Annotated in this window: 49 protein-coding genes and 3 pseudogenes (2 of these 52 cut by a window edge); 26 read left to right on the plus strand and 26 right to left on the minus strand. The window is 66.8% G+C overall.

Going from position 1 to position 57,671, the window contains the following annotated elements:
* Positions 1-672, minus strand: the 5' portion of a protein-coding gene (locus LX88_RS13920; protein ID WP_258948163.1) for a hypothetical protein. The gene continues 84 nt to the left of window position 1, outside the view; only the first 672 of its 756 coding nucleotides appear in the window; it begins with the start codon at positions 670-672; its stop codon lies off the left edge, out of view.
* Here LX88_RS13920 and LX88_RS13925 point away from each other — a divergent pair.
* On the plus strand, positions 662-868 hold the full coding sequence (locus LX88_RS13925; RefSeq protein WP_258948164.1) for a helix-turn-helix domain-containing protein: 207 nt from the start codon (positions 662-664) through the stop codon (positions 866-868). The genes LX88_RS13920 and LX88_RS13925 overlap by 11 nt on opposite strands.
* A gap of 390 nt (positions 869-1,258) precedes the next feature.
* Positions 1,259-1,615 carry a hypothetical protein gene (locus LX88_RS13930; protein WP_258948165.1) on the plus strand — a complete coding sequence of 119 codons (357 nt, stop codon included), beginning with the start codon at positions 1,259-1,261 and terminating at the stop codon, positions 1,613-1,615.
* Positions 1,616-1,810: 195 nt separating this feature from the next.
* On the opposite strand, the gene LX88_RS13935 is transcribed toward LX88_RS13930, so the two are convergent.
* Complete coding sequence (locus tag LX88_RS13935) at positions 1,811-2,158, minus strand: hypothetical protein (RefSeq protein WP_258948166.1); 348 nt, start codon at positions 2,156-2,158, stop codon at positions 1,811-1,813.
* A gap of 9 nt (positions 2,159-2,167) precedes the next feature.
* The gene (locus tag LX88_RS13940; protein WP_258948167.1) at positions 2,168-3,862 is read right to left on the minus strand and encodes a hypothetical protein; all 1,695 of its coding nucleotides are present in this window, start codon (positions 3,860-3,862) and stop codon (positions 2,168-2,170) included.
* 254 nt (positions 3,863-4,116) lie between these two features.
* On the opposite strand from LX88_RS13940, the gene LX88_RS13945 reads away from it, so the two are divergent.
* The 3 genes from LX88_RS13945 (at position 4,117) to LX88_RS13955 (ending at position 7,178) form a co-directional block, all read left to right on the plus strand.
* Positions 4,117-5,004 (plus strand): DUF5677 domain-containing protein, encoded by an 888-nt coding sequence (locus tag LX88_RS13945; protein WP_258948168.1) that lies wholly within the window; start codon positions 4,117-4,119, stop codon positions 5,002-5,004.
* A gap of 333 nt (positions 5,005-5,337) precedes the next feature.
* On the plus strand, positions 5,338-5,622 hold the full coding sequence (locus LX88_RS13950) for a hypothetical protein (RefSeq protein WP_258948169.1): 285 nt from the start codon (positions 5,338-5,340) through the stop codon (positions 5,620-5,622).
* Positions 5,619-7,178, plus strand: a complete 1,560-nt coding sequence (locus LX88_RS13955; RefSeq protein ID WP_258948170.1) for a relaxase/mobilization nuclease domain-containing protein — start codon at positions 5,619-5,621, stop codon at positions 7,176-7,178. The genes LX88_RS13950 and LX88_RS13955 overlap by 4 nt, the downstream gene beginning before the upstream one ends.
* A gap of 96 nt (positions 7,179-7,274) precedes the next feature.
* Here the strand turns inward: LX88_RS13955 and LX88_RS13960 are convergent, their stop codons facing one another.
* The 9 genes and pseudogenes from LX88_RS13960 to LX88_RS14000 all read right to left on the minus strand — a co-directional run bounded on the left by LX88_RS13960 (position 7,275) and on the right by LX88_RS14000 (position 19,231).
* A complete protein-coding gene (locus LX88_RS13960) occupies positions 7,275-10,364 on the minus strand; it encodes a DEAD/DEAH box helicase (RefSeq protein WP_258948171.1) in 3,090 nt (1,029 codons plus the stop codon).
* Between the two features lie 25 nt (positions 10,365-10,389).
* Positions 10,390-10,959 (minus strand): restriction endonuclease, encoded by a 570-nt coding sequence (locus LX88_RS13965; protein WP_258948172.1) that lies wholly within the window; start codon positions 10,957-10,959, stop codon positions 10,390-10,392.
* A gap of 175 nt (positions 10,960-11,134) precedes the next feature.
* Positions 11,135-13,558, minus strand: coding sequence for a methyltransferase, FxLD system (gene fxlM, locus LX88_RS13970; protein WP_258948173.1), 2,424 nt, complete (start codon positions 13,556-13,558; stop codon positions 11,135-11,137).
* A 61-nt stretch (positions 13,559-13,619) separates the two neighbouring features.
* A pseudogene (locus LX88_RS13975) lies at positions 13,620-16,622 on the minus strand (lantibiotic dehydratase); the annotation flags it as partial.
* A gap of 85 nt (positions 16,623-16,707) precedes the next feature.
* Positions 16,708-16,875 carry a hypothetical protein gene (locus LX88_RS13980; RefSeq protein WP_258948174.1) on the minus strand — a complete coding sequence of 56 codons (168 nt, stop codon included), beginning with the start codon at positions 16,873-16,875 and terminating at the stop codon, positions 16,708-16,710.
* Positions 16,876-16,952: 77 nt separating this feature from the next.
* Positions 16,953-17,303 (minus strand): hypothetical protein, encoded by a 351-nt coding sequence (locus LX88_RS13985; RefSeq protein WP_258948175.1) that lies wholly within the window; start codon positions 17,301-17,303, stop codon positions 16,953-16,955.
* Positions 17,304-17,308: 5 nt separating this feature from the next.
* Complete coding sequence (locus tag LX88_RS13990) at positions 17,309-17,518, minus strand: hypothetical protein (protein ID WP_258948176.1); 210 nt, start codon at positions 17,516-17,518, stop codon at positions 17,309-17,311.
* The gene (locus LX88_RS13995; protein ID WP_258948177.1) at positions 17,515-17,700 is read right to left on the minus strand and encodes a hypothetical protein; all 186 of its coding nucleotides are present in this window, start codon (positions 17,698-17,700) and stop codon (positions 17,515-17,517) included. Before LX88_RS13995 ends, LX88_RS13990 begins: the two co-directional genes overlap by 4 nt.
* A 343-nt stretch (positions 17,701-18,043) precedes the next feature.
* Positions 18,044-19,231, minus strand: coding sequence for a helix-turn-helix domain-containing protein (locus LX88_RS14000; RefSeq protein ID WP_258948178.1), 1,188 nt, complete (start codon positions 19,229-19,231; stop codon positions 18,044-18,046).
* 193 nt (positions 19,232-19,424) lie between these two features.
* On the opposite strand from LX88_RS14000, the pseudogene LX88_RS14005 reads away from it, so the two are divergent.
* Positions 19,425-19,749: pseudogene (locus LX88_RS14005) on the plus strand (transposase); the annotation flags it as partial.
* A gap of 691 nt (positions 19,750-20,440) precedes the next feature.
* On the opposite strand, the gene LX88_RS14010 reads toward LX88_RS14005, so the two are convergent.
* Both LX88_RS14010 and LX88_RS14015 read right to left on the minus strand, forming a co-directional pair.
* Complete coding sequence (locus LX88_RS14010; RefSeq protein ID WP_258948179.1) at positions 20,441-20,644, minus strand: hypothetical protein; 204 nt, start codon at positions 20,642-20,644, stop codon at positions 20,441-20,443.
* Positions 20,645-20,711: 67 nt separating this feature from the next.
* Positions 20,712-21,560: a GTPase family protein gene (locus LX88_RS14015; RefSeq protein ID WP_258948180.1), complete on the minus strand. Its 849-nt coding sequence runs from the start codon at positions 21,558-21,560 to the stop codon at positions 20,712-20,714.
* Positions 21,561-22,331: 771 nt separating this feature from the next.
* Between LX88_RS14015 and LX88_RS14020 the strand changes: the two genes are divergently transcribed.
* Positions 22,332-23,390, plus strand: coding sequence for a DUF3644 domain-containing protein (locus tag LX88_RS14020; RefSeq protein ID WP_258948181.1), 1,059 nt, complete (start codon positions 22,332-22,334; stop codon positions 23,388-23,390).
* Between the two features lie 379 nt (positions 23,391-23,769).
* Here LX88_RS14020 and LX88_RS14025 read toward each other — a convergent pair whose 3' ends face one another.
* The 3 genes from LX88_RS14025 to LX88_RS14035 all read right to left on the minus strand — a co-directional run bounded on the left by LX88_RS14025 (position 23,770) and on the right by LX88_RS14035 (position 26,006).
* Complete coding sequence (locus LX88_RS14025; RefSeq protein ID WP_308203441.1) at positions 23,770-24,405, minus strand: DUF2637 domain-containing protein; 636 nt, start codon at positions 24,403-24,405, stop codon at positions 23,770-23,772.
* Positions 24,406-24,615: 210 nt separating this feature from the next.
* The gene (locus tag LX88_RS14030; protein WP_258948183.1) at positions 24,616-25,191 is read right to left on the minus strand and encodes a helix-turn-helix domain-containing protein; all 576 of its coding nucleotides are present in this window, start codon (positions 25,189-25,191) and stop codon (positions 24,616-24,618) included.
* A gap of 137 nt (positions 25,192-25,328) precedes the next feature.
* A complete protein-coding gene (locus LX88_RS14035) occupies positions 25,329-26,006 on the minus strand; it encodes an MBL fold metallo-hydrolase (RefSeq protein WP_258948184.1) in 678 nt (225 codons plus the stop codon).
* 138 nt (positions 26,007-26,144) lie between these two features.
* Here LX88_RS14035 and LX88_RS14040 point away from each other — a divergent pair.
* Positions 26,145-27,104 (plus strand): annotated as a pseudogene (locus tag LX88_RS14040) (acyltransferase family protein); the annotation flags it as partial.
* A gap of 47 nt (positions 27,105-27,151) precedes the next feature.
* On the opposite strand, the gene LX88_RS14045 reads toward LX88_RS14040, so the two are convergent.
* Positions 27,152-27,904 (minus strand): maleylpyruvate isomerase family mycothiol-dependent enzyme, encoded by a 753-nt coding sequence (locus LX88_RS14045; protein ID WP_258948185.1) that lies wholly within the window; start codon positions 27,902-27,904, stop codon positions 27,152-27,154.
* 224 nt (positions 27,905-28,128) lie between these two features.
* On the opposite strand from LX88_RS14045, the gene uvrA reads away from it, so the two are divergent.
* The 3 genes from uvrA (at position 28,129) to LX88_RS14060 (ending at position 31,785) form a co-directional block, all read left to right on the plus strand.
* Positions 28,129-31,008 carry an excinuclease ABC subunit UvrA gene (uvrA, locus tag LX88_RS14050; RefSeq protein WP_090067886.1) on the plus strand — a complete coding sequence of 960 codons (2,880 nt, stop codon included), beginning with the start codon at positions 28,129-28,131 and terminating at the stop codon, positions 31,006-31,008.
* The gene (locus LX88_RS14055) at positions 31,008-31,187 is read left to right on the plus strand and encodes a hypothetical protein (RefSeq protein WP_258948186.1); all 180 of its coding nucleotides are present in this window, start codon (positions 31,008-31,010) and stop codon (positions 31,185-31,187) included. Before uvrA ends, LX88_RS14055 begins: the two co-directional genes overlap by 1 nt.
* 133 nt (positions 31,188-31,320) lie before the next feature.
* Complete coding sequence (locus tag LX88_RS14060; protein WP_258948187.1) at positions 31,321-31,785, plus strand: SRPBCC family protein; 465 nt, start codon at positions 31,321-31,323, stop codon at positions 31,783-31,785.
* A 2-nt stretch (positions 31,786-31,787) separates the two neighbouring features.
* Here the strand turns inward: LX88_RS14060 and LX88_RS14065 are convergent, their stop codons facing one another.
* Entirely contained in the window at positions 31,788-32,384 is a 597-nt protein-coding gene (locus LX88_RS14065) for a TetR/AcrR family transcriptional regulator (RefSeq protein WP_258948188.1), read from the minus strand.
* Positions 32,385-32,459: 75 nt separating this feature from the next.
* Here LX88_RS14065 and LX88_RS14070 point away from each other — a divergent pair, with 75 nt between their 5' ends.
* Positions 32,460-33,617 (plus strand): FAD-dependent oxidoreductase, encoded by a 1,158-nt coding sequence (locus LX88_RS14070; RefSeq protein WP_258948189.1) that lies wholly within the window; start codon positions 32,460-32,462, stop codon positions 33,615-33,617.
* Between the two features lie 71 nt (positions 33,618-33,688).
* Complete coding sequence (locus LX88_RS14075) at positions 33,689-34,852, plus strand: hypothetical protein (RefSeq protein WP_258948190.1); 1,164 nt, start codon at positions 33,689-33,691, stop codon at positions 34,850-34,852.
* Between the two features lie 52 nt (positions 34,853-34,904).
* Here LX88_RS14075 and LX88_RS14080 read toward each other — a convergent pair whose 3' ends face one another.
* The 4 genes from LX88_RS14080 to LX88_RS14095 form a co-directional block, all read right to left on the minus strand.
* The gene (locus LX88_RS14080; protein ID WP_258948191.1) at positions 34,905-36,995 is read right to left on the minus strand and encodes an alpha-galactosidase; all 2,091 of its coding nucleotides are present in this window, start codon (positions 36,993-36,995) and stop codon (positions 34,905-34,907) included.
* 98 nt (positions 36,996-37,093) lie between these two features.
* Complete coding sequence (locus LX88_RS14085; RefSeq protein ID WP_258948192.1) at positions 37,094-38,491, minus strand: GntP family permease; 1,398 nt, start codon at positions 38,489-38,491, stop codon at positions 37,094-37,096.
* Positions 38,488-40,071 carry an N-acyl-D-amino-acid deacylase family protein gene (locus tag LX88_RS14090; RefSeq protein WP_258948193.1) on the minus strand — a complete coding sequence of 528 codons (1,584 nt, stop codon included), beginning with the start codon at positions 40,069-40,071 and terminating at the stop codon, positions 38,488-38,490. Before LX88_RS14090 ends, LX88_RS14085 begins: the two co-directional genes overlap by 4 nt.
* Positions 40,072-40,084: 13 nt before the next feature.
* Positions 40,085-41,377 (minus strand): amino acid deaminase, encoded by a 1,293-nt coding sequence (locus LX88_RS14095; protein ID WP_258948194.1) that lies wholly within the window; start codon positions 41,375-41,377, stop codon positions 40,085-40,087.
* 85 nt (positions 41,378-41,462) lie between these two features.
* On the opposite strand from LX88_RS14095, the gene LX88_RS14100 reads away from it, so the two are divergent.
* From LX88_RS14100 to LX88_RS14120, 5 genes are all read left to right on the plus strand, one after another.
* On the plus strand, positions 41,463-42,428 hold the full coding sequence (locus LX88_RS14100) for a sugar kinase (RefSeq protein WP_258948195.1): 966 nt from the start codon (positions 41,463-41,465) through the stop codon (positions 42,426-42,428).
* Complete coding sequence (locus LX88_RS14105) at positions 42,429-43,175, plus strand: IclR family transcriptional regulator (RefSeq protein ID WP_258948196.1); 747 nt, start codon at positions 42,429-42,431, stop codon at positions 43,173-43,175.
* An 11-nt stretch (positions 43,176-43,186) separates the two neighbouring features.
* Positions 43,187-43,567 (plus strand): RidA family protein, encoded by a 381-nt coding sequence (locus LX88_RS14110; RefSeq protein ID WP_030481733.1) that lies wholly within the window; start codon positions 43,187-43,189, stop codon positions 43,565-43,567.
* Positions 43,568-43,693: 126 nt separating this feature from the next.
* A complete protein-coding gene (locus LX88_RS14115; protein WP_258948197.1) occupies positions 43,694-44,350 on the plus strand; it encodes a hypothetical protein in 657 nt (218 codons plus the stop codon).
* Entirely contained in the window at positions 44,347-45,003 is a 657-nt protein-coding gene (locus LX88_RS14120) for a hypothetical protein (RefSeq protein WP_258948198.1), read from the plus strand. Before LX88_RS14115 ends, LX88_RS14120 begins: the two co-directional genes overlap by 4 nt.
* Here LX88_RS14120 and LX88_RS14125 read toward each other — a convergent pair.
* Positions 44,997-45,338, minus strand: coding sequence for a DUF1844 domain-containing protein (locus LX88_RS14125; RefSeq protein ID WP_090067916.1), 342 nt, complete (start codon positions 45,336-45,338; stop codon positions 44,997-44,999). The two genes, LX88_RS14120 and LX88_RS14125, sit on opposite strands and share 7 nt — an antisense overlap.
* Positions 45,339-45,636: 298 nt before the next feature.
* On the opposite strand from LX88_RS14125, the gene infC reads away from it, so the two are divergent.
* The 5 genes from infC (at position 45,637) to LX88_RS14150 (ending at position 48,729) form a co-directional block, all read left to right on the plus strand.
* On the plus strand, positions 45,637-46,248 hold the full coding sequence (gene infC / locus LX88_RS14130; protein ID WP_258948199.1) for a translation initiation factor IF-3: 612 nt from the start codon (positions 45,637-45,639) through the stop codon (positions 46,246-46,248).
* Positions 46,249-46,298: 50 nt separating this feature from the next.
* Positions 46,299-46,493, plus strand: a complete 195-nt coding sequence (rpmI, locus tag LX88_RS14135) for a 50S ribosomal protein L35 (protein ID WP_258948200.1) — start codon at positions 46,299-46,301, stop codon at positions 46,491-46,493.
* Positions 46,494-46,584: 91 nt separating this feature from the next.
* Positions 46,585-46,974 carry a 50S ribosomal protein L20 gene (gene rplT / locus LX88_RS14140; protein ID WP_090067920.1) on the plus strand — a complete coding sequence of 130 codons (390 nt, stop codon included), beginning with the start codon at positions 46,585-46,587 and terminating at the stop codon, positions 46,972-46,974.
* The gene (locus tag LX88_RS14145) at positions 46,971-47,813 is read left to right on the plus strand and encodes a TrmH family RNA methyltransferase (RefSeq protein ID WP_090068041.1); all 843 of its coding nucleotides are present in this window, start codon (positions 46,971-46,973) and stop codon (positions 47,811-47,813) included. Before rplT ends, LX88_RS14145 begins: the two co-directional genes overlap by 4 nt.
* Before the next feature lie 37 nt (positions 47,814-47,850).
* On the plus strand, positions 47,851-48,729 hold the full coding sequence (locus tag LX88_RS14150; RefSeq protein WP_258948201.1) for a S41 family peptidase: 879 nt from the start codon (positions 47,851-47,853) through the stop codon (positions 48,727-48,729).
* A gap of 49 nt (positions 48,730-48,778) precedes the next feature.
* Here the strand turns inward: LX88_RS14150 and LX88_RS14155 are convergent, their stop codons facing one another.
* Positions 48,779-51,481 carry a tetratricopeptide repeat protein gene (locus LX88_RS14155; protein WP_258948202.1) on the minus strand — a complete coding sequence of 901 codons (2,703 nt, stop codon included), beginning with the start codon at positions 51,479-51,481 and terminating at the stop codon, positions 48,779-48,781.
* A gap of 2 nt (positions 51,482-51,483) precedes the next feature.
* Positions 51,484-53,265, minus strand: coding sequence for an HSP90 family protein (locus LX88_RS14160; protein WP_258948203.1), 1,782 nt, complete (start codon positions 53,263-53,265; stop codon positions 51,484-51,486).
* Positions 53,266-53,401: 136 nt separating this feature from the next.
* On the opposite strand from LX88_RS14160, the gene pheS reads away from it, so the two are divergent.
* The 3 genes from pheS to LX88_RS14175 all read left to right on the plus strand — a co-directional run.
* Positions 53,402-54,469 carry a phenylalanine--tRNA ligase subunit alpha gene (gene pheS, locus LX88_RS14165; RefSeq protein WP_258948204.1) on the plus strand — a complete coding sequence of 356 codons (1,068 nt, stop codon included), beginning with the start codon at positions 53,402-53,404 and terminating at the stop codon, positions 54,467-54,469.
* Positions 54,470-54,474: 5 nt separating this feature from the next.
* Positions 54,475-56,952: a phenylalanine--tRNA ligase subunit beta gene (gene pheT / locus LX88_RS14170; protein ID WP_258948205.1), complete on the plus strand. Its 2,478-nt coding sequence runs from the start codon at positions 54,475-54,477 to the stop codon at positions 56,950-56,952.
* Positions 56,953-57,437: 485 nt separating this feature from the next.
* Positions 57,438-57,671: the start of a hypothetical protein gene (locus tag LX88_RS14175; protein WP_090067929.1), read on the plus strand. The gene runs 264 nt beyond the window's last position; the window shows 234 of its 498 coding nt (coding positions 1-234); it begins with the start codon at positions 57,438-57,440; the stop codon falls past the right edge of the window.

Raw genomic sequence — 57,671 nt, forward strand, 5'->3', positions numbered from 1 at the left:
CGACGAGTGCACCTCGTTCGCGAGCTGCGTAAGTCCCTTCCACCTGAAGAGATGCAGGCCATCGAGTCGGCATTGCCTCGCGGTCTGCTCGGTGGCTTCGAGGCCTTCGCCGACCGCATCGACGCGGCGAACACGAGGGTTGCCGCGAGTCATCCGAAGCGACTCAGGTTGCTCGCGAAGGTGATGGATCTTCCGTTCACGGTCCACCAAGAGCTGATGATCCTCAGCGAACACGACCCGTTCAAGCGGCCCGTCAGTCGCGACTTCGGCCGTGCGTATGGCCTCGGCGTGAAGCCTGCGGATCGACCAATGGTCGCGCTTGAGGTCGATGCGGCGATGCGACTCGTCCGGCTCTTGGTGTTGCTGTCCAGGGCTGCCGAACAGAAGTTTCCTGTGTCGGTCCTGCTGTGGCTGCTTGGCCTCCTCGCCGGTGAGTTCGTCGCGCCGCCGGCTACCGAGCCGTTGCAGAACGCGCCACCCGCGCGTCGAGCGCGTCCACCAGGTCGACTTGTCGTCGCCGGGCCGCGCGTTGCCCGTGCTCCAGGACGCCGCGTCCCTCGCAGCTCGTTGCAGCGAGGGCCGGGATGGGCTGTGCGCGTTCGGGGGAACGCTGTAGCCGCATAGCGCGTCGCTGGCCTTCCTGTTCAGGAAGGGCCACACCGTGGCAGACAAGACTCCACCTGCTTACCTCCCTGTGTCGGAGGCGGCCGCACATCTGTCCGTCTCCGAGGTCACAATCCGCCGGGCGATCAGGGCCGGAAAGCTCCCGCACATCCGTCTTGGACGGCTCGTGCGAATCGCCGTCGACGACCTCGACGCGTTCGCGGCGGCACATCGGGTAGCGGGGGTGACCCGTGACCCGCAGTAGAAGGACACGCGGAAAACCCGTCCGCCACATCGACGACTACGTCGAAGAGATCGTGCGCAGCGCGCCGCCGTTCAGCGCGCGGCAGCGGCTGAGGATTGCCGCGATCTTGTCGACCGGTGACGACTCAAGTCCGCGCGGCGGATGTCGTTGACCGGCTTGATTTTCGGGGTGCCGGTGCGCGTTGTGACACCGGCACCTCGCCACTCCCAGCAGGAGTGGCGACAGGAGCAAGGTAGACAAAAAGCAGCCTTTGGCCTCGCTGGCCGGCGGCCGCCAAGCTTGGCTCATCCGGGGGATGGCATGGCGCGTAACGGAAGCATCGGGGGATACCGACCGCACGCTCTGCAGAAGCGTGACATCGCGAAGACAGCGCGCTTCAACGAGCCCGAGATGAGTGCAGTCGTTCAAGCAGCAGCGCGAGCACAGCTCCAAGTTGGTGCGTGGATCGCAAAGGCAGCCGTTGAAGCGGCACTCGCTGACAACAACCCGCGGCGAGTAGCCGCGAAGGAGATCGGGCAGCAGCTGATGCAGGTGCAGACGGAGCTTCAGCAGCTGCGTCGCGTGAGCGTCTTGCACGGCAACAACCTGAACCAGTTGGCGGCAGTAGCGAACACGACCGACGAGGTCGGCATCGCTTCGTCTCGCGTCATCGCGAACATCGAGCGGGTCGTGGCTCAACTGGATGAGCGCTTGGCCGCAGTCGATGCACTCCTGGCACGCATCGTCGACCGCTTCGAGTCGACGTGATCGGAAGGTAACGCGTCCTCTTTCGAAGTCGTGGTTGGGCAGGCAATTTCATTTGTCTAACCACGACTTGTACGACTGTTAGTCGATGTAGCACTGCGGAGGAACCTGAAGCCGTTGATGAGTGGATCGTGGTCACAAGCGGCAGAGCAGAACGATGCTCTCCGCAGGCATGGTTAATCCCTATGGGTCTGTCAACTACACGGTATTTGTGCTTCGGGTCGAAGCACCCAGTTTCTTGAAGTACGCTCGGCGGAGTTCGTCAAACCGATCTTCCTGTCGAAGATCAGGTTTACCGTTGATCTCGACTACAGCCTGGACAGCGAGACGGAACCTCTGTCCCAGTACATCATCGACATCAACGTTGCTGAGGTACTCGTTCCCTCCGGCGATGGCATCACCCTCGCCGGTCTCGACGTACCAACCTGACTCGGCGCGGCGCGGCTCATTGACAAGTCGTGTCGCGAACGTAGCCAGTCGTCGCAGCGCACGCGCCAGGAGGGTTCCGTCGGCCATGCCTGGATGCTGGGCCAGCGCTGTACTCATGTCAACCACCTAGTGTTCACTCGGTCCGGTATGAGGGTCGTCTGGCCGATGCGCCAGCCAGTAGAACGAAGCCGTTCTGGTGAGCCACACGTACCCTGCGTACAGGGCGTTCAACAGCGCAACGAGCACAAGCACCTGCCACCAACGGTCGCGCACGGCGAGTAGAACGAGGCTTGACGGAGCCTTGAGCTTCTCTGCCCTCTGTGCCATGAAGAGACCGCTTGCTCCCAGAGACAAAATGATCGTCAGTACCGCCGATGACTTCGACGACACAGTTCCGCCTAACAATGAGTTGGTGCGAGACTCAAATCCAACAAGCGCTCCAGCGAGCGCGGGGAAAGCCAAAACGATGGCAGGGAAGTCGGTAGAAAAATTTGAGGCGGTCGGTAATATTAAGCCTGCCAAATAGATAAGAACAAAACTCGCGCTTGCCGCCAGGGTTGCTGCCCCCATGGTTCCGGGTGGAACTTCGAAGAACCTGACATTCAATCGTAGCTTATTTGCGAGTCGCTCAGGTATTGATCTCATGTAGAGGTGTAAGTAGCGCTGGCCTCGACGCCGCTGGAATCTGCCGTATGGCTGAGTAAGCTGCTCATCCAGCGACTGAACTTCAAAGATTCCGTCGGTGTCAGGCATGTCCTGCCATCCGACATACATGCCCTCTGGTCCCATGACGAACAAATGATAACTTTGGGCCGTTGAAGCATTGCTCACGCTAAGTCCCAGGGATACTGGTCGCGCACCCATCAAGGTGCCGAGGAAATCCCGCACAAGTCGAAGTGGAGACCTCCACGTTGCTAGGCGTAAATTCGGAATGAGGAAGCGTTCGTAGGAAACCAGTTTTCGTTGCTGATCGGTTATATCAACTGATGGAACGATGACAACAATAACGTAGTTGTCCGCAAGCTTGCGGACAAGGCTGGCGGCGAGCCTCAACGAATCTCCTCCCTTTGGTGCTAGCGAGAGGATCTCCTCGGCGCAATCGTTTACTCGCCTGACGTCTTCCTCAGTTGCGTTTCGGACACGTCCCCTGCGTAAAACAATCTTTAGTGCTTGATCGGCCAGTTTGGTCAACTGGTCAACCTCTGACTCCGTTAATCCTTCAGCGGGAACCAGTAGTGCATCCAAGACGATCGAGGTTAGTAATAGACAATCTCGATGTGTAAGGGTAACGACTGATTCGCCATCCACTGTAATCGTCAGGTCGTCCTGCAGCTCGCCTTTTACGGGGGTAAGTACAGGGAAGAGGAGATCTCCCTTATGGTCCGCCGGCATCTCCAGATTGATCAAAACGCGCTGTCGTAGCGTGCGTCGTAGCGGCTGAATTTCCTCGATTAGTCTTCCGCGCAGCTCGCCAGGTTGTAGAATGGCCTTTACGTATTGTTGAATTTGTTCCGGATTGAACTGCTTTGAAAACTCGACTGACTCTGCCCTGACGGTAGAAACGTCTACCGATGCGCCGACATCAGGCCTGGTAAGGCCTCGGCGGGTCGGAATATACGAGGCAACGTAGACGTGGGCCGCTGTGAATATCGCCAGGAGCAGTCCAGCCAGGAGGGTTACGATAAATGACGATCCACCAAATAGCCCGCTTAAGCCGCATACGACGATTGCTGTCGATAGCAACATCAGGATTGAAAGCGTGAGGCGAATGGCGCTGTACAGGCCCCGCTTCTTCTTCTGCTGGCTTGGTTGCCCTGGCATTCTCGTCACCTCAATCGCGTCGCAAGTCGTGCATCGAACGTTGGTGACGGACTGTTAGCGTCAGTGCCGAACGTTACACGTTTGGAGCAGTCCATAGATGATGCGTATGCCATGTTCAAGATCGCCATTTCATGCGGGCGTTGAGCAACGAACCGAATAGGCCGCACGACGGAGGGCATGCGCGTAGTTGCCTGCGCGAGTCGAGTCCCACAGGCCACGGGTGTGGACCAGGCTGGACATGCAACGATGCCTCGGTGGCTGTGAACGAGAACGTTGGCGTTGAAGCGCGGCTGGCTGCTGTGGAGACCTGGCTCGTTGCGCAGAAGCGAGTCTTTGCTGCCAGTGACCTGGACTGGGACATTGCCTGGTCGGACCTTCGCCTGATCGCGGTCAACTACGTCCTTCGCCGACAGCTCGAAGCCCTCGATGCCACCGTGGTGCTAGCCAAAACTGGGCTCGGTCATTTGGCTGTCGGGTTCGTTCGACCAGCACTCGATGAGTTGCTTTGGCTGCTCTGGGTCAACCACCTACCGCTGCAAGAAGCCCAGGACCTCCTCATGACTATGGGCCGCTCCGACGGCCTCCGGTCCCTGCAGGCACAGCGTGCGCACCTGGGCGACGATGTTATGCGGGAGCTTTGGTATCCAGCGGCGTTCCTAGACGCCCAGGAGGAGCAACAGGCTCCTGTGACGGAGGAGCTGACGAGGCTTCGTCAGCAGTTTCGGTGGTCAGGAAGGCCGCTTCCAAACGCCAGATGGGTTGCGGAGCAGAGCGGTCACAAGGACCTGTACGAGTACCTGCATGCTGCCGCGAGCCGTGCCCTGCACTTCTCCATGGGCGAAGTCATGCGCAACGGCTGGAGTGCACCTGGGGGAAGGTTGGTCACCATCAGACCGGAGTTCCGTGAGTACCGAACCGCCTTCGTGCTCGACCAGCTACCCGTGCTCTTCCTGAAAACCACGCTTGCCTGCGGGGACTTCCTTGAGGACGCGGGTATTTCCCAGAAATCTGACGAGAGCCTGCAGAGGGACGTTTCCTTTGCGGTCGAGGCTCTCGGCAAGTTCGGGCGTGTGCCACTTGTCCATGCCCATGAGTGGAATCTAACGCCGGACGGACCACTCCCGCTGCGGCGTTCACCCTGAACATCCAGACAGGTGAGATCGAGGGCTGAACTGCCTTGTTACGCAACTGATCGAGGGCTGCTGTTTCGTCTATACCCTGGCGTGCCAGGCAGTTCGATCTCTTCGATGCTCGCTTCATGAGAGTGGTTCACGTCAGACTTGATGCGAGCCGCGGTGTAGTGACCAACGCGCCTAGTGTCCCACCGTGATCGCTTGATCGTCCATGAACTCACGTCGGCAAAGCAGTCTTTCGGCCTTCGGCTCGAAGGCACACGCAGTGTAGAGTTGTTGACATCCCCCTTTGGCGCTGGAAGCGCCACGCCCATTAGGTTGAACTGACCCTGGGGGAACAGCATGGAACGCGAGTTAAGGGTGTATCGGCATGGGTCACGAGCATCCCACGAACGGATCATCCTCAAAGTAGCTCGCTTCAATGGTCTCGAGGTGGGCGAAGAGACCATGCCACACGGTAATAACCTCGACCCGTTGGCGGCAGCGGCGATGACACCCGGCGCGGTTGGCCTGGCCGCGCCGGGTGTCATCGGGAATGTCGACCAAGTCGTGACTGAGGTGCGTGAGCTTCTGTCCGATGTGGACGCGGTTCTGGCTCGCATCGTCGATCGCTTCGAGTCGACATGATCAGAAAGGTGACGCGCGGCTGGAACGTCTACGGCCTCATCCGCTACCTGATGGGACCAGGAAGCACCGAGCAGTCGGCGCACACGGATCAGCACGTCTTCGCGACGTGGGACGGTCGTCCCGAGGTGCACCAGCCCGAGCAACTCGGACCCGACCGGTTCGACCTCGGTGCCTTGGTCGCAGCTCTTCGAGCACCTGCAGCGCTCGCCGGGGTGCCGAAACGGCGTCCGCGTGAGGACGGCTGGCCAGGCACTGTCAGCCGGGTTCCGAAAGGTCCTGTCTGGCAGTGCTCGTTGCGCAACCATCCTGCCGACCCGCTGCTGACGGATGAGCAGTGGGCAGAGGTTGTGGCGGACGTGCTGCACCGCACTGGGATCGCCGAGCGCGATGATCCCGGCAGCTGCCGATGGGTAGCGATCCGTCATGCGCCTGACCATGTGCACATCGCCGCGGTGCTGGTTCGACAAGACACCGGCGAACTTGTGCACCCGCACCGCAACTACGACTTCCGGCGAGTGAAGGAGGCGTGCAACGCGGCCGAGGAGCGGTATCGCCTCACAAGCACCGGAGCCGCAGACCGGACGGCGACACCTCGTCCCACTCGCGCTGAGAAGGAGAAGGCTTCCAGGCTTCACGACGCTGGCCAGAGGCAGACGGACGTCGCGATTCGCGTCAGGCTGCGTCGCCAGGTCTCCAGCGCCGCTGCTGCCGCGCGGAACTGGGACGAGTTCCTGGATTACCTGGCGTTGGCGAATGCGACGGTACGCGTCCGTCAAGGTCACCACGGCCGGATCCTCGGCTACTCGGTCACGGACGCCTCCGACCCGGCGTGCCGCACCGCGTCGGGTGATCCGCTGTACTTCGCCGGAGGAAAGCTCGGTCCGGATCTCACCTACTCGAAGCTCATGAGCCGGTGGAGATCGGTGGAGACGACCGTGCCCGCCTCGGTGCAGGGGATCGTCGATGAGGTGGTTCTGCCTGCACGTGAGCGGATGCGGCACCGCGGACCATTGAACAAGACCGAGTTCGGGCAGGAGGCTCTGCAGGGCATCGCTCATGCGACAGGCGACATGCTGTTGGCTCTCGTCGTTGTCGCGGATGCGGGTCGAGCGCCACTGCTGATCGACGCATGGGAGACATACGCGCGTGCCGGCCGCGTACCCGACCAGATCCTGCCGCGGCGGTGGGCAGCGGTGTCGCGCGATCTGCGTACGGCTGCCAACCAACTGATCAGAGCGGGTATGCGCAATCCAGCAAGCCAACGGGCCACGCCCGGCCAGTTCATCGCGCTCTTGATAGCGGTGGCAGCGCTCGTCGCCGAGATCGCGGCGTGGCACGAGGCGCATCAGCGCCATGTGGCAGCCCGGCATGCTCGGGCCACCCACGGCATGCTGGTTCAAATTGCGGCAGGGCAAACGAACCACATGGAATCATCAGTTCTGGCGTCGCCAATCGCCGCGACGTCAAAACTGCGTCGAGAACTGGCCAAGCGGCCGCCGATTCGAGCGCTCCCGAGCCATCGATCGGCCTATCCGAAGAGTGGTCGCGCGCACTGACGGGCTCGTCCACCACCGTCTCCCAGAACTCCGGGCTGGAGCCGAATGTGGATGGACGAATTCCGCCGGTTGCCACACTGGACGCCGATGCTCGTGTTACTCAGTGGGCGGCGGTAGCAAGGGCGCGAACGACTCGTTGCTTTGCCGCACACGTTCGTGCAGGAGGGCCTGGAGTTGGGTGGCCCTGGCTTCGGAGACGGTGAGGCAGTCCGCCAGGCTCGTTGCGTCGCTGGCCTCGACCTCATCGGGGCTCGTTATGCCGGCCTGCAGCAGTGAGAGGTACTGCGCCCGTGTCAGCTCGGCGCCGAGAACCATGCCGAGCTCAACGAGCTCAGCCGGTATGCCGAGTTCGAGACGCACCATGGTCCGCTCAGCCAAGTCGCCCGTTGCGATCTCCGGATGCAGGAACGCGAACACCCGCATGACGGCCGGTGTCAGGTCGCGCGTGCGGCTGGCCACGGCACGGATCGCGCCGGCGGCTTCGTTGCCGAGGTTGTGTCGCATGAGGTGTTGTTCCGCCGTGCCGAGGGGCATGCTGCTCGCATACAGCAGGCACGCCATGGCCTTCTTCGCCCGAACTGCGCCAGCGAGCTGATCGGCGCCGCCGATGCGCAGCATGTTCTGCACGCGCGGATCGACTTCCTGGTACATCAACTCATGCGGCCATCGTCGGTGTTCTGTGTTCTTGGCCTTTCTGGCGAACGGGAGGTAGACCTCGTCAAGCTCCTTGGTCACCTGAGCGGCGGTGATCAGCGTCGTCGAGTTCGGTGGCGCCGTCACATGGCGCAGCACCTCGACCAGTCGGATGATCGAATCGACGAAGACCCCGCCCTCGCCTGCGAACCGGCCGAGGTCTGTCAGTTGGTACCGATCACCATCAACCAGTTCGATCAGCTGGTGTCGACCAAGCTCGTGCAAGATGCCGAGGATGCGGTCTCGTCCCCAGTTCCATGTGGGGTTTGCCTGACGCTGCTGGAATGCGGCAAAAGTGCTTTCCAGGAAGGAGATCAGCAAGTCGGCCTCGACACTGCCATCCGCTCCGGGCTGCAGGGCGGCAAGCGTGCGAAGTACCTGCGTCTGGTGGTCGGTGACGTCGTTGAGGAAAACCGACTTCACGTCCTCGGGCTTGCCTGTCACGTAGCGAGACCAGATCCGCTGAAGGTCAAGACCGCGGGAGCCGATGACGTAGGACTCACCGTGTTCGGCGTATCCGAGCCGACCTGCCCGGCCGACCATGTTCTTGTACTCGGCGACGGTGTACGGCCCGCTGAATGGATGGTTGAGGCCGACGATCACGACAGCGGACGCGGGCGTGTTCACGCCCATAGCGAGCGTGGTGGTGGCGACGAGAACGCGGAGATCGGTGTCCGGGCGACGGAACTCCTCTTCGAGGACTTGCCTCTCGTCACGGGTGAGGTCGGCGTTGTGGAAGCCGACTCCGCCGGCGAGGGTCTGGTGTAGCCGCTCGGAGGACGTCGAAAGGTCACCGGAGGGCAATAAGTTGAGTGCAGCCTGCGCTGGCGGGAGACCGAGCTGGTTGGCCAGGTAGCTAGCGCAACCGAGCGTCTCGCCCTTGATCTCTCGGAAGATGATGACCTGCTTGCGCTCGCTGACGAGCTTGGCCACCAAGGGGATGACTAGATCCTGGCTGCTGTTCTGCCCGCTCCATAGTGGCGTGATCGCCTTCTCAGTCTTGGACAGCCCGTCCTCGTCGAGGTAGCGGTATTGGCCTGAACCGTCGATAACGCCCTCGACCAATGGGATGGGTCGCTCCTCGTGACGAAGCTGTCGTCCGTCGAGCCAGCGCTCCAGACCGCCAGTGTCGCCAATGACGGCCGACAGACAGATGATCTGAGGGCTGATTCCTGCGGCCCAACGACTTTTGATCAGGGTCAAGACGAACTCGAGGTTCGCCCCGCGGCCTGGATCGACCAACATCTGCACCTCGTCGACAACAATCGTGCCGACTTGGCGCAACAGGTAAGGGTTGGCCAGGATCATCGTGCCGAATTTCTCGTAGGTCATCAGGCAGATGTCGTAGCGCCCGCTCATCAGAGCCGCGTTGTCGTCGCTGATCTCTCCGGTTGACCGGATGGTCACGATGCCGAGGTCGTCGTACTTGCGCGAGAACTCCGCGTACTTGTCGTTCACGAGCGCACGCATGGGCAGCAGGAACACGGCACGCTGATGATCTACAGCGCCACGGAGTGCGGCCAGTTCACCGACCATCGTCTTCCCTGACGACGTCGGGGCGGTGACGAGCAGATTCTTGCCGTCGAGGACGCCGAAGTCGTTGATCGCGGCCAGTTGCAGCGCGTTCAGGCCGGGAATCGCCTGTCCCCAGGTATCCAGAAGTACCTGCGGGACTCCATAGGACGCCAGACTGTCCAAGTCTGCGGTTGCGGGCTGACGGACGAACTCCGGAAAAGCCGCGGCATACCGGGCGCCTGGAGTGAGGATGGGCCACGTCGGCGACCCGTTCAGACTGCCTCGGAAACAAGGGTGCTGTTCCTTGCGCAGGGCTGAGGACGCGTCGGTCACCCTACGTGTGACGTGTTCGAGAAGTCTGTACACGTCGATCTTGCCGCCGCTCACCACCTCGGGCGCCCCCTGCAACGCGGCCAGCAGTTCGTAGGTCAGCAAGCCGTGACCGAGTCCAGGGTCTTCATAGGCCCGTTCATTCGGCGCAGACGCGGCGAGAACGATCCGTCCCTTACCTGCGATCTGCTCCAACATGCCGAGCTCAGACTCAAGGCTGCGGGCTTGCACGGGCGCTGTCAGCGCCTTCGCGCCGAACCCTCCTGCGAAGCAGCAGTCGAGGATGCACACCAACGTTGCTGCCGGGATCTGGTTCAGTAGTCCTGCCAGGTCCTTGAGAGGCAGCCCAGTTTCCTCAAGCCGCGACAGATCCGCGTCATAGGGCGCCAGTTCGTGTGTTGTGCTGCCATGGCCCGAGAAGCTGACGACGACCAGATCGTCTTCACTGCTGGTAGCGGCCAGTCGCTCCAGTTCCTCAACGATCTTGGCTTGGGTCGCATCCGCATCGGTCAACAGCACAGGGTTGCCCTGGAAGCCGTCGGCGAACAGAGCGTGCAGAGCGGTCGCGTCTCGTACCGCTGAGGTGAGGAAGCCGATGTCAGCCGCTTGGTAGCGGTCGACTCCAATGAACGTGCCGTGGAACCGCATGCTCCGGGTCGTCCTCCTCCGGGATCTATACCGCCGGCATTTCGCCGGACACGGTGAAGAGCAGTTCTCGTGCCGACGATTGCTGGCCGGTCAGCAGCACGTTGCGATACCCCCGGTCGCTGAGGCTGCGTGCGTAGGCAACGAAGTTGCCTGTGGGCTGTGGGACAGCCGGTGCGGCGTGGTCACGCATCTCGTATGTCCAGGCGTCGTCGACCAGTCGGACGCACGCGATCCCGTGTTTTTTCGCGTACTCCAACGCGCCTCGCTGGAACCCACTCGCAGCGACGACGACGCCCTTGTGAGCCCCAGTCGAACGCAGCTTGTCCTGGAGCACTTGGACGTCCTTGCGCTCAACCGGGCGGGAATGCCGTTTGCATTCGAAGAGGATCAGGAAGTCTGCACCCATCAGCCTGAACCGGGCGGTCACATCGATGATGTACGTGCCGTCCATACCCTCGACAGGGTCCAGGAGTTCGACCTGCCAGTCGATGACTTCGTGGCCAGCGTCTTTGACGATGTCGGCGACGGTGCGCTCGTACTGGGCCGGGCTCAGGGTAAACGTCGGCAATCGATCGAAGCCGTCCTCCACCGCCATCAGATCGCCTCTCGTGAGCGGGCCTCAACGTCGGCGACCAGTGTTCCGCAGCGTGAGCGCGTAGCTGTTCCGACACGCCACTCGTCAAAGGTCTCACCTCTGGAGCGCCCGTCTCCTGCGGACAGTGTCCAGCAGGCGACGGGGCCATGTTGGTATGGGTGGGACCCAAGAGCGATCAGAGTGAGACGACCAGCCGGATGAACTGCTTGTTGATGACCTGGCCGCCGGTGAGTGCGTCGTCCGGCGTCCCTGCACGGTACGCAGCGATAGTCGGCTGAGCCGCGCGATCCTCACCCCAGGTACGGATTACGGCGCACAGCCGTTCCGCGAGCTGCTCTCCGATGGGGCCGTGGCCGATCGCACCGAGTTCCCAGCGCTTGTCCTGCGCTTCGGGCTCGGGGTTCTTCAACGTCATGTACGCCAGCGATTCTCCGTCGACGAGTGCAACGCTGCTGTACCGGAAGGCGGGCTTGGCCAGTCCGGCCTCGACAGCGTCGTTTCCGGCGCAGAAGCGCACCGCCCCCGGCTCAACGGCGGTGACCAGCGGCCAAATGAGGTCGGTGGACTCCATGGCCACGATCGACGTGCCGGACCACGTGGTGCTCGCAGGGGTGTCCAGAACCTCTTGCAGGGCATTGAGATCTACTGACTGGTCAGGATCCCAGTACAGCAGGACGTCCTCGGCGATCTTGCCCTTCTGCTCACCGTTCTGGCCGTCGCCGATCATCGGGATGAAGCCGCACAGCTGGCTGTCGGTGGCCCGCAGCACGCCGTTGTCGTTGACGAACGCGACGCTGCGGGTCTGGCCACGCCATGTCAGCGGGACGACGAGGCGGCCACCGGGAGCGAGCTGGTCGAACCAGGCCGGGGGCAGGTCCCAGGGGCCGACGGTGACGATGATGCGGTCAAACGGGCCGTTCTCGGGGGCGCCGAGCGCGCCGTCTCCGGTGATGACGTGTACGCGGTCGTAGCCGGTGGCGGCGAGTGCTCGCTGGGCGTGCTCGGTGACGTCGGGGTGGATGTCGATGGTGCTCACGTGGCCGGTCTCGTCGACGAGTTCGGCGAGCAGGGCTGCGTTCCAGCCGGTGCCAGCGCCGATCTCCAGGACGCGTTGGCCTGGTTGGGCGTCGAGCTGGTTCAGCATCATCGCGACGACGGTGGGGACGGAGATGCAGCTGGCGGGCCTGCCTCCGGGCGGGCCGGGCTTGATGGTGATGGCCCGGTTGGCGTAGGCGTCCTCGATGCTCGCGTCCGGTACGAACGGGTGGCGGGGAACCGTGCGCAGGACCCGCTCGACGTCAGCCGACAACGCTTGATTGTTCTCCACGATGTGGTCAACCATCCGGCTGCGCAGGTCTTCGGGCTGGGTTTCCGTGGTGGTCATCCCGTTCCTTTCGTATTCGGTGGTGCGGTCAGGTGCGGCGAGGAGCAGGCACGCATCCCAGTGGAACGCGGGCTCGGTCGCCGAGTACAGGGCCAGCGCGACCCCGGTCGCGCCCTCCATCAGGCCGCCCCCGGCCGGTGGCCGGTGATCGCGCAGGTGCTGTTGGAAGTCTTTGTGTAGTTGCGGCAGGAGTGTCGCGAGTTCGCTGCCGGGTCCAGCGTCGTCCGCGGCGCGGCGGACAGTCTGGACCAGTCCGGCCCAGCCGTGACACAGCGACGCGCCGTCGAGCTGATCGAGCTGCTGTTGGTCGGTGACGCATGAGGCGAGCGCGTTCTCGGCGGTGCGCTGCCGATGGTGGTCGCCGAGGGCGATTCCCGCGAGCTGCTGTGCGCGGGTGATGCCGGGCGTGCCATAGCACCACGACGGTCTCTGCGGACCAACCTGACTGGTGGTGCCCGTGCGCCACTCGTGCAGGTTGATGGTGCCCGGCCACCACGGTGTGGTGCGGTTGCCGAGTTGCCAGCGGTCGAGCACCCCGCAGATGTTCTCGATCGCCTCGGCGTGTGCTGGCACGGCGAGTCCGTTGATCTTGGCGGTCGCCAGCAAGGCCAGCGGCCCGGTGACACCGTGGGCGATCGAAAGGTTCGCGTGTCCGCCAGGCCACTGTGTGTAAGGACGGTCGGCAGGTTCGTTGCCGGTCCACCAGGCGGGCAACCGCTCACCGCCGAACGTGATCGGCTCGCACACCAGCCGCACGAGGTAGGACAGCACGTCATGCAGCAGCGCATCGTGGCCGGTGTGCATCAGGTAGGTCCCGATACCGGTCAATCCATTGATCAGATCGAACTCGCGCAGACGCGCGGGGAGTCCGTCGTCGATGCGCTGGTGTGCTGCGTCGAGGCGACGCCGCGTCAGGCGTGAGATGTGCGCGTCGAGGGTGTGCAGCGGGCGGGCATAGGCAGGTTTTCCTGTGGTGCGCAGCACGAACGCGACGGCGGGCGCGCCGTTGAACAGGCACGCGTCGGGGTGGGCGGCGAGCGGGCTGCGGGTCATCGCCGTGATCCACTGACGTGCGACTGGCCAGCCGACGAGGTCGGCGCGGGCCTGGCCGACGTGCAGCAGCGCGGTCCCGGCCGCGCCGTAGGACAGTGACTGCCCCCAGGCGGGAGTGGGGTCGTGCTGTGGGGGCGCGACGGGTGGAATTGTTGGCGTCATTGGGAATCGCCGCCTTGGTGCAGTGCCCGCCAGGCCAACGCGGCGTGTCTGTGAGGCGCTTGCATAGGCGCTCGTGGTCAGGGTCGATACCGATGGCCCGGTTGTGGTGCATGTGCAGCAACGACTCCAGCACGGAGTTGACGTCGATGCTGGTGCCTGGGTGCAGGTGTCCGCGGTAGGCGTCCAGGACCTCGGCGCGAGCCTGCCAGGCCTGCTCGACCGGTTCCGTCCAGCCGGGCAGCTGCCGTAGCGCGGTCAGGTCGACCGAGAGCCGCATTGCCTCGTCGAGGATGTCCCGCGCGATGGTGATGGCGGGCGCGGTGCGGTTGATCAACCAGTCGGCTGCGGCGCCAGGCGTGCCGAGAAGTCCGCGGACGATGCCGACCATGTTCGCAGTGGCCAGCGCTGTGGGGCTGACCAACTTGGTGGGCAGGGTACGGAGCATGGCGGCGACCAATCGCGAGTCGGCGGCGAAGACTTCCTCGGCCGCTTCCAGCGCTGCGCCGGGCCCATAGCGGCCGATCTCGGGCTGATAAGAAGCGAACCGCACGTCCGTGATCAAGCCTGCCTGCCGCATCCGCTGCGCCCATTCCCCGACCGCGATCGTGCACGCAGAGTAGTACTCGGGTGCGGGGCGTAGACGCAGCCGGAGGTGATCGGTCTCGTGCTGGCTGTGGTATCGCACGAACCACCATGCGGTGCCCTCGGGAAGGGCGTTGACCAGCTGCGGCAGGCGGGTGTAGAGGATGCCGTCCAGGCGCTCTGGGTGAGTGTGGATCTTCGCGGTGAGCCAGGTGGCACCGGGGTCGCAGGGGAGTTGACCGTGCTGGTTGGTGACCACGGGTAGCGGACCGCACAACGGGGCGGGAGCAGCCTGACGGGTGGTGACCAGTGGCAGCGCGATCTCGTGGGCGTGGCCATCAATCCAGCCGTGGTCGGCCACGTCGGCGGCTTCGTAGAGGATGGCCTGGCCGTGCTTGACGAGATGGTTGTGCAGGAGCGTGGCATGGATGGGCTCGTCGAGACTCAGCCGCAGTGTGCGGTCGGCGTCGCGCAGTTCCACCACGTCCGGGCAGTTCCAGCGTGTCCGCCAGGCGGCGAGCAGCTCGCGCCAGCCCTGCGGGCCGGTGCCCTCTGGCGGCAAGTCGGTAGTGGACAGACGCCACTGTGCCGGGGACAGCACTGTGCGGCCGTAGCGCACCCGAGACAGCGCCGGCAGGGTCACATGTGGACCCCAGTCGAACTGGTACCAGGAGGCGCTGAACGCGCGCGGCAGCTCGGCCAGGAACCGCGCCAGCGGATGCGGCTGCTTGTCCAGGGCGAGGGCGTGGAACACCTGCGGCTCGACCACCCGACGCCGTGAGCGGCTGACCAGGAAGAGCCGGTCACGGGTTGCGCAGACAGCCAGGTCCTCCAGCGGGATCAGGGTCGCGGGGTCGTCGTGGCCGCGGTGCTCGCCCAGCGGAATGACGTGATCGAGGTAGGCGGGCACCCGGCAGACATTCTCGGCGGGCACGAACTTCGGGCCGAAGCTCAGCTGCGCACGCAGCGCGCCCTCAGTCGCGGTTGGAAGCGCCCGGTAGGCCTCGGCGAGACCGGACCCGGTGGCCATCGGGGTGAACCGGCTGGTGAGGGTTCCGGCTGAGCGGGCGGGAGCGACGGTGAGCGTGAACTCGCCCCGGTTCAGCGCATCCACACTGGCGCAGTGCACGCGCGCGGCCAGTTCGACGTGCGGCGGGATGTAGCGCTCGTCGAAGCCCGGGGAGGTGAGCACAGCGAGGTCGTTGTCGGACAAGGCAATCTCGCGGCTGCCGTTGGCCATCGCCTGCCATGCCAGTGCCAGAAGTCGTTCGTCGCGAGTCCCGAGCGCGACGGCGGGAGCGAAGCGCAGGCTGCCATGGAAGCGTGCCGGATACCCGAGGCCGGCGTCGGGCGAAACGACCTCGAGTAGCGGCACCAGCGTGCCAACGCCATAGCGATCGGTGAACTCGGCCTGATACTCGCGCCAGGCTGGGTCACCGGCGGGGTGGCGGGTGGTGCGCAGTAGCGCGCTCGCGGCGGCGGCCATCTCCTGTGCGACCTTGAGCGGCAGTTCGATTGTGTTGTCCAGCAACAGATCCGCGGCGATGGGGGTTCGTCCTGCCGAGGACAGCGTGCGCATCTGGCTGATCAGTGCTGCGCGGGCCTCATGCTGTTCGGTACCCGAGGTCGCGGGGGCGTTGTGGTGGCGGAGTTTGGCGTGCAGTGCGTCAAGTTCGCGCAGCAAGTCTGCGATCTCGGGCAGTTCGGCGGCGTCCGCGTCGTGCAAGACGGTCAGCACGTGGGTGAACGGGTCGGTGACGGTGAACGGCGCGCGGAGGCTGGTCAGCAGGAACCCCGGCCGCACAAGTAGCGCGGTAATGCTGTCGCGGACCTTGAGGCGGTCGGTGGTGAAGTCGTTGGCCAGCTTGTCGATGAGGTCGCCGAAGCGTATCGGTGTTGCTGCGGCCTGCCACGTGGCGAGGATCGCGGAGGTGCACAGCACCCTTGCCCGGTCCGTTCCCTGCGGGAGCTCCAGCCGGTCACCCCGACGCACTGTGAGGTCGTTGACCGTGACGTGCAGACGCTCCAGCAACTGCGGGCAGGATTCGGCCCGCGTGATGATGTTGGCCAGCCACTGTGCGTCGGTCCGCGCCGCGGCTCGGTGCCCCGCTCGCAACTCGACATGCCCGGCCTCTGCCAGCGTCACGGGAGCAACGCCGGCGAACAGCCCGAAGGGCGTAGGCCGTCCGATGCTGCGCAGCACGTAGCGCACAGCGGACACGGTGGCGCTGCGCACCTGTTTGTCGGACATGGTGTGCCCGGCGCGGATGTCGTCGACGCGGTCGGCCAGCGACGGGCTGGCCTGCCGCACGGCCGCGGCCAAGCCATCGGGTGCCCACATCCGGTCGAGCCATGCCCGGCAGGAAGCGATGTCGGTCAGGTCGGGCCACTGATTGGGAGCACTGGTCAGGGGAGTAGCCGAGGCTCGCAGCAGTGCGACTCCAGTGTGCCGATACAGCGGCTTGTGGTCAGCGTGACGCATCCGTTCCTCCAGATGTGACAACGAGAATGAGTGCCTTGGGGACCAGGGCCGCCTGGTCCCCAAGGCGCATGGGGAACTTCTGGTGTCACACCCCTCCGGTGACACACGCTGACGCGCAGGTCGGGTCGTAGCCGTCGTCGGTTCCGTTGGTGCAGGGGTTCATCGCGGCGTCAGCCGGGACATCGGTGATGAACTCCAAGTGCTCCAGGGCGAACAGATCGTCTGCAGCGATGGGCTCGTCGAGCATGATCAATGACATGGCATCCCCTGTTTGTTCGTCGGTTCAACATCAACCTGACTAGAAGGTGTTGTGGTGCAACGGGATTCGAGTCAGGGCTTCCCGGATGAACTCATGGGTGAGCACCCGGAAGTCATCGCGGCCCCTGCTGGGCCGGTAAACCACCAGCTCTGGTCGACCTGCAGGACGGCGGTCGCGGTGGCCAGTTCCTCGGTGTCATCGTCCCTGTCGGGCGCCAGTTCTGGCGTTGTGGCTGCGAGCATTTCGGGGATGATGACGGGCATCTCGATGGTGTCGAAGTTGTTGCCGGGCCAGTCCCACGTGGTGCCGTCCTCGCTCCACTCCAGGTGCAGCGGTCGTCCTTCGGCGACGGCGTCCTCCAGCAGTTCGGGAACCGTCATGCCCCATTGGTTGCCCTCGCGGTAGGCGTGCTGAGCTGCCACGGCGCTCACCGCCAGCGGCTGCTGTCGTCCACCTTCGACCCGACCTTCTGCAGGCAGTCGTCGCAGAAGCTGCCGCTCGGCGACTTGCCTGCCTTCTCGATGTCGAGCACCCGGCCGCACTCGGTGTCCACCGTGCCGTCGCCAGGGCCGGCGCTGTCCCCGATCGCGTGGGTCAGGTTGTCCAGCGGCGAGGTCCACCAGACGTGGCCGCTCACCGGTTCTCCTGGTGCGCAGCAACGCGAAGGCGAGCCTGCCCGCCGTAGGTCGGCAGGCTGGTTGCGCGGATCGACGCTGCGAGCCGGTCACGGGCGGCCAGCCAGCTCGGATCGGTGGCGAGCGATTCGAGTGCCCCGCTGCCACCGGGTGATCGAGCGGGATCGGCGTTGGGCAAGGACATGTTCGGCGTCTCCGTTCACGTACGGCGCGACCCGCATACCCGAGAAAGAGGGATGCGGGTCGCTGCTCGTAGGGCTCTGCGCCGGAATGGCCGACCAGATCAGCACGGTGTCGGCATTGAGAAGGGCGCAGGATGCGGTGGACGCGGCGTCACGGCCGGAGCGTCGGGGAGCAACCGGCCGTGACACCGCAGCATGCGAACGGAAGGTGAGGACCTGCGTGACCTGATGTCGCAACCTCGTCAACAGCGAAGATCCCACCTGGTGTCACCTCCCGTATCTGGAAAGTGACGCTAGGTGGGACCCTGGATCGCTATTTCACAACTTGTGAACGGGCGGCGTGGATCACCCGGATGGGGCTACACCGACCCTGTAAGCCAGGCCGCGAAGGTCACGGCCGCCGGCCTCGCGCCTGGCCTGGGCGAGCAGACCCGCCACGGACTCGCGGACGAAGACGTTGTTGCGAACCTTTTGCGGAGCCAGCTTCTCCGCCTCCAGAATTGCGGCGAGGCCCTGATCGCGGTGCTTGCGCTCGGTGAGCAGACCGCGGCCGACGTCGATCCAGAACTGGGCCTGACGCGACTTGGACACACCGGCCGGCCGCACAGTTGAGGCGATCTCGCGGACCTTCGCGCCCGCGCCGAGCTCCAAACCGATGGACACCTTCCAGATCCCCACGTTGGTGCGGCCGAAGTTGGTCTGCATCCACGGGCTGACATCCGGCTCGATCTGATCCGCGAGCGCGGTGGCCTCGGTCAGGTGGGTCTGGGCGGCGTTGGCGTCTCCCCGCGACGCGCACGCCAGGGCCGCAGTGAGGTGCGCGAGGCCGTGAACCTCCACCCGCGCACCGGGAAGCTGCGCGGTCTGCACGGCGAGGTCGTACTGGCGAGATCGGTTGGTGCCACTGATCAGCTGCGCGCGCTGGTAGGCGGCATACGACAGCCAGACCGGGTCGTCGAGCTCCTCGGCGGCCTCACGCATCCGTTCCACCGCCAACACCGGCAGCCCGGCCACGCCGAGGTCGTGGGCGAAGTAGGCCACCGCCTTGTAGGTCGCGATGAGCCCCACCAAGGCCGCCGTGCGCCGCTTCGGGTCGCTCGCGGCGACGAGCAGGTCCCGGATCAGCGAAGGCAGCAATGCGCCCTGGGCGGCGTAGTCGGCGTTGGGGCGCAGCGTGAGGTTGAGCAGGTCCAGTTCGGCGCTCACCTGCTGCCACGGCCGCGCCGGTGCGTCGGGCACCTCACCGATCCGCCATGCGGTCATGGCGTCTTCGACTTCGAAGATGTGGCCGTGGGCCTCTTCGGAGGCCGCATCGGTCGGCGCATAGGGCTTGCCGGTCAGCTCAGCTGGCGACACGCGCAGCGCGTTGGCCAGCGCCTCCAGCGTCGCCCGCTGGTTTACAGGCCGCAGGCCCCGCTCGATCATGCTCAGGTAGCTCGGAGCCATGCCCGCGAGCTGTGCTGTCGCGGTCAGACTCATTCCCCGGAACGAGCGGATCTCACGTACTCGTCGACCGACGTGCGTCTCGTCCACCGCCACCTGCCCCTCGTGGGAGAGTTCTTCTCAGCAGAGGTACCCCTTGCTGGCAGCTAGGAACAGCACCTCCCCGCCACATCAGGCTAGCTGTGCCTCGCTAATTGTCAGTCACAGCCAGTGCTCTGACCGCCCCCGTTTTGATCATCACGTTGCTGTCGCAGGACATCAGGGTAGGCAACACCACTATGCAGTGACCTGGGTCTCTCGCGCAGTGGTGTCGCGGGCGGGTGCGATGTTGCTGGGTCGAGACCGTGCAAGACCGGCCTGGACCGGGCACTGTTCGCAGCGCTGGTTCGGTGGCGCAAGCCGGCCGCAGATCATGATTCCGGCAAGGTCGAGTGCGATCTGGCGATCGCGCTGGCTGAGCGATGACTGTCTGGCAGACCTCGCGACCCCTGCAGGCCAATCCGGGCTTGGTCGGCCCGGTCGCCTCGGACCCGACGGTGTCACGCCTGATCGACTCCCTGGCCACGAACGAGGACACAGCCTTGGCTGCCCTGGGCAGCGCCGGTGCGTAAGTGCTGGCCACGACCTTGTGTGACGCATGTTGTTCTAAGCGGCTCGTTCAAGGACCTTGACCTGGTAATCGATCTTTGTGCTCGCACGGCACCTTGATGTGGTCAGAGAGGGTCAAGTACTTGGGGGTCATCCATGCTTCGACTACCAGATTGTAGACCGTCAAGCATAGCCTTCATCGACCCGGATTTCAGGTCCAGGGCACACTGCATCCGAGTCCCACAGGACCACCTGCGCGACGACATTGGCATTTGTTTGGCATGCTGAAAACTGACTTACTTTGCTGCTAAACGAGTTTTCCGAGGAGTTTTCCGATGACAAATCCGGCTGCCTTGCCGAGGCCATGTAGAACACTGGTCACGAACCCTCTGAAGCTCTCGCTGGTTCGGTCGTTGAAGGCGGAATGCGCGTTAGTGCTTGCCTCAAGAATATCCACTAACCGCTGGCAGGTAAGTACCAGCGTTTCGATCGCCTCAGAGACATCGCGTGCGTGGAAGCAGTGTCCGCACGTGCAATAAAAAGTGGATGCCATAACGTTCCATCCGTCATGGCATCGATCGCATCGGACTGATCGCGAACTCGGATCGACCTCGATCTCTCCGCCGCAGTTCCGATGCTTGCAGGTCTCCCATGACGAGTCGCACGACGGGCAAATCGGAAATGGGAGCGGCAGGTAGAGGCGTCGTTCCATCATGGTCGCAGCCGCTTCACCTGGGCGCGCTCGATTCCTTGTTGCCACCCAGATTTCAGGGCCCACCCCATGTCGCGTACGAATTCATCGATGTTCTTGAGTGTGAACCCGAGAAAGTTCGCTATGTGCTGCATGGCATGCGCACAAAAGCGGCGGAACGAAATTTCGTCGGCGGCAATACGACGCTTATCGCTCGCGGTCATGCTTTCCATGAAGTTCGCGAGTCTCGACGCTACCTCGTCCCACTCTGCGTCGCCTGGCGCGATATCTCTAGGCATCTCTGTTTGCTCCCCTGATATCTCCATGCTGCTTCTGCTGGATCCAGGCGAGGAGTCGCGGATCGACCAGTTCCTTAAAATCGGCGACGTCCGCTACTTTGCCGAGCAGCCACGCACGATCGTCCGGCGCATGTGCGCCTACCTGCTCCATGAGAACCTCAAGGTTGTACCGGCGCGTCGCCGAGTAGCACACGATGCTGTCCTTAGGGCGAGAAACCTCCGATCCTAAGGACTCGAAGAGAAAGTTGGAATACAGCTCGGTCGTCTCTTTCTGCTCGAGGCTTGGCATGTTTGCCTGCTTGATCCAGGCTGATTCGCCTGGGTGAATCCGGTCGATCTTGTTGGCGGCGAATACGATCTTGTCGACGACTTCGGGTCCGCAGTGCCGGCGAAGGCGGCGCAACGCCACTTCAATGGGTGAGATCGTTCGGCTCGGAGCCTCGATCACCCAGATCGCGACGTCAACGTTCGGCAATGTCTGGCAGTAGGTGGCGTAGTGGCGCTCGTCGGCCGCCAGATTCTCGCCGAGTCCCGGCATGTCGTATACGACAATGGTGCCTCGTCGACCGGTGTACTCGTATAGGTCGCCTTCAATCGCCTGCGCCGTCTGGGTGCAGGGTCGATGGTGGCTGACATTGACGCCGGAGTTGAAGAGTGCGTTGATGGTGCTGGACTTCCCGACCCCGGTGAGGCCGATCAGAGCTATCGTCGGCGGCGATGCTTCCTCGGCTTTCTTGGCGAGCATTTCCTCAGTTTTGGCCCATTGCTCCTCTGTGACGTGTGGATTATTGGACCGGAGCCAGCCGATTGCCTTGGTGAGATAGCTTCTCGAATCGTTCACTGGAACCACTTTCGGGAGATGGGCAAGGTGTTTGTGCTCCTAATATCACGGTGGTCGTGCTATCGATGGACTTGGACTTGTTGTTACGCCGGGGTCACCTGTTGCGCCGATTGGGTGATGAAAGCGTGCGGCTGGGATATCTGCAGTAACGGCTCTAGAGCGCCTCGCGATACAAGTCAGCTAAAATCGAGGAGGTAAAATTCTATACGGACTCGAATAGTGAACCTGTTGTCGGATCTGCCTGGTCGGACTTCGTTAAGTGATGCAGACGCTGTGTCGCTGGAAGCTAACTTTTGCTGACCGAAGTCAAGGTGAACGCCTGGCCCGCTGGAAATCAGCACCACGACCTCGTGGTGGAGCTTGATCAGGCTGAGCGCGACCCGCTGATCCCGCGCCAGCTTCCGACAGCCCTCCGTCGACAACGGCAGGATGAACATTTCTGGACAGGCCGTAGGACTGCCCCACTCGACGTGAGGGACGAGCCTGCTGGCAGCGCGGAAGATCGATTGCGAGGTCGACGTTCTGAGGCGAACCGCTGGTAGGCAAGATGCGTCAATCGGAGGTCACGAACGGCGAGGACAGGGACATAACTTCGCGAAGCGGACCCGGTTTGTTACACCCGTTCAGCCGAACGGGTGTTGTCTGACGTTGCGTGAAACGTCGATTAGGACCCGGTCGAAAGGTTCGGTATCGGCGACGATGACCGGCGCGTCGCGAGAAAGCACCGGGTGGATGCAGCCGGTGGACGGCGGCCGGCGTGCGGAGGCGGACATGAAGAAGGAAGCTCGCCTGCTCAAGGAGAAGTCACTCAGCTCGCTCACGCTGAGCGTTGAACACTTCAACCGTCCCTGGGACACCGGGCGCACCGATGCCGTTCTGATGCTGCTTGACCACTCGTTCGAGATGTTGTTGAAGGCGGCGATTCTCCATCGCGGCGGGCGGATCCGGGACCCCGGTGAGAAGAACACCATCGGGTTCGACCAATGTGTACGCCGTGCACTCTCGACTGATGTAATTCAGTTCCTCACCGAGGAACAGGCTCTGACACTACAATCGATCAACGGCTTGCGAGATGCGGCGCAGCATCACCTGGTAGACATTAGTGAGGGACACCTGTATCTGCAGGCGCAGTCAGGGATCACGCTGTATCGCGACCTGCTCAAGCTCGTATTCCAGGAAGAACTGCGTGACGTGCTGCCTGATCGCGTACTTCCTATAGCCACTATTGCGCCGTTAGATCCCATAGCGCTGTTCACGGAGGAAATACAGGAAGTCGCGCGTCTCCTGCAACCAGGAAAACGTCGCCGCGCAGAAGCGGCCGCCAGGTTGAGGGCCTTGTCCATCGTGGACGGTGCAATGCAAGGCGAGAAGCTCCAGCCAAGCGAAGCGGCGCTGCGGAGACTCGGCGTTCAGATTGGTAGAGGCACTACCAGTCTCGATGCACTCTTTCCTGGAATCGCAGCCGTCAGGTTCACAACGGAAGGAGTCGGGCCGCGCATCAATCTTCGGATCGTCAAGAAAGAAGGTATCCCGGTTGCGCTGGTTCCGGAGGGATCGGCCGACTCCAGTGTTGTCGCGGTTAGAAGAGTTGCTGAGCTGGATTACTACAATCTTCGGTTTAACTCTCTCGTCAGCAAGCTTGAGATAACGACAAATCAGGCGACGGCTCTAATAACACTGCTTGGCATCAAAGATGACGAAGACTGTGCCAAGTTGTTCTTCAATACGTGGTGCTACTCGCAGAAGACGTTGGAGCGGATGAAGAAGGCGCTTGAAGAGAAGTCAGTTGAAGCTTGGTGGATCGAATATCGGAGTCGTCAGGCAGGCTGACGGCGGTAGTCACCGAGTTGCTACAGGTGCGGCGGCTGTCCGGAGTGGACGTGCCGACTTCCCCGCCGTGTGGACTGGGAAGCGGATTATCAAACGATAATTCTCTAATTTCCCTGGGCTCTCTCTGTTCTCTTTGTTGTGCGTCGCTCACCTTTTGTCTGGACGGATACGTTTTCTTAGGAATCCGCTGGCGCAAGCCGCAGCACTTGTGACGCGAGGCGGTGAAGTTCGTTGTCGCGGGGGCTGTCGTCCTCTATCGGGTACGCGGACTTCACGGTGACAAGCCCGCTAGCGTTGTTACTCCTCGTCCGTGCCCACCTCGGCGTCTAGGACGTGCTCGGTACGGAGACACGACCACATCGCTGCTCGACCTGGGCCATCACTGCATCCCCGCCCTGAGCGTTGCCGCGATCTTCGGCGACAAACCGCGGGAGCAGTTGGTGACTTCGCGGACCCACGCCGGGGTGACCTTCACGTCCGGACTCAGGTGTTCACGAGCCTCGTTGACGTAGTCCTGCAGCAGCTTCCGTGAGCGCTTAGGCGGAGCCTCAGTGAGGGGAGCGAGGTGTTCATGAACGGTCGGGGCAACCTCGACGACCTGCTGGTCAGCGGGTTCGTGAACGCTTGCCGTCTCGCGGATCAAAGTCAGCAGGAGTTCGTAGGAGAGGCCGAGTGCCACAGGCGGCCAGGCTGCCACGAGGCGGCCGATCAGCGTCGGCTCGGCGGCCGCGACGTTCGCGGCGAGCGACACGAGCAGCCCAAGGACGAGGCCGGTCCAAGCGAGCGCGCCGACTGGCTGGCCGGCTCGCTTGCGGGTGAGCATCACCAACGACGCCGAAACGAGCATGCCGTCGACCGAGATCGGCAGGATCCAGGCCTTCCAACCTTCACCGGCATCCAAAGCGAGCGCCCGCATGTGATCGAACGAGACGACGGCGGCCACGGCTGCGACCGCAGCGACGGCGACGACACACGTTCGCTTGATCCAGATCGCGGACTCGTTCACGACAGCCACCGGGCCTGCCGAGGTTCAGAGCAGGTGCACGGGGTGAAGTTCCAGGTGCGGCGCCGAGCGGCGTCCGGGCCCGACAGGGAGTTGGTCGCGTCTCGAAGTTTCTCAGCCGCAGCGCGGGACTCATAGCAGCGCGCTGGTGACGTCCAGCCGCGCGGATGGATCCGTGAGACCGGCTCGGAGTAGGAGAGGTGAACGCGGCTCATCGCGACATCACCGCTGGGTGGCAGCGCGGGCACAGGGATGACCGGGTTCGGTCCTCGTCGAGCCAGACGACCCGAGCCGACACCGGATCGGAGTCACGAGCGTCGCACTCGCCGCAGACTGCCGAGCGCCCGCCGGGCGCGCTCCGCGCGGGACGGTTCCTCGGACGGTTAAGGGAAGGATCGGGTGCAGTGCTTGCACCCCGTTGCGTCGTGGATTGCACCTCGTGGCCGTTGATTGCACCCCGTCCTGCTCAGCGAGGTGCGATACGTGCACCTCGTCACACATGGCGAGGTCCCAGCCCTGAGGGCGGCGGTCGGCGCGCTTGATGTGAGCGGCCAGGATGTCCGGGTCTGAAGGCTTGATCAGGCGCAACGCGTGAAGACGATCGAGAGTCGTGCGCACGGTTCGTTCGGACAAACGGGTGTAGCGGGTCAGCGTCGCGACCGACGGGAACGAATTTCGCCCGAACGGGTCGGCGTGGTTGGCGAGGCCGATGAGGACTACTGCGAGTGAGCTTGAGGTCTTGCGGTTGGTTGGGATCGGGGCGGTGTTGAGCGCCCACGCGATCGCTTCGATGCTCACGGCGTCACCGCCGTGATGAGGGTCATGCGGCACGATGTGCGCACGGTCGGACCTCCACGTCCGATCGAGGCCCCGTCGCGCTGCTGGAACAGCGAACGGGGCCGCCTACGTCGGTAGGCGGCCCCGTTCGGCCAAGATCACCAGCCTCGCTCGCGCCATTCGGCGAGCTTCGGACGCTCGACGCCTAGGGTCGAGTCGTCGCCGTGACCTGGGTAGAACCACGTGTCGTCCGGCAGTTTGCCGAAGATCCGCTCTTCCAGGTCGGCCATCAGGCTTGCGAAGTTGTCTGGACTTGTTGTCCGCCCAGGACCACCCGGAAAGAGTGAATCTCCGGTGAAGAGGTGCGGGTGGCCGTCCGGGTCGTCGTAGACGACGGCGATGGAGCCCGGTGTGTGGCCGCGCAGGTGGATGATCGAAAGCGGGACTTCTCCCACGTTGATGGTGTCGCCGTGCTCCACCAGGGTGTCCGGCGGGACGGGGAGGACGGGGGCGTCCAGTTCGTGGGCGACGGTGTTCGAGCCGTGGGCGCCGGCCAGTGCTCCGAGTGCCTGCCAGTGATCGGCGTGCTGGTGCGTGGTCACGATCGTGCGCAGCCGCGGGCGGTCCGGGAGGAAGCCCAGCAGGTCCGACAGGCGCTCGTGGTCGTTCGCCGCGTCGATGAGCAACGCTTCGTTCGTGGACCGGCAAACGAGCAGGTAGGCGTTGTTGTCCATCGGGCCGACGGAGATCTTCGTGATGGTCAGCGCGGCCAGGGTGCGGCGGGCCGCGGGACCCTCTGGATCGACGTGACCGGTGTAGTTCTCGTGTACGTCCACGGTGGCAGACGGTAGTCGTTCGAAGCGGTGCAGCGCACACCTTCAGGTTGCATACAGGTTGCACTCATAGGGTAAGTAAAGGTCAACACCTAGTCGCCGCTTACCCCGAAAGCACCAACGAACAGGTCCCCGCCTCTCGTGATTCCAGAGCAACGGCAGAAGCCCCGGACGGCCCGCAGGGTCAGCTGGGACGTCCTCCGCGTCGTCGCCATCGGGTGCGTGCTGCTCCACCACGCCACGCTCACGAGCGTCAGCAGCCACCCCGATCTCGGGCCGTTGCCGTTCACCTTCCCGATGTCGATGGGCGCCAGCACGTTGATGGTCGTCTCGGCCTTCTTCGCCTGCGTGTCGCTCCACAGCGGCAAGCCGGGACGGTTCCTGTGGAGAAGACTCGCCAGACTGCTGCCCGCGTACGTGGCGGCGGTGCTGCTCACGTTCGCGGTGCAGAGGTGGATCGCGCCGGAGGGGTGGAGTCAGCTCGACGGCAGGGACGTCGTCTACAACCTGTTGCTGATCAACCAGTGGATGCCGGACGTCGACATCGTCGACTTCGCCTACTGGACGGTGCCGGTGCAGATCGCCGCGTTCGTCGCCGGTGCCGTGCTCGTGAAGTTCCTGAGAGGCACCCGGCTCCAGGTCTTCCTGTGGGTGCTCATCGTCACGCCGTTGCTGCTCAGGCCGTTGTTGGACCACTCGCACACGCTGTTCGTGGTCTACAACGGCTTCGCGCTGCACAGGGCGCAGTTGTTCGCGGCCGGGATCGCGATCTGGCTGTGGCACAAGGACAGGGTGAAGACGCCGCACCTCGTCGCGCTCCTGACGGCCACGCTGGTCGCGCAGGCGGTGCACACGACGGAGTACGGATCAACGCTCGGCTTCGCGGTGCTGCTGCTCATGGTCTGTGCGGCGGCCGCAGGGCCGGACTGGCTGTTCTTCAGCCCGATCGCGCGGCCCGTTACGTGGCTCGCGGGCATCTCGTACGGGGTCTACCTCGTGCACCAGCAGATCGGCACCGTGGTGATGGACCGCATGCACGCCGCTGGGCTGCGGTCCTGGTGGCTCCTCGCCGGCTTCGTCACCTCGGCGCTGGTGCTCGGCTGGGCGATGACGAAGTTCGTCGAACGCCCCGCCTACAAGCTGCTCACTCAGATCCAGTCGGGCAGGTCCGGCAGCTCTCCGCGCAGGTCGGAACCGTCGGTCCTGCCGGTCAGCCACCCCAGGACGGCGCTGGCGGACCCGCTCACCGAGCTGCGGCTCGCCGGGCCGTTGAGCGCCCAGCTGCGCTGACTGCCGTCGGGCAGGGTCACCTCGATGCCGAACGGGTCGACCCTGCCCTCGAACTGCTTCACCGCGTCGTCGAGGAACTCCTCGACGAAGTCGGCGGGCAGGTCGGCGAACCCCACGCCCGCGTCCAGGTCGATCAGGTGGATCCAGATCTCGCGCAGGCGGAACAACGGCACAGTGGATGCCGGGATCGTCTGGCCCTTGGGCGCGGTGACCTCCGAACGCCAGGCGTGCGCGGGGAACTCGCGGCACGCGGCGTCGAACCGCTGGCAGGCGGAGTCCAGGTCGGCACGGATTACCTGCACAAGCCGGTGGGAACCCTCTTCGATGTCGGCGTCGCGATCCGCACGCGACGCGTAGGCCTGGTGCTCGACCCCGGTCTTCGCCCATGTGAGCAGGTTCACCAGCGCGTCGGCGTTGCGCGCGAGGTGGGTGATGACGTGTCCGCGGGTCCAGCCGGGCAGCAGGCTCTGACCGCGCATCGCGGCCTCGTCCAGCTCCTCGACGACCTCGTACAGCACGTCCGTCGCCTCGCGCACCGCGGTGATGTGCCGGTCTGGCACCCCTCGCGGTGCAGGTACGGACGTGTGCTGCGTGGACGGCGTGTAGGTCATGTGCTGCCTCTCCCCGACGTTGAGGCTCTGATCGAAGTGACCAGACTATGAGTAAAGGCAGCTCAGGGGAATGCGATAGCCGTCGGAACCGTTTCTGTCAGGGGTCAGCCCTAGCATGGTCGGCGGGTCGGTCGCAGCCTCCGAACCGATGCTAGTACTCTTCGAACGCTTGTTCGGGAGAGTGTGGCGTGAGTGACCCGCCAATCGCAGCCGAAGGGACCCCAGTGGCAGACCGTCTTGTTGTTCGCGGCGCCCGCGAGCACAACCTGCGCGGCGTGGATATCGACCTGCCGCGGGACAGCCTGATCGTCTTCACGGGGCTGTCCGGCTCCGGCAAGTCGAGCCTGGCTTTCGACACGATCTTCGCCGAGGGGCAGCGCCGCTACGTCGAGTCGCTCTCGGCCTACGCGCGCCAGTTCCTCGGGCAGATGGACAAGCCCGACGTCGACTTCATCGAGGGCCTCTCGCCCGCGGTCTCGATCGACCAGAAGTCCACGAGCCGCAACCCGCGCTCGACCGTGGGCACGATCACCGAGGTCTACGACTACCTGCGCCTGCTGTACGCCCGCGCCGGCAAGCCGCACTGCCCGCAGTGCGGCGAGGCGATCGGCAAGCAGACGCCGCAGGAGATCGTCGACCAGGTGCTCGCGATGGAGCAGGGCATCAAGTTCCAGGTGCTCGCGCCGGTCATCCGCGGCCGCAAGGGCGAGTACGTCGACCTGTTCCAGAACCTGCAGACGCAGGGCTACTCGCGCGCGAAGGTCGACGGTGTCGTCTACGCGCTCGCCGAGGTGCCCAAGCTCAAGAAGCAGGAGAAGCACCACATCGCGGTCGTCATCGACCGCCTGAGCGTCAAGTCCTCGTCCAAGCAGCGCCTCACCGACTCGGTGGAGACGGCGCTGCGGCTCGCGGACGGCCTGGTCGAGCTCGAGTTCGTCGACCTCCCGGAGACGGACCCGAAGCGGATCAGGGGCTTCTCCGAGAACCTGGCGTGCCCGAACGGCCACCCGCTCGCGATCGAGGACCTGGAGCCGCGGTCGTTCTCCTTCAACTCGCCGTACGGCGCGTGCGTGGTCTGCACGGGCATCGGCGTGCGCAAGGAGGTCGACCCGGAGCTCGTGGTCACGGACGACGAGCTGACCCTCGAAGAGGGTGCGATCGCGCCGTGGGCCGGCGGGCAGACGGCGGAGTACTTCACCCGGCTGCTGCAGTCGCTCGGCGAGACCATCGGCTACCGCATGGACACGCAGTGGCGGCACCTGCCGGCCAAGGCGCAGAAAGCGATCCTGCACGGCATCGACGAGCAGGTGCACGTCCGCTACAAGAACCGCTACGGCCGTGAGCGCTCCTACTACGCCAACTACGAAGGCGTGATCCCGTTCCTCGAACGGCGTCAGGAGCAGACCGAGTCCGACTACATGCGGGAGAAGTACGAGGGCTACATGCGCGAGGTCCCGTGCCCCGCGTGTGCCGGTACCCGGCTCAAGCCCGAGATCCTCGCCGTCACGCTGCACCACGGCAAGAAGGGCGACAGGTCCATCGCCGAGGTCTGCGCGATGAGCGTCGCGGAGTGCTCCGACTTCCTCGACGGCCTCAAGCTCGGCAAGCGCGAGTCGATGATCGCGGGCGCGGTGCTCAAGGAGATCCAGGCCCGCCTGCACTTCCTGCTCGACGTCGGCCTCGACTACCTCTCGCTCGACCGCGCGTCCGGCACCCTGTCCGGCGGCGAGGCGCAGCGCATCCGGCTCGCCACGCAGATCGGTTCCGGCCTCGTCGGCGTGCTGTACGTGCTGGACGAGCCGTCGATCGGCCTGCACCAGCGCGACAACCACCGCCTGATCGAGACGCTGACGAGGCTGCGCGACCTCGGCAACACGCTGATCGTCGTCGAGCACGACGAGGACACGATCCGCGCGTCGGACTGGGTGGTCGACATCGGCCCCGGCGCCGGTGAGCACGGCGGCAAGGTCGTGCACAGCGGCCCGTACAAGAAGCTGCTCACGAACAAGGAGTCGATGACCGGCGCGTACCTGTCGGGCCGCAAGTCGATCCCGATGCCCGCGAAGCGCCGCAAGATCGACAAGAAGCGCCAGCTCACGGTCGTCGGCGCGCGCGAGCACAACCTGCGCGGCATCGACGTGTCGTTCCCCCTCGGCACCCTCACCGCGGTGACGGGCGTGTCCGGCTCGGGCAAGTCGACGCTGGTCAACGACATCCTGGCCACGGTGCTCGCGAACAAGCTCAACGGCGCGCGCCAGGTGCCGGGCCGCCACACCCGCATCAACGGCCTGAACGAGGTCGACAAGCTGGTGCGGGTCGACCAGTCGCCGATCGGCCGCACGCCGCGGTCGAACCCGGCCACCTACACCGGTGTGTTCGACCACGTCCGCAAGCTGTTCGCGGCGACCACGGAGGCGAAGGTCCGCGGCTACCAGCCGGGCCGCTTCTCGTTCAACGTCAAGGGCGGCCGCTGCGAGGCGTGCGCGGGCGACGGCACGATCAAGATCGAGATGAACTTCCTCCCGGACGTCTACGTCCCCTGCGAGGTCTGCAAGGGCGCGCGGTACAACCGCGAGACGCTGGAAGTGCACTACAAGGGCAAGACGATCTCCGAAGTCCTCGACATGCCGATCGAGGAAGCGGCCACGTTCTTCGAGCCGATCAACGCCATCCACCGCCACCTGCGCACGCTGGTGGACGTGGGTCTCGGCTACGTGCGGCTGGGCCAGCCGGCGCCGACGCTGTCCGGTGGTGAGGCGCAGCGCGTGAAGCTCGCGTCGGAGCTGCAGAAGCGGTCGACGGGCAAAACGGTCTACATCCTCGACGAGCCCACGACGGGCCTGCACTTCGAGGACATCCGCAAGCTGCTGGGCGTGATCAACGGCCTGGTGGACAAGGGCAACAGCGTCATCGTCATCGAGCACAACCTCGACGTCATCAAGACGTCCGACTGGATCGTCGACATGGGTCCCGAAGGGGGCTCCGGCGGCGGTATGGTCGTAGCAGAGGGCACGCCCGAGCAGGTCTCGCAGGTCGAGAAGAGCTACACGGGGCAGTTCTTGCTGCAGGTGCTCGAAAATGAGGAGGTGTCGGCAGCAGGGTGATGATCCCACTCGATGCGCTGGCCCACCGCGAGCGCGCTCTTCAGGCGTCGCGCGGCGAGCCCACTGCGTACCCCTTCAGCCTCGTTGAGGTGCTCGACTCGTCGGAGCTGGCACTCCGCCGCGTCGCGGCTGTCGGTTGGTTGCGGACCCTGGAACGGCTTCCTCAGCTGGTCGACTAAGTGAACCCGGGCGGCCTAGTGAGGCGGTGGAGTCTCACTAGAGCCGTAGTACAGCCGGTGAGGAATTACCGGTCTCCTGTGAGATGTGCCCAGGAGCTGTCACTCGGACGAGCTATCCGGGATGATGGCGGCCGTGTCACTGAACCGCTATCGCTTCCGCAGCGTGTGGCACGTCGACGCGTCCCCGGCTGATGTGTACGAGGTGCTGTCCGACATCGCGAACTACCCGCTGTGGTGGCACGAGGTCCGGAGAGCCACGAAGATCGACGACGAGACCGGCGAGCTCAGGTGCCGGTCGTTCCTGCCGTTCGACCTGGTCGTGCAGGTCAAGCACAGCATTCGCAACCAGCAGGCGGGTCTGCTGCGGGCCACGCTGTCGGGTGATCTCGAAGGCTATGCGAGCTGGGAGATCATTGGCCGCGACGGCGGCACCGACCTCGTGTTCGACCAGGAGGTCGTGGTCAACAAGGCGTTGCTGCGGCGCCTGGTGCTCATCGCCAAGCCGTTCTTCCGCGGCAACCACGACATCATGATGCGTGGCGGGTTCAAGGGCCTGAAGCAGTTCCTCGAAGCGAAAGCCGCGAGCCGCGAGTCCTGATCTCAGGCGCGGCCGGACAGGTGCCGCACCAGCAACCCCAGCTGCTCCGCGTACTTCGCGGCGAACTCGGGCGTGGCCGGGTCCTCGCCGGTGATCTGCCCGGCGGTCTGCCGCAGCGTCAACGGCGCTGAGGCCGCTGCCATCAGGGCCAGCAGCAGGAACGCGGGTTCGATCCCGGCGGGGAGTTCGCCGGCGGCCTGACGGGCCCGCATCCCCTCCACCTGGCCGCGGAAGAACTCCTCGTCGGTCGGCGGGCTGTCGCCTGCCAGGTTCGCCCACGCCCACATGCGGCCGTGGTCGGTGAGCGTGGTCATGACGAACCCCGACACCACCTCGTCCAGCGCCTGCTGCCGGCCCGCGAGCTCGGCGGCGGAGGAGTGCCAGCTCGTGGCGAGCTCCTTGTAAAGGCCTTCCTTGCCGCCGAAGTAGTACGAGATCAGCTGCTTGTTCACGCCCGCCCGCGCCGCGATGTCCGTCGTGCGCGTGGCCGCGTACCCCTTCGCACCGAACTCCGCCGCGGCCGCTTCCAGCAGCAGTGCCCGCGTGCGTTCGGGGTCGCGCTTGCGTTCCGAGGCGGCGGGAGAGCGGCGTTGATCCACGGCGACACGGTAGCCGACGGGCTGTTTTCAACCAACGAGTTGACTTAATCAACCAAGCGGTTGAAACTCGGCGGCATGAGAATCGCAGTGGTAGGCGGGGGAATCGGCGGGCTGTGCCTGGCGCACGGGTTGCGCACGGCCGGCGTGGACGTGGCGGTGTACGAGCGCGACCTCTCGCGCACGGACCGCCTGCAGGGGTACCGGGTGCACATCAACCCGCACGGTGCCGCTGCCTTGAGAGAGTGCTTACCCGCAGTCAGCTGGGAGAGGTTCGAGCGGAGCGCTGGGACGGACGGCAACGGCTTCGGGTTCCTGACCGAGCATCTCAAGCCCCTGCTGGTGCTCGACCCGGACGAGGAAAGGCACTACTCGGCCAGCCGGATCACGCTCCGGCAGGTGCTGCTCGACGGGCTGGACGTGCAGTTCGGCAAGCGCTTCGAGCGCTACGAGCAGGGCGACGACATCAAGCTGTACTTCGAGGACGGCACGGCTGAGTCGTGCGACGTGCTGGTCGGCGCGGACGGCATCCGGTCGCGGGTGCGCGCGCAGTACCTGCCGCACGCGGGCACGGAGAAGATCGGCGTCACTGCGATCGCGGGCAAGCTGTTCCTCGACGACAACGACTGGGTGCCGCGGGAGCTGGTCGACAGGGCCAACACGGTCATCCCGACGTCCCGGGCCGGCATGTTCCTGGCCTCGCACGACGGGCTCGGCGTCACCGACGACGACGATCTGTTGTTCGACAACGTGCGTCCCTACCTGATGTGGGCCTACGCGGCCGCGGACCTGACCGTCCACGATGGACAGGACCTGCAACGCGAGGTGCTCGCCAGGATCGCCCGGTGGAGCCCCGAACTGACCCGGATCGTCGCGACCTCACCGCCCGAGACGATCAGCGAGTGGCGCATCCGGTCGTCCAGGCCGATCGAACGCTGGCAGCCGACGAACGTCACGTTGCTCGGCGACGCCGTCCACGCGATGACGCCGATGAGGGGCATCGGGGCGAACATCGCGCTCAGGGACGCGCAACTGCTCGCGCGGTGCATCGCCGAAGGCGGTGACGCCATCGCCAGGTACGAGAAGGAGATGTACGACTACGGCTTCGCGGCCGTGCGTGACTCGCTCAAGGCCGCCCGTCAGTTCGCCGACGGTGGGCCGGTCGCACGGACGATCTTCAGGACCGTGCTCAGGACCGCGAGCGCCGTGCCCGCGTTGAAGCGCGCGATGTTCTGAGAATCAGTTTGAACCGTTCTGGCCTTCTCTGCGTGTGATGAGCGTCGGAGGCACTAGCCAGGAGGTTCAGGATGATCCGCAGGGGTGTGGCGGTCGTCGCGCTGGGGTTGATCTCGCTGACCGCCTGCGCGGGGACGCCGGAGAGCAAGCCGGTGGCACAGCAGCAGCAAGAGGGCGCGGTGGCGTTGAAGACCGCGGAGATCGTGGACCTCGGCTCCGTCATCACCGACGACAAGGGCTTCACCCTCTACCGGTTCGACGGCGACAAGCCCGGTCAGTCCACTTGCGACGGTCAGTGTGCCGCGGCCTGGCCTCCCGCCACGGTGCCCGGCGAGGACTTCTCGGTGAACGGCGTCGACCAGGGCCTGGTCGGTTCCCTCGTCCGCAAGGACGGCAGCCGCCAGATCACCGTCGGCGGCATGCCTCAGTACCGGTTCGCCAAGGACACCAAACCCGGTGAGACCAAGGGTCAGGGCCTGCAGGGCAAGTGGTTCGCCACCGGTGCGGACGGCGCCCGCACCCAGCTCGCGGCACGAACGGGTGTCGTCGCGGGCCTCGGCGCGGTGCTGACCAACAACGCTGGCCTCACGCTCTACCGGTTCGACGGCGACACGGCCCAGCCGTCGGCGTCCACTTGCGACGGTGGCTGCGCGGAGAGCTGGCCGCCGGTGATCGTGGAGGGCGGTACGCCTCGGGTGAAGGGCGTCGACCCGAAGCTGCTCGGCACGGTCACTCGCGCGGACGGCAAGAAGCAGCTGACCGTCGCGAACTGGCCGCAGTACACGTTCAAGAACGACGGCAAGCCCGGTGAGGCCAAGGGTGTCACGGTGCCGAAGTGGTTCGCCACCGCCACCGATGGCAAGAAAGCCCAGCAGAACAAGGCGATCGCGCTGACCAGCGCGACCGTCGGGGACCTCGGCGTCGTCGCCACCGACTCCGACGGCATGACGCTCTACCGGTTCGACGACGACACCGCGGAACCGCCGGTGAGCAACTGCTCCGGCGACTGCGCGGTGCAGTGGCCGCCCGCCTTCGTCAGCGAGGGCTTCCAGGTGCAGGGCGTGGACGCCTCGCTCGTGGGGACGATCGAGCGGGACGGGAAGAAACAGCTCACCATCGCGGGGTGGCCGCAGTACCTGTTCGCAGGGGACGAGGTCTGCGGTGATGCCAACGGGCAGGGCGTTGGCGGGAAGTGGTGGGCCACCAAGGCCGACGGAAGTCGCGCCGGCCGGTAAGAGGGGAGAGGAAGGCCCCGGCGGGAAGCGGCACTCCGCCGGGGCCTTCTGCCTACTTGAGGCGCAACAGCAGTGCCTGCTCCGGTTCGAGCACCGGCAGCTGGACGCCGACCTCCGACAGCACGGAACCGGGCAGCTCCACGGACTTCCAGTCCGCGGGAAGCCTCTGGGTCAGCCTGGGTCGCCCGGCAGGAGCGTCGAACGACAGCCGGTACGTCCGCGCGGGGTCGAGTCCAGGCAACCGCACCCGGCGCGGCTTGTTCTGCACCGAGGTCGCGAGCTGCACGTACCCGAACAGGGCCTCGGACCGGTCGGGGGCGACGATGCCGTGCACCCAGGCGGCGGGGTCCGGGTGGTCGGAGTGCACGGTGACACCGGTGTGCACCAACGACCGCACGTCCTTGTAGTACTCGATCGCGGCCTGCAGCCCGGCCCGTTCCTCGTCCGTGGCCGAGTTGATGTCCCACTCGATCCCGAAGTGCCCGAACATCGCCGTGGCCACCCGGAACGACAGGTCGTGCACGCGCCCGGTCGTGTGCGATTTCGTGGGGCCGACGTGCGCGCCCATCAGCTCCGGCGGCAGGAACACACCGGTCCACCGCTGGATCAGCTGGCGTTCCAGGGCGTCGTTGCAGTCCGACGTCCACACCCGGTCGGTGCGCGAGAGCACGCCGAGGTCGATCCGCCCGCCACCGGACGAGCAGCTCTCGATCTCCACGTGCGGGTGCCGCAGCCGCAGCTCGTCCAGCAACCGGTAGAACGCGGCCGTCTGGTCGTGCACGCGCGAACCGATCAGGTCGCGGTTGTGGTCCCACTTCACGAACGCGATGTCGTTGTCCGACAACACCGAGGAGACGCGGTCGAGGATGTACGCGTACGCCTCCGGGTGCGCGATGTTCAGCACCTGCTGGTTGCGCGACGGCGGCGGCAGCACGCCGGGACGCGGGCCGAGCACCCAGTCCGGGTGGGCGCGGTGGAGGTCGGAGTCGGTGTTGACCATCTCGGGCTCGAACCACAGCCCGAACTCCATGCCGAGCGCGCGGACGTGCTTGATCAACGGCGTCAGCCCGTCGGGCCACACCGTCTCGTCGACGTACCAGTCACCGAGTCCGGCGGAGTCGTCGCGGCGGTGCCGGAACCAGCCGTCGTCCAGCACGAACCGCTCGACGCCCATCGCCGCGGCCGTGTCGGCCAGCGAGGTCAGCCGCGCGAGGTCGTGGTCGAAGTAGACGGCCTCCCACGTGTTGAGCACGACCGGGCGGGGACGCAGCGAACGCTCCCGCAGCTGCTGGTGGAACGCGGCGCTGATGCCGTCGATGCCCGTGGACGAATAGGCGGCGTAGAGCCACGGCGACTCGTACTCCTCGCCCGGCGCCAGCGTGATCTCGCCCGGCAGCAGCAGTTCGCCGCCGCCCAGGACGGGCAAGCCGTCGACCAGGTTCTCCGCGTACGTCACGTGGTTGCCGCTCCACGCCACGTGCAGCGCCCACACCTCGCCGTCGCGGAACGAGAACCCCGGCGTGCCGGCCAGCAACCCGATGGTCGCGTCGTGCCCGGTGCGGCCGCGGCGGTTCTCCCGCACCCAGGAGCCGTAGCTGAACGCCTGCCGCTGCGGTGCGCGCTCACGAGCCCAGCGCCCGGTGAAGTCGAGCAGTTCGGTGGCGTGCGAGGAGACGGGGAGCGCGGTTTCCAGGCCCTCCAGCGAATACGGCGTCTCACCGTCGTTGCGGACGACGTGGCGCAGCCGGAGCATGCCGGACGGCAGCAGCTCGACGGTGCCGGTCACGGTCAGCTCCGCGGCCTCGTCGGAGGCGACGTAGCGGAAGATCGAGCCGTCCTCGCCGGAGAACGACGTCACCGCCAGCGCGGGCGCGAAGTGCTCGCCGCCGCGGTGGCCGCGCAGGCCGGGACGGCCGACGTACCCGGCACCGGCGTCGGGCAGCAGCGCGAGCGGGACCGGCTCGTCCGGCGCGTTGTTCGGGTTGGTCCACGAAACGGCGCCGACCAGGCCCAGCAGTGCGGCCTGGTCGACGTCTCCGAGCGTTCGCCCCCAGTGCGTCACGACCGGCAGGCTCGCGCCCGCGAGGGTGATGACGACGCTGGAGGTGTCGTCGTGCAGGTGCACGACCTCCGTGTTGCTCATGCGGGCCCCGTCCACATCAAACACAAATGAACATTGCGCCGATCCTCAGATGCAGGCGGGGTGTTGTCAAGCGTTGGGGAATGTTGAGTTCTGTCTGATCAGACGACCAGACTGAGCACCGCGGCGACCACGAAACCGACCACCGAGAGGATGGTCTCGAGGACCGTCCACGACTGCAGCGTCTCCTTCACCGACAGCCCGAAGTACCGCGACACGATCCAGAACCCGCCGTCGTTGACGTGCGAGGCGATGATCGAACCGGACGCGATGGCCATGACGACCAGCGCGAGCTGCGGCTGCGAGTAGTCCAGGTCCGCCAGCACCGGTGCCACGATGCCCGCGGTCGTCACGATCGCGACCGTCGCCGAACCCTGCGCGATGCGGATGACGCAGCTGATCACGTACGCCAGTGCGATCACCGGCAGGCCGATGCCGGACAGTTCGGTCGCCAGCGTCTTGCCGATGCCCGTCGCGGCCAGCACGGCGCCGAAGAAGCCACCGGCACCGACCACGAGCAGGATCATCGCGACCGGCTTCAGCGAGGCGGCGGACAGTTCCGCGACCTTCTCCCGCGTCATGCCGCGCCGGAAACCCAGCAGCCAGAACGCGAGCAGCACCGAGATCGTCAACGCCACCGCGGGCGTGCCGAAGAACGTCGCCACCGAGTACAGGCGCGTGCCCTTGGTCAGCAGGATCGAGCCGAACGTGCCGGCGAGGATCAGCACCAGGGGCAGGCCGATGATCGAGAGCACCAGGCCGAGCGACGGCGGTTCGCGGCCGCCGTTGTCCTCACGCGCCGCCTCGGCCGCCGCCAGCATCTCCTCCGGCACCGGCACGTTGATGCGCTTGCCGATCCAGTACGAGTACAGGACACCGCCGACGAACCACGACGGCAGTGCCACGGCGAGACCCATGATGATGATCCAGCCGAGCGACACGCCCAGCAGACCGGCCGCCGCCACTGGTCCCGGGTGCGGTGGCATGAACGCGTGCATGACCGAAAGGCCTGCCAGCAAAGGCATGCTGAACAGCACGATCGACTTGCCGCTGCGCTTGGCCGCCACGTAGACGAGCGGTGCGAGCACGAAGATGCCGATGTCGAAGAAGACCGGCACACCGAAGATCAGGCCCGCGAGACCGATCGCGACCGGTGCCTTCTTCTCGCCGAACGCGTTCATCAGCTTGTCCATCAGGACCTGCGCGCCACCGGACGCCTCGAGGATCGCGCCCAGCAGCGTGCCGAGACCGATGATCGCGGCGATGTGCCCGAGGATCGAGCCGAAGCCCTTCTCCAGCAACGAGTCCGAGGCCTTCTGCGCCGACCCGACCAGTTGCTCCACCGGCACGCCGGCCAGGAGGGCGACCAGCAGCGCCACGACGATCAGCGCGATGAACGGCTCGACCTTGAACTTGATGATCAGTAGCAGCAGCACCGCGATGCTGACTACCGCGAGGGTGAGCAAGCCCCCTGTTGAGTGTTGCAACCAGTCGATCACGGGCGGCTCCTGAGTGAATGGCCTGGCAATGAGCCGGTGGCGGTTCCGTCGTCGATCACCGTCACCCCGTTGCAGAACACGTACGGGATGCCGGCGGCCTGCTGTCGCGGCTCGTCGAACGTCGCCGTGTCGGCGATCGTCGTGGGGTCGAACAGCACCAGGTCGGCCGCGTAGCCCTCGCGGACCAGACCTCGGTCGGTGAGCCGCAAACGCTTGGCCGCGCGGCCGGTGAGGTGCTCGACGCACTCCTCCAGGCTCAGCACGCCCAGTTCGCGGACGTAGCGCGCGAAGTACCGGGGGAACGTGCCCCACGCGCGCGGATGTGGCCGGTCGCCGACCAGCAGCCCGTCGCTGCCGCCGGTGTGCGCCGGATGCTTCATGATCGCCTGCACGTTCTCCTCGTGCCCCACGTGCATGAGGCACGAGGTACCCATCCGCTCGTCGACCAACACGTCGAAGTACAGCTCGCCCGGCGCGCGTCCCAGCCGGGTCGCCGACCGGAGCACGCTGGAGCCGACGAGGTGCGCGTTGCGCTCGTTGCGGACGCCGTTGATCTCGATGGAGTCCCAGTCGACCGGCACGCCGTGGCAGCCGTCCGACCCGGTCTCCTCGATCTCGGCCCGGATGCGCTCGCGGGTGTCCACATCGGACAACCTCGCCAGCGCCCTCTCCGGCCCGCCTTCGGTGGCCCACGAAGGCAGCAGCGCACTCAGATAGGTCGCGCCCGGCAGGTACGGGTAGGTGTCGAGCGAGATGTCGGCACCGTTCGCCATGGCGTCGTCCAGCAACGCCAGCAGTTCCGGTGCCTTGCCCTTGTTGACCGGGAAGTTCATCGTCGCGTGCGCGAGGTGCAGCGCGCAGCCCGAGCGCTTCGAGACGTCCACCATCTCGGCGTAGGCCTCCAACGCGCCGGCGCCGTAGCTGCGGTGGTGCGGGCTGTAGAAGCCGTTGTGCTGCCCGACCACCTCGCAGAGCCGTACGAGCTCGGACGTGTCCGCGTACATGCCCGGCGTGTAGGTGAGCCCGGACGACATGCCCATCGCGCCCTCGGCGAGCGACTGCGCGAGAACGGACCTCATCGTGTCCATTTCGGACTCGGTCGGCGGCCGGTCGTCCCAGCCGACGACGAGCATCCGCAGCGTTCCCTGCGGCACGAGGTACGCGGCGTTCACCGCGATGCCCTGGTCGAGCCGGTCGAGGTACTCGCCGACCGAACGCCAGTTCCAGTCGAAGCCCGGCGGGTCGTCGTTCCACCCGGCGAGCTGGCCGCGCAACGTCGCGAGCACCTCGTCGTCCACCGGCGCGTACGACAGGCCGTCCTGGCCGAGCACCTCGGTCGTGACGCCCTGCGAGACCTTCGCCAGGTGGTCGGGCTCGGCGAGGACCCGCAGGTCCGAGTGCGAGTGCATGTCGATGAACCCCGGCGCGAGCACCAGCCCGTCCGCGTCGATCGACCGCGTGGCGCTCACCCCGTTCCCGATGGACGAGATGACGCCGTCCTTGATCCCCACATCCGCCTGGTAGGCGGGTGCGCCGGTGCCGTCGGCGATCAGTGGTCCGCGCAGGACGACGTCGTCCATCGGTGCACTCCTTCTAGAAGTAGGTGCGGATCAGGTCGACCACGGTCGTGCCCTGCACGACCGGGATCAGCTGCCACTTGTCGAACACCGTGCAGGGGTGCGACAGGCCGAGACCGATCCAGTCGCCGACGCGGACCGTGGCCTCGGGGCCCAACTGGAGGAACGCGTGCTGGTCGTTCAGCGCGGTGATCCTCGCCCCCGTCAGCGGGGCGATCGCGCCGTCGCCGCGGCGGACGAGCTGAGGTTCCGGCAGGCCCTCGTCGAACGACGCGTCGCGCTTGCCGATCGTCAGCAACGCCAGGTCGCGCTGCGGCCGTGACGTCACCTGGGCCCAGGCCCGCAGGGCCGGGCGGAACGGCTCCACGCCGCCGATCCGCGCGAACGGCGAGATGCCGCGGTAGAAGCCGTCGTCGTGCGTGATGTACGCACCGCTGCGCAGCACCGGTGTCACCGGCATCGGCCACGGCTGCGACAGCGTCGTCGCGACCTGGTCGAAGTACGCGCTGCCGCCCGCGGTGACGATCACCGTGTCCAGCTCGTCGAGCAGTCCGGCGTCGGCCAGGCGCAGCACGAGCGCGCGCAGGTCGGTCAGGTAGCGGTCCACGATGGACTGCGACGACTCGGACGCGTCGTGCGCGAGCGCGCCCTCGTAACCGCCGGCGCCCACCAGTCGCAGCACCGGGCTCTGGGCCACCGCCCGCGCGACGCCCAGCGCCGTCTCCAGGTCGCGCGCGCCCGTCCGGCCGCCGGGGGCACCGAGCTCGACCAGCACGTCGACCGGCCGTGACGGCTGGAGCTCCTGCAGCGTCTCGCTCATCAGCGCGACCCCGGCCTCGGAGTCGGCCCAGCAGCTGAACTCGAAGCCGGGGTCCCGGTCGAGCTCGCGGACCAGCCAGCGCAGCGCGGCGGGGTCGAGCAGCTGGTTCGCCAGGAGGATCCGGTTCACCCCGAACGCCCGGTAGACCCGCAGCTGCGACGCGTTGGCCGCGGTGAGGCCCCAGACGCCGTGCTCGATCTGCCGCTGGAACAGCTGCGGCGCCATCGTGGTCTTGCCGTGCGGCGCCAGCTTGACGCCGTGGTTGTCGCACCACTTCGCCATCGTCGTCAGGTTGTGCGCCAGCGCGTCCTCGTCCAGCACGACGAACGGCCCGACGAACTCGTCGCCGAACAGGTCGAGGCGCCGGCCGGCGACTTCACCGATCGTCGACCCGAACGTGCTCGACGGCAGGCCCTTGAAGCGCCAGCTGACCTGTTCCGACCGGATGTCCTCGACGGCTGCGAGGTCCATCTCCATCAGTTGTTGCATATTTTGCAACTCCCATTGCGCGATGTGATGCTGAGTTGTGTAGCATTCGGTCTCGCCGCCGTCAACGAACACCTCTGGAGCGCGCATGCGGTTCGATCACGTCGGCGGTGTCGTGTGTCTCGGCGAGACCATGGTGATGATGGTTCCGGCTGAACCCGGTCCCGTGCATCTGGTGCGAACCTGGCACAGGGCCGTCGGTGGCGCCGAGTCCAACGTCGCCGTGCACCTGACGCGCCTCGGCGTCCGGTCGTCGTGGGTCAGCGCTGTGGGCGACGACTCGTTCGGGCTGGCGGTGCTCGACGCGGTGGGCGGCTTCGGCGTCGACGTGTCCCGCGTCCGGATCGACCCGGCGCGCCCGACCGGCCTCTACGTCAAGGAGGCCTCGCCGCACGGCAGTCCGGTGCGCTACTACCGGCGCGGCTCGGCGGCCTCGGGCATGGGGCTGGAGATGATCGACCGGCTCGGTCTCGGCGAGGTCGGGCTGGTGCACCTCAGCGGGATCACGGCCGCCCTGTCCGACTCGTGCCTCGCGATGATGCGCGAGCTGCTGCGCCGGCCGCGGCACGGGTTCCGGATCTCGTTCGACCTGAACTGGCGGCCCGCGCTGTGGACCGAGCGCGACCCGCGCGTGCTGCGGGAGCTCGCCGACATGGCGGACGTCGTGCTGGCGGGCTCCGACGAGGCGGAACTCGTGTGGGGCACGGGTGACCCCGCCCGGTTGCGGAAGCTGCTGCCCGGCCCGTCGTCGCTCGTGGTCAAGCAGGGGGCGGACGGTGCGACGCTGCTGGAAGGTGGTGCGTCGTACTTCGAACCGGCGCTGGAAGTCGAGGTCGTGGAACCCGTCGGCGCGGGCGACGCGTTCGCCGCGGGCTTCCTCGCGGCCACCTTGGCGGGGGAGTCGCCATCGGTGCGGCTGCGCGCCGGGCACCTGCAGGCGGCGACCGCTTTGCTCACCGCCGAGGACGTCGGAGATCCTTTGCCGGACGACGTGACGGTTCCGCTGCTGCACGCCGACCCGCAGACCTGGGCGTCCGCCCGCCTGGAGGTGTGAATGAGCCAGAGTCTCGACAGAGCGCTCACCCTGGTGAGCCAGCTCGCGACGGGCCCGAAGACGCTGGACGAGCTGTCCGGTGTGATCGGCGTCCACAAGTCCACGACGCTGCGGTTGCTGCGCACGCTCGAGTCGCACCGCTTCGTGCAGCGCGACGGCGTGCACCACTACCGCCTCGGCACGGCGCTGTTCGACCTCGCCAACCGAGCCCTGGAGGAACGCGACGTCCGCCGCGCCGCCGAGCCCGCGTTGCGCGACCTCAACTCCCGTCTCGGCCACACCGTCCACCTCGCGTCCTACGAGGACGGTGAGGTGATCTACATCGACAAGTACGAGTCCAGGCACCAGATGCGCATGTACTCGCGCATCGGGCGCCGCGCACCGTTGCACTGCACGGCCGTGGCGAAGATCCTGCTGGCCGACCTGCCGGGGCCAACGCTGCAGAAGGTGGTGTCCGGCATGGAGTTCCCGCGCCTGACCGAGAACACCATCCTCGGCCCGGCCGCGTACTTCGCCGAACTGGACCGCGTGCGCGCCCAGGGTTACGCCGTCGACAACTCCGAGCACGAGGACTTCATCCACTGCATCGCCGCCCCGATCAAGGGCGCGCGGGGCGAGGTGCTCGCGGCCGTGTCGATGTCGGTGCCGAAGGTGCTGCTCGACTACGACGGCCTGCTCTCGCACCTGCCGGACCTGCTCGCCACCGCCGAAGCTGCATCAGTCGAATGCGGTTATGTTCCAAGATAAGGGGAATTACGTTGTCCAAGGTTGAGATCAAGACCGCTGACGCTCCGCAGCCGGTGGCCCGCTTCTCGCAGGGTGTGCGCAAGGGCAACATCCTGCAGGTGGCCGGACAGGTCGCGTTCGACCCGAAGTCGGGCGAGATCGTCGGCACCACCGTCGCCGAGCAGACGCGCCAGACGTTCGCGAACCTGCACGCCGTCCTCGCCGCCGGTGGCGCGTCCATCGACGACGTCGTGATGATCCGCGTCTACCTCACCGACACCGCGCACTTCGCGGAGCTGAACGAGGTCTACGGCGAGTTCGTCACCGACCCGGCACCCGCCCGCACGACCGTCTACGTAGGACTCCCGGCCGGTCTGCTCGTGGAGATCGACGCGCTGGCCGTCGTCGACTGATCGTCGGTGTGGAAGCGGCCCCGGCGGAGCGATCCGCCGGGGCCGTTGCCGTGCTGCCGGCTCAGCGCCGGGGAGCGGCTCACCGAGGAGCGCCCACGTTGTGGTGGCACCGCTGAAGGACGGGCCGTGCTGAGGGAGCGAGCGGCACCCGCTCCCTGGGACGTGCACGCCTCGCATGGCACGATCCGCACCATGAAGTGGTACGCGGACAGACCGGCGAGGTTCACGCGTCAGTTGGTGGCCGACCTCCTCGCTGTCGGCTGGGTCGGGCTCTGGATCTGGGTGGCCACCACCGTCCACGACTGGGTCCTGGAACTCAGGGCCCCGGGAGACGGCCTGGTCAACGCGGGCGGCGACATCCGCGACGTCTTCACCAACGCGGCAGCCAAAGCCAGGGGTGTGCCCTTCGTGGGCGAGGACCTGGCGGGTGCGCTGGGCAACGGCACCAAGGCCGGCGAAACCCTGACCAGCGCGGGCAACGCGCAGATCAGCGTGGTCCAGGACAGTGCTTTCTGGCTTGCCACCGCCATCGTTGTCATCCCGGTCCTGTTCCTGCTCATCACCTGGCTGCCGGTCCGCCTGCGGTACGCGCGCAAGGCGGCGAACACCGCACGGCTGCGCGGCATGCCCGACCTGCTGGCCCTGAGAGCGCTCACAAGCCTCAGCCCCCGGCAGTTGAGCAAGTTCGACGGTGACCCGGCCGTGGCGTGGCGGACGGGGGACACGGACGTGATCGACGAGCTGGCGCGGCGTCAGCTGGCCTCGGTGGGGGTGAAGGCATGATCGCGATCGCTGTGATCGCCGCGGTGGTGGCGATGTGCGCCATGGCCGTCGCACTGTGGCAGGCGCGCGAGGCAAAGCACGCGCAGACGGCCGCGCAGGAGGCGCAGAACGCCGCGGGCAGGGCCCAGGAGGAGGCGCAGGCCGCGCGCAAGGCCGTTGAGCAGGCCACGGCCAGTGCGTTCCAGGCCAAGAACGCCACCGAGGAGGCCAAGAAGGCGGCGATGAAGGCCGAGGAGGCCGTGGGGAAGGCCGCCGAAGAGGCCGCGGCGTCCCGGATGCTGGCGGACGAAGCGCAGTTCACCGCGCAGCAGGCGACGGCGCAGATCAACGAGATCACCGAGCTCATCGCGGTCGAGCGCAGCAAGCGGGGCATGCCGACGTTCGCGATCACGCCCGGCGCGCCGGACGAGTTTCGGCTCAGCTACTTCGGCGGGCCCGCCGTCATCGAGCAGCTCACCGTGTCGGTGGTGCCGGGATCACGGGTGCTCGGGCTCTCGCAGTACGACGAACCGCCCGCCGAGCACCTCGAGCTCGGGCCGCTCCACAACGGCTCCGCCATCACCTTCCGGGCCGCCACCGGACAACGGTCCAGTGCGGTCTTCCAGGTCAGGGCGGAGCCGTGGGAGCCGGTCGTCGTGCGAGCGGATCAGTAGACGGGACCGGTGAACTTCTCGCCGGGGCCCTGGCCGGGCTCGTCGGGCACGGCCGAGGCCTCGCGGAACGCGCGCTGCACCGACTGCAGGCCGTCCTTCAGCGGGGCGGCGTGCGGGCCGAGGTACTCGGAGGTCGCCGTGACCAGGCCGGCGAGGCCGGTGATCAGGCGGCGGGCCTCGTCGAGGTCGCGGCGCGGGGAGTTGTCGGGGTCCGGGTCGGCGAGGCCCAGGCGCTCCGCGGCGGCGGACAGCAGCATCACCGCGGCCCGGCTGATCACCTCGATGCTGGGGACATCGCCCAGGTCACGGATGCTGTCTTCAAGCGGATCGGTCACGCCCCATTCAAGCAAGCCGCCGGGGAGGGCCTGCGTCACAGGCCCGCGATGCGGGGGTTGACAAGAGCGTCTGCTAGTATTTCGGACGCGACCAGCTCTCGTTAGTGCGAGAGCGGCAAGTGGAGCCCCGCTCCCACCCGCGTTCACCGCTTCTTGAGGTGGCCGGGTCCGGTCCTCCAGGCGACAGGCACACGGGTGCTGGTTGTTCTGAGGTGCGATCGGTCGGAAGCGGGCCCCTTCACCGGGAGACGGTGACGGGGCTCTTGTTTTTGGCGCAACCGAGTCTCAAAGGACGTGAATGACAAGTCCCTCGAACCGCGGTGCACCCGTCAGCACCGAGCCGCGCATCAACGACCGCATCCGGGTGCCGGAAGTTCGTCTGGTCGGGCCGAATGGTGAGCAGGTCGGGATCGTTCGCATCGAGGACGCGCTCCGACTCGCGCAGGAAGCGGATCTCGACCTCGTCGAGGTCGCCGCTCAGGCTCGCCCGCCGGTCTGCAAGCTCATGGACTACGGCAAGTTCAAGTACGAGACCGCGCAGAAGGCTCGCGAGTCGCGTCGGAACCAGCAGCTGACGGTCATCAAGGAGCAGAAGCTCCGCCCGAAGATCGACCCGCACGACTACCTGACGAAGAAGGGCCACGTGGCCCGCTTCCTCTCGCACGGGAACAAGGTCAAGGTGACCATCATGTTCCGCGGTCGCGAGCAGTCGCGCCCCGAACTCGGGTACAGGCTTCTGCAGAAGCTGGCGGAGGACGTCGCGGAGCTCGGCTTCGTCGAGTCGAACCCCAAGCAGGACGGTCGCAACATGATCATGGTGTTGGCGCCGCACAAGAACATCAAGCCGCGCGTGGTCAAGCAGGACGACGACGCGACCGAGGCGGACGACACCGCTTCGGAAGAGGCATAGGACGCACGCCCGCCCCCGATCCCGGTGGGTAGCACGAGACGAGGACGGAAATGCCGAAGAACAAGACGCACAGCGGGACCTCGAAGCGCTTCAAGGTCACGGGCAGCGGCAAGATCCTCCGGGAGAAGGCCGGCAAGCGCCATATCCTGGAGAAGAAGTCCAGCAAGGTGACGCGTCGCATGAGCGGCACCGCGGTCGTGTCGGACCACGACGCCCCGCGCATCAAGAAGCTGCTCGGTCTCTGACCCGCTTCGACACCCCTTAGCTAACTCGGGAACCGTTAGCGCCGAACATTCCGGCGAACTCCGGTTCCCATGAGATCGACAGGATGTACCCGTGGCACGCGTCAAGCGGGCTGTAAACGCCCAGAAGAAGCGTCGTACCGTTCTCGAACTGGCCAGCGGTTACCGCGGCCAGCGCTCGAGGCTGTACCGCAAGGCCAAGGAGCAGGTGCTCCACTCGCTCAACTACGCGTACCGCGACCGCCGTGCGCGCAAGGGCGACTTCCGCAAGCTGTGGATCCAGCGCATCAACGCTGCTTCCCGTGCGAACGGCATGACCTACAACCGCCTCATCCAGGGCCTGCGCCTGGGCGGTGTCGAGGTCGACCGCAAGATCCTCGCGGACCTCGCCGTCCACGACGCCACCGCCTTCACGGCGCTCGTCGAGATCGCCCGCAAGGCGCTCCCGGCCGACGTGAACGCTCCTGCCGGGGACCAGGCCTGAGCCAGCACCCTCGCGACAGCAACCGACCCGAGGCAGATCCGTTCACCGAACGGACACCTCGGGTCGTTGCTGCTCGCCACCTGACCCGCCGCCAGGGCCGCGACAAGGCAGGTCGCTTCCTCGTCGAGGGCGCCCAGGCCGTGCGCGAGGCACTCGCCTGGCAGGGCGGCGAGGTGCACGAACTCTTCGTCACGGCGCCGGCCGCGGAACGCAACACCGAACTGCTCCAGAGCGCCTCCGAGCGGGGCATCCGGATCAGCGAGGTCACCGTCAAGGCCGCCGAGTCGCTGTCGGAAACCGTGACGCCCCAAGGCATCGTCGCCGTGTGCGACGCGGTCCCGCAGTCGCTCGAAGCCGCGCTGCAGGGCACCCCACGGCTCGTCGCCGTGCTCCACGGCGTCTCCGACCCCGGCAACGCGGGCACCGTCACGCGCGTGGCCGACGCTGCCGGAGCGGACGCGGTGATCTTCGCGGGCGACACGGTCGACCCGCACAACGGCAAGTGCGTGCGCGCCTCCACCGGCTCGCTCTTCCACCTGCCGATCGCCCGTTCCCGCGACGCCGACGAGGTCTTCGCCGCCTGCCGCCAGGCCGGGCTGAGGCTCGTGGCCGCCGACGGCTACGCGAAGCAGGACCTGGTCGAGGCATCGGCGAACGGCGAACTCGAGCAGCCCACCGCGTGGGTCTTCGGCAGCGAGGCGCACGGCCTGCCCGACGACGTCATCGCGAAGCTGGACACCTCGCTGAAGGTGCCGCTGTACGGCGCCGCCGAGAGCCTGAACCTCGCGACGGCCGCCGCGGTGTGCCTCTACGCCTCCGCGCGGGACCAGCGGAATTGAGCTGACGGACGCCGGGCGCGCCGCTACTGTGCGCCCCGTGCGCGAACCAGAGATCGAAGTCCTGTGCTCCCAGCTCGCCTCCTACTACGTCTTCCCGGACACGGCCAACGAGATCGCGAAGGTCGTCCGGGCCCGTCTCGACGAGGGTGCGTACTCCGATGTGGACGATGAGGAGTTCGCGGCCAGGGTGACCGCGGACCTGCAGAGCGTCAACGGCGACAAGCACCTCCGCCTGCTCTACAGCGCCGAAGAGGTCCCCGAGACCGGCCAGGAGTCGGCCTGGGACCCGGTGGCCTACAAGAAGGAAGCCGAGCTCGACGCGTTCGGCATCCACCGGATCGAGCGGCTCGAAGGCAACGTCGGCCTGCTCGAGATCCGCCTGCTGCACGACGCCGAGATCGCCACGCCGGCCTACGTCGCCGCGATGAACCTCGTCGCGCACACGAACGCGTTGATCCTCGACCTGCGTGAGAACCGCGGTGGCGACCCGCACACGGTCGCGTTGATCTGCAGCTACCTGTTCGACGAACCCGTGCACCTCAACGACATCTACAACCGTCCTGAAGACTCCACCCACCAGTTCTGGACGCTGCCGCACGTGCCGGGCCCGAAGTTCGGCGGCACGAAGCCCGTCTACGTCCTCACCAGCGCCCGCACGTTCTCCGGTGGGGAGGAACTGAGCTACAACCTCCAGCAGAACGAGCGCGCCACCCTCATCGGCGAGACCACCAGGGGCGGCGCCCACCCCGGCGACCGCTACCGGGTCGGCCCGCACCTCAAGTCCGCGGTTCCCAACGGCCGCGCCGTCAACCCGATCTCCGGCACCAACTGGGAGGGCGTCGGAGTGGTCCCGCACATCGAGGTGCCCGCCGAGAAGGCGTTCGAGGTCGCCTACGAGAAGGCATTGTCTTGTTGATGAGGGGAACTTTCATAAACCTGAGGTTTATGAAAGCTCCCCTCATCAACTAGTCCAGCCGAGCGGTCAGCTCGCGCACCAGCGGATCGGTGCCGGACGGCTTGTTCTGGCGCCGCAACGCCTCCGACAACATCGAGAGCACGTTCCCGGCCTGGTTGTCGTCGGGCAGCAGCGATGCCGCCCGGCGTGCCTCGGCTTCCGCTCCCGCCGCGTCGTCGGCGATGAGCAGCACGTGCGCCGCCTTCAGCACGACGAACACCCGCCAGCCCTCGTCGCCCAGCGACACCACCAGTGCCTCGGCGTCGCGGTACTGCTTCATCGCCAGCGCGAACTCACCGGCCTGGCCGTGCACCCACGCGCGGATGGCGGCGATCTCGGCCTGGCGCCGGGTGATCTCCGCCGGTTCGTCCAGCGACGGCAGCAACGCCTCGGCGTCGTCCACGGCGGCCCTGGTCTCGGTGATCTCGTCGTCGGGCAGGCTCGACGCCAGCTCGACCAGCGAGCCGATCGCCTCCGAGAGGTTGCCCTCCTGCTGCCACAACGCGGCACCGGCGCGCCAGGACGCGATGGCCTCGTCGTGCTTGTCCAACTGGCCCTGCACGGAAGCGAGCGCGTCGAGCAGGAACGCCCGGCGCCCCGTCTCCTCGGGCGGCAGCAGTTCGGCCGCCTCGCGCAGGTACCGCTCGGCCGCCGGGAGCTCACCCAGCTTGCGGCACACCTGGCCGAGCCGGAACACCACCTGCAGCCGCAGGTCCTCCTGGCCTTCCTGCAGCAGCCGCAACGACTCCTCCAGGACCTCGGCTGCCTCGACGAACCGGTCCGTCTGCACGTAGCCGCCGCTCAGCGCGAAGCAGAAGTGCGCGGTGTGGCCGGGGGAGAGGTGCACGCGGGAGATCGCCACGGCCTCGCGCAGATCGCCCAGGCAGGCCCCTTCCTGGTCCAGTTCCTGGATCGCCGCGACCTGGTACCAGCGCGCCTCCGCGGATTCCGGCAGCGGGAACGCCGCCACGAACTCCCGTGCCGTCGCCACCGCCTCGGGAACCTTGCGCAGCAACGTCTCCAGCCGCAACCGCAGCCGGAAGCCCTCGAACCGGGCGTTCAACGGGATGTCGCCCGCCATGACCGCCAGGACGTCCGCGTACGCGCCTTCGAGGTCCTGCTGCCGCGCCTTGTGCTCGGCCGTCTCGACCGCGACCCGGCCGCGCAGCTCCGGAACGTCCAAAGAGGACGCCAGCGCGATCATCTCGTTCGCCTGCTCGTGCGCGTGCGCGTCGTCGTACAGCTCGGCCAGCGACAGTGCCGCAACCGTTCGCGTGTAGTCCGTCGCCGCCTCGGCCAGGCACCGCTCGGCGAGCGCCTGGCCGTCCGGGAGCCCCATCGCGAGCCGCGCCTGGTAGCGCAGCGCGAGGTCGGCGGGCAGCGCCGTCAGCAGCTCGTCGAACGCCGCCGGGTCGAACGGCACGAGCCCGGTCGTCATCCGCCGGATGCCCGCGTGCGCGGCGAGGCCGGGCGGCAGCAACGAGTCCATGTCCGCGGGCAGCGAGTCGAGCATCCGCCGCGCCTTCACGAAGTCGCCCTGCTCGTACAGCGTCACCATCGACTCGGCGATCTCCACCGGGTCGCCGAACACGACGGACTCCTCGGCGGGAGCGGTGACCGGCGCGGCCGGCACGGCGAGCTCCACCGCCGGGTAGTCCTTCTGCTCCAGCGACTTCGTGATCCGCTCGAGCCACGCCGGCGTGCCGTTGCGCTCGTCGAACTGCTTGGCGAGCTGCAGAGCCCGCTTCGACAGCCGGTCGAGGAGCTCGGCGGCCGTCCGCGAACCGACCGCGGGGACCTCGAACACGGTGTCGGCCGGAAGGCGCTGCAACAGCACGGAAGCGCACTCCGCGAACGACATCTCGTCGGCCGGCAGCTGCACGCCCGTCACCTTGTGCAGCGAGCGGCGCAGGATGTCCTCGCCGCGCGCGAGGTTGCCCGTCAGCGCGCAGAACCGGATGTGCTCGTGCACGTACGAGGTGATCTCGTCGTCCTTGATCAACCGGTACGCCGTGGTGTGCGCGTGCGCGGCCTTCTCGAGCTCGCCGATTTCCAGCAACGGCCACAGCAGCGCGGACAGGATGCCCTGCGGCTGGGTGGCGCAGCCGGAGTCGCCGGACAGGCCCTCCCAGCCGTGCGCGGCGGCCTCCTGGTGGCGGCCGAGGCGCGCCAGCATCCAGACCTGCTCCTCGATCACGCAGGCCTCGCAGTCCGCCATCGGCCCGCGTTCCGTTGCGAGGTAACGCCCGAGCTGCTCGGCGAGGCCCGTCATGTCACCGACGTGGTAGGCGTACTCGGCGCGGGCGCCGTGCACCGGCTGCACCGAGAAACCGAGCTTGCCGTAGCGGTCCGCGAGCTGGCCGATCACGGCCTGCAGCTGTTCCAGCGAGAACTTCGGGTCGCGGCGCAGCCCGGTCGCGATCCACTTGTGCGCCCAGTTCAGCGAGTGGACCTCGTACTCGTTGAACGCCTCGGGGTCCTTCTCCTCGGCGGCCCGCACCCATGCGAACGGCGCGAGCATCAGGTCGTAGCGCGACAGGTAGTACGCCGAGTCGATCAGCGCCGTGCGGCACGAGACGCCGAGCGGCAGGTGCCCGAGCGCGTCGGACATGCGCGCGGCCCGTTCCAGCGCCTCGTGCTTCGGCATGCCCGTGGGCATGTTGTACGCCTCCAGGAACGCGCGCTCCGCGTCCTCGGCGGTGAAGTCGGCCATGTTCACTTGCCCCCTACGGCGCGGTCCAGCAGTTCCAGGAACGAGCGGTTCAGCGCCGCCGTGTCCTTCGGTCGCATCGCTCGCCGAGCCTGCAGAACGGCGTGCACGTACAGAGATTCGAGCGTCAGCTCCACCAGGGCCGGTTCGGTCAGCCGGGCCAGCCGCTGCACCAGCGGGTTGCGGCAGTTGAGGACCAGCTGCTCGGGGCGCGACGAACTGGAGCCCGCGGTCAGCTGCCCGAGCAGCTCCGCCCACAACGGGTCCGTCACCTCCTCCGCCGTCTGCTCGGTGTCGAGCTTGCGCTGCTGCTCCGCGTTGGTGATCAGCAGGGCGGGCAACGAGACCGGGTCGAAGTCGCGGATCACCGCGTCGCAGTCGTGCCGGTCCAGCGCCGCCGCGCCCTCGGAGAGCCGCAGCCGCAGCGCCGTCTCGATGCCCGGTTCCGGATCGGCCAGCGCCGCCAGCAACTCGCTGGGAGCCACCCGGCGCGCGACGGCCGGGCCGTCCAGGGCGCTCAGCCGGTTCAGCAACTCCATGTCGTAGGCGTAGCCCGCGTTCACGAGGCCCAGCCCCTGCGCGGCCGCGACCGGCGCGAGCTGGTGGAACTCGTCGACGTCCGGGATGTAGAGGATCGCGCCGTGCTTGCGCTTGAACTGCCGCAACGGGATCGCGCCCTCGGTCGTCTCGAACGGCAGCCACCGCTCGACCAGCCGCAGCATCTCGTCGTCCGAGCGGGCCAGCGACTTGATGCCCAGGTGGTGCGCGGCCAGCAGCTCACCGGCCCGGCGCGGCTCGATCGCGTCCAGCCGGATCAGCCAGTCGCGGATCTGCTCGCCCAGCTCCTCGCGCACCGCCAGCAGCATCTCGTCCTGGTACAGCGACTCGCGTGACGCCGTGGGCCGGATCGCGGACGCGTCGACCACGCACCGCACGAAGTACGCCCAGTCCGGCAGCAGGCCCTCGACGTTGTCGCCGACCAGCATCCGCTTCAGGTACACCCGGTGCGTCTGGCGCGTGCCGGGGTGCACACCGGACGGCAGCACGAACGCGACACCGGTCAGTCCCGCCGCCTCGACCTCGATCGGGATCGCCTCGAAGGGCTTGAACCCGAAGACCTGCTCGCAGTACTCGGAAAGGTCGGCGTCCTCTCCGTCTTCGAGGCTGTCCCACGGGCGCACGCCACGGGTGACCGCCGCGCCGTCCAGCGTCACGACGGCCGGCAGCAGATCGCCGTAGTCGCTCACCAACGGCCGCACGACGTCGGCTTCCAGCCAGTGCTCGTTGCCCCGCGACGCACTCAGCCGCACGGTCGTGCCGACCGGCACACCGTCCGCAGTGTCTACTTCGGACACCGTGTAGTTGCCGGACGAGTCCGCCTCCCACCGCACCGCCCGGCCACCGCGGGCGGACCGCGTGATCACCGTCACGGACGAGGCGACGAGGAAGCACGACAGCATGCCGACGCCGAACTGGCCGAGGAACCCTTCGCGGGCGAATCCCAGGTCATCCCTCTTGGAGGTGCGGCCGAGCGTGGACAGCAGCTCGTGGACCTCGTCCTCGGTGAGCCCCACGCCGGTGTCGGTGATCGTCAGCTCAGGACCGCAGGTGATCGTGATGTCGGCGGGGCACGACGGGTCGAGCTCGCGCCTCGCCGTGATCGCGTCGACGGCGTTCTGCAGCAGTTCCCGCACGTAGACGCGCGGGCTGCTGTACAGGTGGTGGCTGAGCAGGTCGATGATGCCGCGCAGGTCGACGCGGAAGGTGTGCGACATGATGCCGCCCATCCTAGGGACGATCGAGGGGCCGGTGCCGCTCTTTAACCGAAGCGCCCAGAGCGGTCAAGACGGCACCGACTAGGATCGGCCTGTTGATTATCGAGTAGTCCCCCGTGTGCATCGAACTGGGAGCTGTCCACAAACCATGTCCGGAGCCAACGACCCGTACGACCCGAAGCAGGTCGCGGCGCTGTCGGCCGAGCACCTCGACGCGGCCGTGCGGAAGGCGCGCGAGGCGTTCGCCGGAGCGGCCGACCTCGAGGCGCTCGCCGCGGTCAAGCCCGGCCACCTCGGTGACCGGTCGCCCGTGCTGCTGGCCCGTCGCGAGATCGGTGCCCTGCCCCCCAAGGCCAAGGCCGAGGCCGGCAAGCGGGTGAACGAGGCGCAGTCCGCGATCAAGACCGCGTTCGAGGAGCGCTTCGCCGTGCTCCAGGTCGAGCGCGACGAGCGTGTCCTGCGCGAGGAGTCCGTCGACGTCACGCTGCCCTGGGACCGCTTCCCGCGCGGCGCGCGCCACCCGATCACCACGCTCGCAGAGCGCATCGGCGACGTCTTCGTGGCCATGGGCTACGAGATCGCCGAAGGCCCCGAGCTCGAGACCGAGTGGTTCAACTTCGACGCGCTGAACTTCGGCAAGGACCACCCGGCCCGCTCGATGCAGGACACGTTCTACATCGCGCCGGGTGACTCGCAGCTGGTCCTGCGCACGCACACCTCGCCCGTGCAGGCCCGCACGCTGCTGGACCGCGAGCTGCCGGTGTACGTCGTGTGCCCCGGCCGCACGTTCCGCACCGACGAGCTCGACGCGACGCACACCCCGGTGTTCCACCAGGTCGAGGGCCTCGCGGTCGACAAGGGCCTGACGATGGGCCACCTCAAGGGCACGCTCGACGCGTTCGCCCGCGCCATGTTCGGCGAGGACTCGAAGACCCGCCTGCGCCCGAGCTTCTTCCCGTTCACCGAGCCGTCGGCCGAGGTCGACGTCTGGTTCCCGGAGAAGAAGGGCGGCGCCGGCTGGGTCGAGTGGGGCGGCTGCGGCATGGTCAACCCCAACGTGCTGCGCGCCACCGGTGTCGACCCGGACGTCTACTCCGGCTTCGCGTTCGGCATGGGCCTGGAACGCACCCTGCAGTTCCGCAACGGCCTTCCCGACATGCGCGACATGGTCGAGGGCGACGTCCGCTTCACGCAGCCTTTCGGAACGGAGGCCTGATCCGGATGCGCGTCCCGGTCAGCTGGCTGGTCGAACACCTCGGTTTCGACGAGGTCCCCACACCCGACGAACTCGCCGAGGCGTTCACCCGCATCGGCATCGAGGTCGAGGAGGTGAGCCCGCTCGGTCCCGTGACCGGCCCGATCGTCGCCGGTCGAGTCGTCGAGATCGAGGAGCTCACCGAGTTCAAGAAGCCGATCCGCTACTGCAAGGTCGAGGTCGGCCCCGAGCAGGTCAACCAGATCATCTGCGGTGCCACGAACTTCGTCGAGGGCGACTCGGTCGTCGTCGCGCTGCCCGGCGCCGTGCTGCCGGGTGGTTTCGCGATCTCCGAGCGCAAGACGTACGGCCGCGTGTCGCAGGGCATGATCTGCGCCTCCGACGAGCTCGGCATCGGCGACGACCACTCCGGCATCCTCGTGCTGCCCACCGGCACCGCGCAGCCCGGCGACGACGCGCTGGAGCTGCTCGGCCTGAACGACAGCGTCATCGAGCTCGCGCCGACCCCGGACCGCGGTTACGCGTTCTCGGTCCGCGGCCTCGCCCGTGAGATCGCGTGCGCGCTCGACGTGCCGTTCGGCGACCCCGGCGTGGTCGAGATCCCCGAGCCCGAGGGCGAGGCGTGGCCGGTCCACGTCGAGGACCGTCCCGGCTGCTCGCGGTTCGTCGCGCGCCGCGTCACCGGTGTCGACCCGACGGCGCCGACGCCGTGGTGGATGCGCCGCCGCCTGATGCTCGCGGGCATGCGCTCGATCTCGCTGCCGGTCGACGTCACGAACTACGTGATGCTCGAACTGGGCCAGCCGCTGCACGCGTTCGACGCGGCGTCCTTGTCCGGCGCGCTGACGGTGCGCCGTGCGCTGACGGGGGAGAAGCTCACGACGCTGGACGACCAGGTCCGTGCGCTCGACTCCGACGACATCGTGATCGCCGACGACTCCGGCGTGATCTCGCTGGCCGGTGTCATGGGCGGTGCGTCGACCGAGGTCGGCGACAACTCCTCGGACATCCTGCTGGAAGCCGCGAACTGGGACCCGGCGTCCATCGCGCGCACGGTCCGCCGGCACAAGCTGCCGTCCGAGGCCGCGAAGCGCTTCGAGCGCACCGTCGACCCGGCTCTCGCGCCCGTCGCGCTGGAGCGGGCCGCGAAGCTGCTCAACCACTACGCCGAGGGCCAGATCAAGCCCGGCCGCACCGACGTGGGCGCGCCCGCGCTGCCCGCGCCGGTGTCGATGCCGATCGACCTGCCGGACCGCATCGCCGGCGTCCGGTACGCGCGGGGCGTCACGGCCCGCCGTCTCGGCCAGATCGGCTGCCAGGTCTCGGTGACCACCTCGGAGGAGGGCCAGACGATCGTCACGGCCGTGCCGCCGACGTGGCGTTCCGACCTCGTGCAGCCCGCCGACCTGGTGGAGGAGGTGCTGCGCCTGGAAGGCTACGACACGATTCCGTCGGTGCTGCCGCCCGCTCCCGCCGGTCGCGGCCTGACCGAGCAGCAGCGCCGTCGCCGCACGGTGTGGCGCACGCTGGCCGAGGACGGGTTCGTCGAGGTCAAGCCGTTCCCGTTCATCGACCCGTCGGTGTTCGACGCCTTCGGCCTGTCGGCGGACGACATCCGCCGCAACACGGTCGGCGTGCTGAACCCGCTGGAGGCGGACAAGAACGTCCTGGCGACGACGTTGCTGCCGGGCCTTTTGGAGACCCTCCAGCGCAACCTCGCCCGTGGTGCCAAGGACGTCTCGCTCTACAACATCGCCCAGGTGACGCTGCCGCGCGCCCAGCAGGTCCCCGTGCCGTCGCTGGGTGTGGACCGCCGGCCGACCGAGGCCGAGGTGGCCTCGCTGCTGGCCGCGCTGCCGAACCAGCCGCTGCACGTCGCCGGTGTGCTCACGGGCCACCGCGAACTGGCCGGCTGGTGGGGCAAGGGCGCCGTCGCCGACTGGTCGGACGCCGTCGAGGCCGCCCGCCGCGCCGCTCAGGCCTACGGCGTGCAGCTGCGCGTCGTGGCGTCGGACCTGCTGCCGTGGCACCCCGGCCGTTGCGCCGAGCTGCGGGTCGGCGACTGGCCCGTCGGCCACGCCGGTGAGCTGCACCCGAAGGTGATCGAGGCGCTCGGCCTGCCCAAGCGGACCGTGGCGTTCGAGCTCGACCTCGACGCGCTGCCGCTGGACGACCACCGCCCGGCCCCGATGGTGTCGGCGTACCCGCCGGTGCTGCTGGACGTCGCGCTGGTCGTCGACGCGTCCGTGCCGGTGCAGTCGGTGTCCGAGGTCCTGGGCGCGTCCGCGGGCGACCTGCTCGAGGACATCCGCCTGTTCGACGTCTACACGGGGGAGCAGGCGGGCGAGGGCAAGAAGTCGCTCGCGTACTCCCTGCGCTTCCGCGCGCCGGACCGCACGCTGACGGTGGAGGAGGCGACTTCGGCCCGCGACGCCGCCGTCGCCGCCGCCGGCGAGCGCCTGGGTGCGACTCTGCGCGCCTGATCGGTCAGACCGCGTGAGGCCCGGAATCCTTCGAGGATCCCGGGCCTCACGCGTTGGACGGGTGCCCGTACGGCGTAACTTTATGTACACAGTATTGTGGCAACAGGGAAAGGTCCGGAGTCGCGTTCACCGGGTCACGCAGGAGTCCACGCCGCGGTCCGCAGCTGGTCCACGAGTCACACGCAGATAAATTTGCCCGTCAAAGTTCGCTCGATCGGCTGAGTCCCGCAAGTCGGGATTTGGGATCAAATCAGCAGGTGGTAGCCCTGCGTAGCTGTCAAGGTGCCAAAGGTCCCGCATTACAAGGGGAAATCGGCGCCCGTCAGACGCTTGCGCAGTACGTGAAGCTTCTCCAAGATTGGCGGCGCGGCCCGCTAGGGCCGAGGGGCGAAGCGATGAACCACCGGGCGAGTATGGTCGCCGGTCCGGTGGGGAGCTAGAGGCGAACCCACCGCCTGGGAGCAACAACTCTGGAGAGTTGCGCCATGCGTAGTCTGGGTCCGCGCCTTGAGATCGCCGTGTCCTTGACGATCCTCATGGTCGGCGCCGCGGTCGTGGCGGCCATGCACCTCACGTGGCCCGAGCCGAAACTGCCCGCGATGGCGTATTCCGTGAGCAGCGGCGAGTCGGGCATGCAGCAGCTCAAGCCGTTCGAGATCAACGACATCTCCGGCGCTCCCGTGGAGCTCACGCCGGGTGCCGTGGGCGAGCGCAAGGTG

This window comes from Lentzea californiensis, from assembly GCF_024648825.1.
GTDB lineage: Bacteria > Actinomycetota > Actinomycetes > Mycobacteriales > Pseudonocardiaceae > Lentzea > Lentzea californiensis.

What these genes read in the sequence shown, in the direction of transcription:
- LX88_RS13930 (WP_258948165.1), top strand. Translation starts at nt 1,259, where the DNA reads ATGAGTGCAGTCGTTCAAGCAGCAGCGCGAGCACAGCTCCAAGTTGGT.
- LX88_RS13935 (WP_258948166.1), bottom strand. Translation starts at nt 2,158, where the DNA reads ATGAGTACAGCGCTGGCCCAGCATCCAGGCATGGCCGACGGAACCCTC.
- LX88_RS13940 (WP_258948167.1), bottom strand. Translation starts at nt 3,862, where the DNA reads ATGCCAGGGCAACCAAGCCAGCAGAAGAAGAAGCGGGGCCTGTACAGC.
- LX88_RS13950 (WP_258948169.1), top strand. Translation starts at nt 5,338, where the DNA reads ATGGAACGCGAGTTAAGGGTGTATCGGCATGGGTCACGAGCATCCCAC.
- LX88_RS13955 (WP_258948170.1), top strand. Translation starts at nt 5,619, where the DNA reads ATGATCAGAAAGGTGACGCGCGGCTGGAACGTCTACGGCCTCATCCGC.
- LX88_RS13960 (WP_258948171.1), bottom strand. Translation starts at nt 10,364, where the DNA reads ATGCGGTTCCACGGCACGTTCATTGGAGTCGACCGCTACCAAGCGGCT.
- LX88_RS13965 (WP_258948172.1), bottom strand. Translation starts at nt 10,959, where the DNA reads ATGGCGGTGGAGGACGGCTTCGATCGATTGCCGACGTTTACCCTGAGC.
- fxlM (WP_258948173.1), bottom strand. Translation starts at nt 13,558, where the DNA reads ATGACGCCAACAATTCCACCCGTCGCGCCCCCACAGCACGACCCCACT.
- LX88_RS13995 (WP_258948177.1), bottom strand. Translation starts at nt 17,700, where the DNA reads ATGTCCTTGCCCAACGCCGATCCCGCTCGATCACCCGGTGGCAGCGGG.
- LX88_RS14010 (WP_258948179.1), bottom strand. Translation starts at nt 20,644, where the DNA reads ATGACCGCGAGCGATAAGCGTCGTATTGCCGCCGACGAAATTTCGTTC.
- LX88_RS14020 (WP_258948181.1), top strand. Translation starts at nt 22,332, where the DNA reads ATGAAGAAGGAAGCTCGCCTGCTCAAGGAGAAGTCACTCAGCTCGCTC.
- LX88_RS14045 (WP_258948185.1), bottom strand. Translation starts at nt 27,904, where the DNA reads ATGACCTACACGCCGTCCACGCAGCACACGTCCGTACCTGCACCGCGA.
- LX88_RS14055 (WP_258948186.1), top strand. Translation starts at nt 31,008, where the DNA reads ATGATCCCACTCGATGCGCTGGCCCACCGCGAGCGCGCTCTTCAGGCG.
- LX88_RS14070 (WP_258948189.1), top strand. Translation starts at nt 32,460, where the DNA reads ATGAGAATCGCAGTGGTAGGCGGGGGAATCGGCGGGCTGTGCCTGGCG.
- LX88_RS14075 (WP_258948190.1), top strand. Translation starts at nt 33,689, where the DNA reads ATGATCCGCAGGGGTGTGGCGGTCGTCGCGCTGGGGTTGATCTCGCTG.
- LX88_RS14080 (WP_258948191.1), bottom strand. Translation starts at nt 36,995, where the DNA reads ATGAGCAACACGGAGGTCGTGCACCTGCACGACGACACCTCCAGCGTC.
- LX88_RS14090 (WP_258948193.1), bottom strand. Translation starts at nt 40,071, where the DNA reads ATGGACGACGTCGTCCTGCGCGGACCACTGATCGCCGACGGCACCGGC.
- LX88_RS14095 (WP_258948194.1), bottom strand. Translation starts at nt 41,377, where the DNA reads ATGCAACAACTGATGGAGATGGACCTCGCAGCCGTCGAGGACATCCGG.
- LX88_RS14100 (WP_258948195.1), top strand. Translation starts at nt 41,463, where the DNA reads ATGCGGTTCGATCACGTCGGCGGTGTCGTGTGTCTCGGCGAGACCATG.
- LX88_RS14105 (WP_258948196.1), top strand. Translation starts at nt 42,429, where the DNA reads ATGAGCCAGAGTCTCGACAGAGCGCTCACCCTGGTGAGCCAGCTCGCG.
- LX88_RS14120 (WP_258948198.1), top strand. Translation starts at nt 44,347, where the DNA reads ATGATCGCGATCGCTGTGATCGCCGCGGTGGTGGCGATGTGCGCCATG.
- infC (WP_258948199.1), top strand. Translation starts at nt 45,637, where the DNA reads ATGACAAGTCCCTCGAACCGCGGTGCACCCGTCAGCACCGAGCCGCGC.
- rpmI (WP_258948200.1), top strand. Translation starts at nt 46,299, where the DNA reads ATGCCGAAGAACAAGACGCACAGCGGGACCTCGAAGCGCTTCAAGGTC.
- LX88_RS14155 (WP_258948202.1), bottom strand. Translation starts at nt 51,481, where the DNA reads ATGGCCGACTTCACCGCCGAGGACGCGGAGCGCGCGTTCCTGGAGGCG.
- LX88_RS14160 (WP_258948203.1), bottom strand. Translation starts at nt 53,265, where the DNA reads ATGGGCGGCATCATGTCGCACACCTTCCGCGTCGACCTGCGCGGCATC.
- pheS (WP_258948204.1), top strand. Translation starts at nt 53,402, where the DNA reads ATGTCCGGAGCCAACGACCCGTACGACCCGAAGCAGGTCGCGGCGCTG.
- pheT (WP_258948205.1), top strand. Translation starts at nt 54,475, where the DNA reads ATGCGCGTCCCGGTCAGCTGGCTGGTCGAACACCTCGGTTTCGACGAG.